The following is a 48,486-nucleotide window of genomic DNA, read 5'->3' on the forward strand; positions in this document are numbered from 1 at the left end:
CAGGAACGTCCTTCCAGGCAAAACCTTCCTTCGAAAGATCCTGCTTCAAGACGTTCAAAGCCGCAGCCTCGCCGCCAGACGTCCACCAGTGCAGCATCTGCACTTCCTTGACGTCAGCGGCGTGGGCAGCACTGAGGCCAGCCATCATCACGACAGCAATTGCTGCCGAGCTCAAAAACTTGTTCATGAATTTCCTCCCGTTTGCAAATCGGCGACGGGACCTCCCTGCCGCCCGATGCTTCCCGCCATTGCAGCGGTCAGCATACGGCCGCGCTCCTCCGCGCGGTTGCTAATTTAAAACGTTATAAATCTTTGGTCGTCAAGCCCTTTCTCGACTCCCGAGAAAAATATGGTTATTTCACTAAGCCACTGAATATAATTCATATTTAATCTATGGCTAACAAAACGCTAAAATTTAAAACGTTTCCATTCGTCGATTGCGCGCCCGATTCATCGTGTTATGGTATCGGCAATTCCAGCATGGAAAGCCAAGGGTGACCGAACCGTCCCGGCCGCAACGCGGCGAAAATCTCGATATCACGCATAAGCGCGGCAAGCCGACCTTGCGAACGATCGCCACGATCGCCGGCCTTGCGGTGACGACGGTGTCACGGGCGCTTTCCGATGCGCCGCAGATTTCACTCGAGACCCGCCAACGGGTGCATCGCATCGCCCGCGAAATCGGCTATCTCCCTGACCGGGCCGCGCAGCGCCTGAAGACAGGCCGCACCAACGTCATCGCCATCCTGCTCGATTCGCACGAGGAAGTGGTCGGTTTCAGCACCTCGATCATGTACGGCATCGCCAAGGCGCTGAAGGAGACCTCCTACCATCTTGTCGTCGCCCCGAACTTCCTGTCGACGACCGATATCGAGGCCGCCGAATACATCATCCGTAACCACCTCGCCGACGGGCTGATCTTCACGCGCACCGAACCGCTCGATGCCCGTGTCCGCCTGCTGCTCGAAACCGGCTTTCCCTTCATCTGTCATGGCCGCACTGAATTTTCGACGTCGCACCCCTATGTCGACTACGACAATTTCACCTTTGCCTATGAGGCGGCGCGCCGGCTGATCGCCAAGGGCCGCAAAAAGGTGACGGTGATCCTGCCGCCGAAACGGCTGACCTTCTGCCAGCATATCCTGCATGGCTTCATGACGGCGGTGCGCGAGGCAGGCATCGCCTATGAGATCCCCGAGGCGGTCGATCTCGATACACCGGCAGACGTGCTGCGCGACTTCATCCGCAGCCGCGCTGATGCCCCGGATGCTCCTGATGGTTTCATCTGCCCCGGCGAAGTTTCGGCGCTCGCCGTCATCAGCGGCATGAGCGATGCCGGCCGCATACTGGCCGTCGATTACGATATCGTCGCCAAAGAGACGTCCCGCCTTCTCAGCCAGTTGCAGCCCAAGGTCGACACGATCCACGAGGATCTGACGGCGGCCGGCGAGGATCTGGGACGCATGCTGCTGCAGCGCATCAACAATCCGGATGCAGAGGATCTGCAACTCCTGCTGCCGCCGCAGATCAACTTTCCGATCGGTTAGACGACCTCGCGTTGGCATCAAACCTCGAGCTACGAAAACCGGCGTGAAATCAACGTCATCTCATCCCTTATGACGCTGACGCTTCAAAACTGTTTCCATGACGCGTGATTTGTCCTAGAAGCACCGCGCAATCCGGTCGCAGCCCACCCGGTCAAAACAAGGGATCCAAAATATGAAAACCATCGTCGTCTGCTCCGGCGGACTGGACTCCGTTTCGCTTGCGCACAGGGTAGCAGCGGAACAACAGCTTATCGGTCTCGTATCCTTCGACTACGGCCAACGGCATCGCAAGGAACTCGACTTCGCCGCCAGGTGTGCCTCACGTCTCTCCGTTCCCCATCATATCATCGACATCGCCAGCATCGGCGGCCATCTCAGCGGATCGGCCCTGACCGACAATGTCGAGGTTCCGGACGGCCACTACGCCGAGGAGACAATGAAAGCCACCGTCGTGCCCAACCGCAACGCCGTCATGCTGGCAATCGCATTCGGTTTGGCGGCCGCGCATAAAGCAGATGCCGTTGCCGTCGCCGTGCATGGCGGCGACCACTTCATTTACCCGGACTGCCGGCCGGGCTTCATCGATGCTTTCCAGCGCATGCAGAACGAAGCGTTGGAAGGTTATGCCAGCGTGAAACTGCTTGCCCCCTACGTCGATGTTTCCAAAGCGTCGATCGTGGTTGACGGCACAAAACACGGCACGCCGTTTTCGGAGACATGGTCCTGCTACAAAGGCGGCGAGCTCCACTGTGGGCGCTGCGGAACCTGCGTGGAACGCCGCGAAGCGTTCCATCTTGCCGGTGTTCCCGATCCCACGCAATATGAAGACCAGGATTTCTGGAAAGCGGCCGTGTCGCGATATTCGGCCACGGAGGTGCGTTGATGTACCGCATCACCAAGGAGTTTCATCTCTCCGCCTCCCATCAATTGGATCACCTGCCTACAGACCATCAATGTGCTCGGCTTCACGGGCACAACTACGTCGTCATCGTCGAGCTGGCTGCGGAAAGCCTGAATGATGATGGCTTCGTACGTGACTATCACGACCTCTCACCGCTCAAGCGCTATATCGACGAAACTTTCGATCATCGTCACCTGAACGACGTCTTCGGCCATTCGAAAGTCACGTCGGAATTTCTGGCAAGGCACTTTTACGACTGGTGCAAGCAGCGCTTCCCGGAGACATCGTCCGTTCGCGTCAGCGAGACGCCGAAAACCTGGGCGGAGTACAGGCCGTGAGCGTGGGGACCATTCGCGTCAGCGAGATCTTTGGCCCGACCATACAGGGTGAAGGCGTCTTGATTGGGCTGCCGACGGTGTTCGTCAGGACAGGCGGCTGTGACTATCGGTGTTCCTGGTGCGACAGCCTTCACGCCGTCGACAGCGCGTTCCGGGATCAATGGATTCCTATGTCCACTGAGGCGGTCTGGCATAAGGTCACCGAACTCTCCGGGGGCAAACCACTGACGGTTTCCCTTTCCGGAGGCAATCCGGCGATACAGCCCTTGAGGCCGCTGGTCGAGCTCGGCCATTCCCAGGGATACCGCTTTGCACTGGAAACGCAGGGAAGCGTAGCCCAGGCCTGGTTTCGCGATCTCGACATCCTTGTCATCAGCCCTAAACCGCCATCCAGCGGAATGCTGACGGATTGGGACCAGGTGGACTACTGTCTTCAACTGGCAGCCGGCGGTCCGGAGATCGCCTTGAAGATCGTCATCTTCGACGATGCCGACTACGAATTCGCCCAACGGGCGGGTGAGCGCTATCCCCAAATTCCACTGTTCCTCCAACCAGGCAACCACACCCCGCCGCTGCCCGATGAGGACGACGCAGGCATTGATATCGACGGCGTGATGGATCGCATGCACTGGCTTGTCGACAAGGTGACGGCCGACCAATGGTTTTCAGCCCGCGTACTGCCCCAACTGCACGTGCTGCTTTGGGGAAACAAGCGAGGGGTCTGAGCTACCTGGCCTCTGGAAAGGCGAAAACATCGACCGGCTCGCCGAGCCCGCGCAGCGGGAAGGTGCCGAGACTGTCCATCTCCTCCGCACAGCCCGCCATTTCGACGAAGGCCCGCGACAGGAGTACCGGCCGCTTGACCTCCTTGGTCAGGGTTTCCAGCCGCGAGGCGACATTGACCGCCGGGCCGATGACGGTGAAATCGAGCCGCCGGCGCGAGCCGATATTGCCGTACATGACGTCGCCGACATGCACGCCGACGCCGTAGCGCAGCGGTTCGCGTCCGTTGCCCGCATACTGCTGGTTCAATTGCGCCATCAACCCCTGCCCTTCGCGGATCGACTGCAGCAGATCGTGACAGGCCGTTTCCTTGCTCAGCGGGAAGATCGCCAGCAATCCGTCGCCCATGAACTTCAGGATCTCTCCGCCATAGCGTTCGATCGGGTCGGACATGGCGTCGAAATAATCATTGAGCAGATGGATGACATCGTCGCGCGGCCAGAGATCGGAGATCGCCGTAAAGTCGCGCAGGTCGCAGATCATGATTGCCGCACCGACGGTCGCACCGCTGCCGCGCGTCGTGACGCCCGCCAGGATCTGTTCGCTCGCATGCGGTCCGACATAGGTCTGCAGCAGCGTGCGCGCCATGATGTTCTTCAGCCGAATTTCGCTGACGAGGGTCAGGGCCGGCAGCAGGTCACGCAGGAAATCGACATGCTCGCTCGTAAAACCGCCGGGCCGGCTGGTGGAAAATGTCGCGACATGCCGTTTGCCGAAAGTATGCTCGAGCGGCCAGGCGATATACTCCGTGAGGCCGTCATCGCGCAGTTCCTGATAGAATGAATCCTCGTCGCCGTCGGCTGTACCTTCCAGATGTCTACGCACCTCCTCCGAACCCTGATGGATCGCGTTGACGGGACTCTTCAGGAACTCCGGCGTGTTTTCGACACCATAGGCGAAAGTGTTGATCTTCGCCTCTGCCAAGCCTTCCTTCCAGAGGATGCGGGCGCCGATCCATTGCGGATGGTTCGTCCTGAAATGCAATGTCGCCCGCGCTACCGGCACCCCTGCCGCCAGCAGCTTCTCGCACATTTCCACCAGGATATTGTCGATAAACCGCTCGCCGCGCGTATCGTTCACCAGCCAGTCGAGAATCCGTCTTCTGCGGATCGGCCAGACGCCCTCGTCCGCCTCGACGGCAGTCCCGGCCTTGTTCAAAAAAGACGACATCAAAAACTCCCGCTACGCCACATCATCGGCGAGGACCGAATTTAGTTTCCGCTGAATGTGGGCGATGAGAGAGCAAATGATAAGAGGGAGACTGCAATCATGCCTCAGAAATCCCAGTCCTCATCCTCGGTCGCGACAGCCTTGCCGATGACATAGGAGGAACCGGAGCCGGAGAAGAAGTCGTGGTTCTCGTCGGCATTCGGCGAAAGTGCCGACAGGATCGCCGGATTGACCTTGCAGGCCTCACCCGGGAACAACGCCTCATAGCCGAGGTTCATCAGCGCCTTGTTGGCATTGTAATGCAGGAATTTCTTGACGTCCTCGGTCAACCCGACACCGTCATAGAGCGCTTCGGTATATTTCGCCTCGTTGTCATAGAGTTCGAGCAGCAGCTCGAAGGCAAAATCCTTGATCTCCTGCCTTCTCTCCTCGCCGAGCCGCTCCAGTCCGCGCTGGAACTTGTAGCCGATATAATAGCCGTGCACCGCCTCGTCGCGGATGATCAGCCGGATCATGTCGGCAGTGTTGGTCAGCTTGGCGCGGCTCGACCAGTACATCGGCAGGTAGAAGCCGGAATAGAACAGGAAGCTTTCGAGAAAGACGCTTGCAACCTTCTTCTTCAACGGATCGCCGGAGCGATACTGCTCCATGATCAGCGCCGATTTCCGCTGCAGGAATTCGTTCTCCTCCGACCAGCGATAGGCATCATCGACATCTGGCGTCGAGCACAGCGTCGAGAAGATCGAGGAATAGGAGCGCGCATGCACCGCCTCCATGAAGGAGATGTTGGAAAGCACCGCCTCCTCATGCGGCGTCGCCGCATCTTCCATCAGCCGGATGGAACCCACGCCATTCTGGATCGTGTCGAGCAGCGTCAATCCGGTAAAGACGCGGATGGTGAGCTGCTGCTCGACCGGCGTCAGCGTCGCCCAGGAAGGAATGTCGTTCGAAAGCGGCACTTTCTCCGGCAGCCAGAAATTGCCGGTGAGCCGGTTCCAGACTTCGAGATCCTTGTCGTCCTCGATGCGGTTCCAGTTGATGGCGCGCACGCGGGACGCGGGTTTGATTTGCATGTTCATCGGGTGGTCCTTTTCCGGCGTCAACGTCTGCATGGCGAAGGGAACTGCGGAACCCCTCCCGCTTCTTGCAGCGTCAGCGGCAATCAAATCATAAGGTGCAGGATACGCAGCCCTGCACCTCAGTGCCGGACAGCGCCATCTGGCGAAGGCGGATGTAGTAGATCGTCTTGATGCCCTTCTTCCAGGCATGGATCTGCGCCTTGTTGATGTCGCGCGTCGTTGCCGTGTCGCGGAAGAACAAGGTCAGCGACAGGCCTTGGTCGACATGCTGGGTCGCCGCCGCATAGGTGTCGATGATCTTCTCCGGCCCGATCTCGTAGGCATCCTGATAATAATCGAGATTGTCGTTGGTCATGAACGGCGCCGGATAATAGACGCGGCCGATCTTGCCTTCCTTGCGGATCTCGATCTTCGAGACGATCGGATGGATCGAGGAAGTCGAGTGGTTGATATAGGAGATCGATCCCGTCGGCGGCACCGCCTGCAGGTTCTGGTTATAGAGGCCGGAGGCCATCACCGCCCTCTTCAACGCCGCCCAGTCTTCCTGTGTCGGAATGTGGATGCCTGACGTCTCGAACAGAGCCTTCACCGTCTCCGTCGCCGGCTCCCAGAGCTGCTCGGTATATTTGTCGAAATATTCGCCGGAGGCATATTTCGAATTCTCGAAGCCCTTGAAGCTCGTGCCGCGTTCGACCGCCAATAGGTTCGAGGCGCGGATTGCGTGATAGGTCACCGTATAAAAATAGATATTGGTGAAATCGACGCCTTCCTCGGAGCCGTAGAAGATGCGTTCGCGGGCGAGGTAACCGTGCAGGTTCATCTGGCCGAGGCCGATTGCATGGCTCTCGTCATTGCCCTTCTCGATCGAGGGAACCGAGGAAATGTGACTCATGTCGGAAACGGCCGTCAGCGCCCGGATCGAGGTCTCGATCGTCCTGCCGAAATCGGCCGAATCCATTGCCGCCGCGATATTCAGCGAGCCGAGATTGCAGGAAATATCCTTGCCGAGATGTTTGTAGGAAAGGTCGTCATTATATTCGCTCGCCTCGCTCACCTGCAGGATTTCCGAGCATAGATTGCTCATCGAAATACGCCCGGCGATCGGGTTCGCCCGGTTCACCGTGTCCTCGAACATGATGTAGGGGTAGCCGCTCTCGAACTGGATTTCGGCAAGCACCTGGAAGAATTCGCGCGCCTTGATCTTCTTCTTGGAGATGCGGGCATCATCCGCCATCTCGCGGTACTTTTCGGTCACCGAAATCTCGGTGAAGGGCACGCCATAGACGCGCTCCACGTCATAGGGCGAGAACAGATACATATCCTCGTTGTTCTTGGCGAGCTCGAAGGTGATATCGGGAACGACGACGCCGAGCGACAGCGTCTTGATGCGGATCTTCTCGTCGGCATTTTCGCGCTTGGTGTCGAGGAAGCGCATGACATCGGGGTGATGGGCGTTGAGATAGACGGCCCCTGCTCCCTGCCGCGCGCCGAGCTGGTTGGCATAGGAGAAACTGTCTTCGAGCAACTTCATGACAGGGATGATGCCCGAGGACTGGTTCTCGATATGCTTGATCGGCGCGCCCGCCTCGCGGATATTCGTCAGCGACAGCGCCACGCCGCCGCCGCGCTTCGACAATTGCAGCGCCGAATTGATCGACCGGCCGATCGATTCCATATTGTCCTCGACGCGGAGCAGGAAGCAGGAAACCAGTTCGCCGCGCTGCTTCTTGCCGGCATTGAGGAAGGTCGGCGTCGCCGGCTGGAAGCGGCCGGAAATGATCTCCTCGACCATGTCGCGGGCAAGGGCCTCGTCGCCGCGTGCCAAGGCCAGAGCCACCATGCAGATGCGGTCTTCGTAGCGCTCGAGATAGCGCTTTCCGTCGAAAGTCTTCAGCGTATAGCTGGTGTAGTATTTGAAGGCGCCGAGGAAGGTCGGGAAACGGAATTTCTTGGCATAGGCCTGGTCGAACAGATCCCGCACGAAATTGAAGGAATACTGGTCGAGAACCTCCTGCTCGTAATAGCCCTCGGTCACGAGGTAATCGAGCTTTTCCCTCAGATTGTGGAAGAACACCGTGTTCTGGTTCACATGCTGCAGGAAATATTGCTTGGCAGCCATTCGATCCTTGTCGAGCTGGATCCGCCCCTCATCGTCATAGAGGTTCAGCATCGCGTTCAGCGCATGATAGTCGAGCGTTTCCGCCGCTTTCAAAGGGCGTTCGCCGGCGGGATGAGCAAAAGTGTTATGCGGTTTTGCGCCCGCATCCCGCGTCAGAGGTGTTCCCGTGTCCAAAACCGTTCCATTCCGTGTTTGACGTTGGCGACGTCGTCTTCCGTGCCCAGCAGCTCGAACCTGTAGAGGTACGGCACCCGGCATTTCTGCGAGACCACGTCGCCGGCGAGCCCGTATGTCTCGCCGAAATTGCTGTTGCCCGCGGCGATCACGCCGCGGAGGTGTCCTCGGTTTTCCGCATCGTTGAGGAAACGGATCACCTGCTTGGGAACGGCGCCCTTGCCGCCGTCGCCGCTATAGGTCGGCACGATCAGCACGAAGGGTTCGCGGATATGGAACGCGTCTGCGCCGCCTGGCGGAATGCGCGCCGCGCGCAGTCCGAGCTTGGCGACGAACCGATGGGTATTCTCGGATCGGCTGGAATAATAGACGATCAGACCCATCGCCTTTCCTCAGGAAAGTGCGCTGATCATGTCGGGACGGAAGCCGGCCCAATGCTGCTCGCCGGCGATGACGACAGGCGCCTGCATGTAGCCGAGGCTGCGGACGCGATCGAGCGCTTCGGCATCCTGCGAGATATCGACGATGTCATAATCAACACCCAACCGGTCGAGGGCGCGGTAGGTGGCAGTGCACTGAACGCAGGCAGGCTTGCTGTAGACGGTAATGGTCATGATATTCCTCGTGACGACGCGATTGGGCGCAGGACATCGATCGGAAATCTGTCGATATCCGTCGAAAAATTCTCTGATGATTTGAGCTATGCGGCTGTTTAGCCGCTGGGCGTACTCCGCCCTCTACCTCGAGCGGGTGGCGGCCTGAACTGAGATACTGACATGACTTCACCCCGAAGTGGCTCATGCGGAGGTTCGGCCTGCGAAACGCGATGCGGATATCACCCGAGCCATGCAACGCGACCTTCCGGACACCCCGCCCGTGGACGTTTCGTTCGAGGCAGGTCTCCTGGCTCACGGGTCAAAGCTCCTGCCCAGCCTTCCCGGAGCATCATGCTCCAGTGACCTGAAATCGGACAGTTGCTCGCCGCTTACAGTTGCGGGGGCAGCTCCGGCATTGCCGCGCCATAATGGCGAAGCGCACCGAATTCCCGTCTTAGCCATCGATCCTTACGAATCGATGGAACCTCGAACACTAGATATAGTACGCCAATCCAAATTCGCGTCAACGGATGGTTTGTGCATTGCGTTACGACAGGTTTGAAATCGCTATGTTCCTGTGAAAAACATGGCTAACCAAAGCTTAAAGAAAGCAGGCTGTGGAGAAAGTCCCGAGGAGGAAAGCCTATTTATGGCCGGTCAAGCGATTTTCGATTCGAGATCGGGCCCGCATCGTTGACGGGAGATCCCGCCGGCGACGAGCGCCGGAGGGATGAAGTCAGGAATGTTTATATCTTTATCCGAAGCAGCCGCAGCGCGTTGATCGTCACCAGCACGGTGGCGCCGGTATCGGCGAGGATCGCCGGCCAGAGCCCGGTGATGCCGGCGATCGTCGTCACCAGGAACACCGCCTTCAGCCCGAGCGCGATGGTGATATTCTGCAGGATGTTGCGCATTGTGCGTTTGGAAAGTTCGATCATTCGCGCCACATCGCCGACGCGTCCGTGCAGCACGGCGGCATCCGCCGTCTCCAACGCCACATCGGTGCCGCCGCCCATGGCGATGCCGATATCGGCCGCGGCCAGCGCCGGAGCATCGTTGATGCCGTCACCGACCTTGGCGACGATGAAACCCTGGCGCTTCAATTCGACGACGACCCGCTGCTTGTCCTCCGGCATCATCTCGCCGCGCCAGTCGATGCCGAGCATGCCGGCAACGGCTGCTGCCGTCCGCTTGTTGTCGCCCGTCAACATCATCGCCTTGACGCCTGCTGATTTGAGGGCAGCGAGCCCGGCCTCGGCATCCTCACGCGGCTCGTCGCGCATGGCGATCAGGCCGGCCGCGATACCATTGACGAGCAGCACCGACACGCTTTTGCCCTCGTCGTTCAGCGCCGTGATGCGTGCATCCTGTTCCGCGCCGAGCGTCCCCCGCTCGCGGGCGGCAGGCGGCGACAGCAGATCCAGCGTCTCACCGCCGACTTTGCCGCTGACACCCTTGCCCGGCAGCGCTTCCAGCTCGAAGGCCGGCGGCACGGGAACGCCGTCCGCCTTGGCACGGTTGAGGATCGCCAGCGCCAGCGGATGGCTGGAACCCTGCTCCAGCACCGCCGCGCGTGACAGCACCTGCGCCTCGCTCAGGCCAAAGGAAATGATGTCGGTCACCTGAGGCTTGCCTTCTGTCAGCGTGCCGGTCTTGTCGAAGGCGACCATCGTCACCTTGCCGAGCGTTTCCAGCACCGCGCCACCCTTCATCAGCAGTCCGCGCCGCGCACCGGATGAAAGCGAGGCGGCGATCGCCGCCGGCGTCGAGATGACGAGCGCGCAGGGGCAGCCGATCAAAAGGATCGCAAGGCCCTTATAGACCCATTCGCCCCACGGCCCTGCCAACAGCAGCGGCGGAACGACCGCGACCAGCGCTGCGACCACGACGACGCCGGGCGTGTAATAGCGCGAGAACCGATCGATGAAGCGTTCGGTCGGCGCCTTCGATTCCTGAGCTTCCTCCACCAGCTTGACGACGCGGGCGATGGTATTGTCGGCGGCAGCCGCCGTGACGCGAACCCTGAGCACCGCATCGCCATTGACCGTGCCGGCAAAAACGACGGCATCGATGCCCTTGCGTACCGGCGTGCTCTCGCCCGTCACCGGCGCCTCATCGATCGCGCTCTCGCCTGAAATGATAATGCCGTCCGCCGAGATCCGATCGCCAGGACGAACCATGATGATGGCACCGACCGAAAGGCTTTCCGCCGCCACCTCCCGTGTCTGGCCATTGTCTTCGAGCAGCGCGTTCTTCGGCACCAGACCCGTCAGCGACTGGATGCTTTCCCGCGCCTTGCCCGCTGCCACCCCTTCCAGCAGCTCGCCGACGAGGAACAGAAACACGACAGTTGCCGCCTCTTCGCCGGCATTGATGATGACGGCGCCGACGGCGGCGATCGTCATCAGCATCTCGATCGAAAACGGTGTGCCTGAGAAGGCGGCCATGATGGCGCGCCGAGCGATCGGCACCAGCCCGATCAGCATGGCGACGATGAAGGCATAGGATGCAATCGCCGGCACGAGATGGCCGACGGCATAGGCGGCAACGAGTGCCGCCCCCGAAAGGATGGTCAGCCGGCCCTTCCTGCTTTGCCACCATGGACCGGCCATTGGCGCATGGTCGTGCCCGTGCAACCCCTCGATTTCCTGCTCGCCGTGATCGTGAGAATGGTCATGGTCATGGCTATGGCCTGCATGATCGTGCCCTTCATGGTCGTGGTCATGGCCCGCGTGATCGCCGTGATCATGTCCGTGGTCCTGACGATTCTGTGGGCTCGCATGCGCAGGCGCAGCACTTCCAGCAAGCGGCGCAACGGAATAGCCGAGCCCGGTCACCTTCTTCTCGATCGCCTTCAGATCGCTGCTGCCATCGTGCCGGACGGTCATCGTGCCCGCCATCACCGAAACGGAAACATCGGCGACACCCGCCACGCGTCTGACCGCCGTATCGATCTTGGTTGCGCAGGCGGCGCAATCCATGCCGCCAACCCGGTATCGTGTCTCGCTCTCAGCCATGATCCGCTTCCTTGTCAAATAGAAGCATCCCTCCTACATCCTCTAGCGACTAGAGGTGCAAGAGGAAAATCATGAAAAAGATCACGATCGGTGAAGCCGCCCGCCAAAGCGGCGTCAAGGTGCCGACGGTGCGTTATTATGAGAGCATCGGCCTGCTCGCAGCGCCGAGCCGCAGCGAGAGCAACCAGCGCTCGTTCGAACCCGCCGATATCAGCCGCCTCGCCTTCATCCGCCACGCCCGCGAACTCGGATTCGAGATCGGCGCGATCCGCACGCTGCTCACCCTGCAGGACGATCCGCACCAGTCCTGCGCCTCGGCCGACGCCATCGCCAAGGCCCGCCTCATCGAGGTCGAGCAGCGCATCCGCAGCCTGATGGCGCTGAAGGCCGAGCTGGAAACCATGGTGGAAGGCTGCGGCCACGGCCGCGTCGACCAATGCCGCGTCATCGAGGTGCTCGCCGACCACGGCCAGTGCACGCATCCGCACCACTAGAGCATTTCCGTTTTTCTTCGAATCACGAAAATGCTCTATCTCTTTGTTTTCCCGCAATTCCGGACGGAAAACCGCTTCACACTTTTCCTGGAATTGCTCTAATCCCTGCCCTTGCAGGCAATCCGAGCCCGCGCCAAAACTGCATGCAGACAGAATCGGGCGAGACATCAATGAACCAGAAGCAGATTGCAATCATCGGCGGCGGCCCGGCGGGTCTCGCGGCTGCCGAACTGCTTTCCCGTTCCGGTCATGCGGTGACCGTCTATGACGCCATGCCGACCTTTGCCCGCAAGTTCCTGCTGGCCGGCAAATCCGGTCTCAACATCACCCATTCCGAGGATTACGCCCGCTTCATCACGCGCTTCGGCGCGGCTTTCGCCCGCCTGCAAACCGCTCTTGATGCCTTTACCCCTGATGACATCAGGGATTGGGCAGCAGGGCTCGGCACCGACACCTTCGTCGGCTCGTCCGGCCGGGTTTTCCCGAAGGTGATGAAGGCCTCGCCTTTGCTGCGCGCCTGGCTCAGGCGGCTGGAGGCGCAGGGCGTCACGCTGCGCACCCGCCACCGCTGGGCCGGTTTTGCCGAAAACGGCTATGCTTTCGAAACGCCCGAAGGGCGCAGCATCGTCCATTGCAACGCAGCCTTGCTCGCGCTCGGCGGCGCAAGCTGGCCGCGCCTCGGCTCCGATGCTGCCTGGGTGCCTTGGCTGGTCGGCAGGGGTGTGGAAATTGCCACTTTTCAACCCGCCAATTGCGGCTTCGTGGTCGGCTGGCGCGGGAACTTCAGCGAGCGTTTCGCCGGCGAGCCGGTAAAATCAGTCACCGCCACGTCCGAGGCCGGCACTTTTCCCGGCGAATTCGTCATCACCGACAGCGGCATCGAAGGCAGCCTCGTCTATACCCATACGGCCGCGTTGCGCGACCGGCTGCTGAACCATGGCAGCGCCGTCCTGACGCTCGACCTCACACCCGGCCGCACCATCGAGAGGCTGAGCCGCGACCTTGCGCGGCAGGATGCCAAGTCGAGCTTTTCAAACCGCCTGCGCAAGGGCGCCGGCCTCGACGGCGTCAAAGCGGCGCTGCTGCGCGAACTCGCTCCCGAGCGCGACCGAATCGATCCGGAGCGTCTCGCCGGCATGATCAAGGCCCTGCCGGTGCCGGTGATCGAAACCCGGCCGATCGGCGAGGCGATCTCCTCGGCCGGCGGCATCCGCTGGAGCGGCATCGACGAAAACTTCATGTTGAAGGCGCTGCCGGGCACCTTCGTTGCCGGCGAAATGCTCGACTGGGAGGCGCCGACCGGCGGCTATCTCCTCACCGCCTGCCTGGCGACCGGCCGGGCGGCGGCCCGCGGCATAGAAGCCTGGTTGCAACACTAGACGCTGGCAGTCATCAGCACCGAGTGAGATCATCCCTCGATCAGGCCGAAGTCGGACGGAATGTCATGGCGAGCCCATTCATGCAGTAGCGAAGCCCGGTTGGCTTCGGGCCGTCATCGAAGACATGGCCGAGGTGACCGCCGCAACGGCTGCAGTGCACGGCGGTACGTGCCATGCTGAAGGTCGTGTCGCCGGTGGTGCCGACGGCATTTTCAAGCGGCGCCCAGAAGCTCGGCCAGCCGGTGCCGCTGTCGAATTTGGTGGTCGAGGAAAAAAGGTCCTGTTCGCAGCCGGCGCAGGCGAAATTGCCCTTTCGCTCCTCATGCAGCAAGGCACTGGTGAAGGGATGTTCCGTCCCCGCCTGGCGCAGGATGACATATTGATCCGGCGTCAGCAGCTTGCGCCATTCCTCCTCGGTGTGGGTCACCGCAAACGTCTCGCCGGCGATCGCCTTACCGGCCAGGCCTGAGCGAACCACAAGTGCGCCAAAAGCAGCACCCATCAGCAACAATCGTCTGTTCAGCATGGTCGGATCTCCTCGTCTGGCAAACCTTGCTTCTGCAAAGAACTACGAAAGCGAGGGTCTTTTGTTACGCCTTGGCCGCCCAAACACCGAAATGTGATTTCCGCCACTTTCGTCAGGAAGCGCCGCACGGTGACGACCGCCAGCGCCGGCAGATTGCAAACCAGCCATTTTTCCATCAGAATGTGCTGAAATTCGGTGGGAGGAGCCGATGCACGAACACTCAGCGCACGCCGAGCACGTCTACACGTCTGCCCAGCGCGATTCTGCGGCGGCGAGTTCTCCTGTTGTCGCCTCATGGCGGCGGTGCATGACCATGCACCAGCTCGCCCCCGAGGACCAGCGGGCTCCACTGCGCCTCACCGACCATGAATTCCGCCGTGCGCGCGAGCAGTCCGAACAGCTGATTGCCAGCGCGACGGAAGAGCTCGATCGTCTCTTTACCACCGTTGGCAAGGCCGGTTGCTGCCTGCTTCTAACCGACAAGAACGGCATTGCGCTGGAGCGTCGGGGCGCTGCCGGAGACGACAAAGAATTCCACGAACTCGGCCTCTGGACCGGCTCGGTCTGGACCGAGGCCAGCATCGGCACCAACGGCATCGGCACCGCACTTGCCGACGAGCGTGCCGTCGCCATCTTCCGCGATCAGCATTTTTTCAGCTCGAATACCAGCCTCAGCTGCACGACGGCGCCGATCCGCGATCATCGTGGGCGGGTGGCAGCAGCCCTCGACATCTCCACATGCCGCGAAGACGTCAACGAGATGACGCTAGCGATCGTGACGCAGACCGTGCGCGATGCGGCGATGCGCATCGAGCTCAACCTTTTCCGCTCGGCCTTTGCCGGCGCTCGTTTCCTGATGGTCCCGGCCGGCGCCAATTCCGCCGCCGCCCTGCTGGCCGTCGACAGGCACGATCTGGTGCTCGGCGCCACGCGCGCCGCCCGCGTCGCGTTGCTGCTGGACGACAAGCGCATCGCTGCCGGCATTCCGGCCGCCGATGCCCTGCATGAGGCTGGCGTCTCCCAGCAGGACGAGATCGTCGAGGCGGAGAAGGCGGCACTCTTGCGGGCGTTGTCGCGCGCCAGCGGCAATGTTTCGCAGGCGGCGATCGCGCTCGGCATCAGCCGCGCCACGCTGCACAGGAAGATGAAAAAGCTCGATCTCCACTGATCGGAGTAAAGGTCCCGCCCCTGGAGCAATCGTGACCCGATGCTGTCGCAGGTCTGCGACACTGTGCACTGCGGTATGGAAGACCCACCCTAGTCCCTGCGCCAAAACATGCTCATTTTCCTCCCACTGGTTCGTTTGGGAACCTGGATCATCAAGGGAGGATGACATGCTTCATCAGAAAATCGTCGAGTCGCCATTCAAGCTGAAATACGGCAACTATATCGGCGGCGAATGGCGCGAGCCGGTCGAGGGAAAATACTTCGAAAACCTCACGCCCGTCACCGGCGGCAAGCTCTGCGACATTCCCCGCTCCAATGAAAAGGACATCAACCTCGCACTCGACGCCGCTCATGCGGCAAAGGAAAAGTGGGGCCGCACCTCCGCTGCCGAGCGCTCCAATATCCTCATGAAGATCGCCCAGCGCATGGAAGACAAGCTTGAATTGCTCGCCCAGGCCGAGACCTGGGACAATGGCAAGCCGATCCGTGAAACCATGGCGGCCGACATTCCGCTGGCAATCGACCACTTCCGCTACTTCGCCTCCTGCATCCGCGCCCAGGAAGGTTCGATCGGCGAAATCGACCACGATACCGTCGCCTATCACTTTCATGAGCCGCTCGGCGTCGTCGGTCAGATCATCCCGTGGAACTTCCCGATCCTGATGGCCACCTGGAAGCTGGCGCCTGCGCTTGCCGCCGGCAACTGCGTCGTACTGAAGCCGGCCGAGCAGACCCCGGCCTCGATCCTGCTCTGGGCCGAGATCGTCGGCGATCTCCTGCCGCCCGGCGTACTTAACATCGTCAACGGTTTCGGCCTCGAAGCCGGCAAGCCGCTGGCGACCAGCCCGCGCGTCGCCAAGATCGCCTTCACCGGCGAAACGACGACCGGTCGGCTGATCATGCAATATGCCAGCCAGAACCTCATTCCGGTGACGCTGGAACTCGGCGGCAAATCGCCGAACATCTTCTTCGCCGATGTGATGGCCGAGGATGACGATTTCCTCGACAAGGCGCTCGAAGGCTTTGCGATGTTTGCCCTCAACCAGGGCGAAGTCTGCACCTGCCCGAGCCGCGCCCTCGTCCAGGAATCGATCTACGACCGCTTCATGGAAAAGGCCGTCAAGCGCGTCGAGGCGATCAAGCAGGGCAACCCGCTCGACACCGCGACGATGATCGGCGCCCAGGCTTCGACGGAGCAGCTGGAAAAGATCCTCGCCTATCTCGACATCGGCAAGCAGGAAGGCGCCGAGGTGCTGACCGGTGGCTCGCGCAACGATCTCGGCGGCGAGCTGGCGAACGGCTATTATGTCAAGCCGACGATCTTAAAGGGTCACAACAAGATGCGTGTGTTCCAGGAGGAGATCTTCGGACCGGTGGTTTCGGTCACGACCTTCAAGAACGAGAAGGAAGCTCTCGAAATCGCCAACGACACGCTCTACGGTCTTGGCGCCGGTGTCTGGAGCCGAGACGCCAATCGCTGCTACCGTTTCGGCCGCGAAATCCAGGCCGGCCGCGTCTGGACCAACTGCTACCACGCCTACCCGGCCCATGCCGCCTTCGGCGGCTACAAGCAGTCGGGCATCGGCCGTGAAACCCACAAGATGATGCTCGACCACTACCAGCAGACCAAGAACATGCTGGTGAGCTACAGCCCGAAAGCGCTTGGCTTCTTCTGAGAAGCTTCTAGCTTGGCGGGAGGGAGTGTCAAAACCCCTCCCCAACCCCTCCCCACAAGGGAGAGGGGCTTAATGCGTTGAATTGCCTCGCTCCAAAAACGTATCTTCTTGCCGAAACTTCAACGAGGTGAGCTGTCGGAGCGGCATCGTAAGTCCCTCCCCTTGTGGGGAGGGGTTGGGGAGGGGAATTCCTCCCGAAACTTTGGAGGAAGAATGATGGAAACCACCGTCAACGGCGAAGCGCGTGTTCTGGCAACCGACACAGCTCTCGATCTGATCGCAGAAATCAAGCGGGATCATCCCGATATCCTCTTCCACCAGTCCGGCGGCTGCTGCGACGGCTCCTCGCCCATGTGTTATCCGGCTAACGAATTCATGATCGGCGACAGCGACGTCAAGCTCGGCGAGATCGGCGGCGTACCTGTTTATATCAGCGCCAGCCAGTTCGAGGCGTGGAAGCATACGCAGCTGATCATCGACGTCGTGCCCGGCCGCGGCGGCATGTTCTCGCTCGACAACGGCCGCGAGAAGCGCTTCCTGACCCGTTCCCGCCTCTTCGGCGGCGGCGAGGCTTGCGCATTGCCTGATGTGAAGGTCAGGGCGATTTAATGGTCGCCTTATCGGGTGCGAATTTTGACTGTAGTATTCCCATAGTACCTGCTCTCCACAGCTCTTTGCTACTCTCCGCCAGTTGGTTTCAAAGGGAGGAAACGATGCCAGCTTCAAAGATCCTGATGATCACCGGTGATTTCACCGAAGATTATGAAACGATGGTGCCGTTCCAGACGCTGCTCGCCTGCGGCTATACGGTCCATGCGGTCTGCCCCGGCAAGAACGCTGGCGAGACCGTCGCCACCGCCATCCACGATTTCGAAGGCGACCAGACCTATTCCGAAAAGCGCGGCCATAATTTCGCGCTGAACGCCACTTTCGACAGTGTGCGCGCCGAAGATTACGATGCCCTCGTCATCCCCGGCGGCCGCGCGCCCGAATATCTTCGCCTCAATGCCGACGTCCTCAAATTCGTCCGGCACTTCTTCGACGCAGGAAAACCCGTCGCCGCCATCTGCCATGGCGCACAACTGCTCGCCGCAGCCGGCGTTTTGAAGGGCCGCACCTGCTCGGCCTATCCCGCCTGCCGGCCGGAGGTCGAACTTGCTGGCGGCATTTATGCCGACATCGCTATCAGCGATGCAGTCTCGGACGGCAATCTGGTCACGGCGCCCGCTTGGCCGGCGCATCCGTCGTGGCTGCGCCAGTTCATGGCCGTGCTCGATGCCGCAACACTGCTCGAAACCAACGCCGCCTGAGGAGGGCGGCACCGGGGAGGACGATATGTGTGAACTGTTCATCAAGGCGGATGCTCGGCTCTGGGAAAGCGCCACCCGGTCGCTGCGCATCGACGGCATGGTCACCAGCGTCAGGCTGGAAAATTTCTTCTGGTCGAAGCTGGAGGAAATCGCCCGCCGCGACGGCATGAATGTCGTCCAGCTGATCACCCGGCTGCATCATGAATCGATCGATGCAGGCCACGATCTCGGCAACTTCACGTCCTTCCTGCGGGTCTGCTGCGCTCGCTATCTCGACCTGCAGCTCACCGGCGACATCCCGGCCGATGTCACCCGTCCCATCGCCGGCCTCGACGCGCCTGTCATCCTCGGCCGCGAGCGCGAGAAATATCATTGAAAGCCGGTCCGGCAGACGATCAAAGACGAACGGCCCGCGGATAGCTCCGCGAGCCGTTTCGCAAACATCTGACCTTGTCTTGGGCGGCGGGCTTGCGCTGCAGCGCAGCCTGGATCAACAATGCGCGGCACCGTCCAGCGCGGGCACCGTCAGGAGATCGATTGTCATGAAAGACCAGAAAGCCGTGATCGTCACCGGAGCCGGCGGCAACCTCGGCAGCGCCGTTGTCCGCGAGCTTGCCAATGCCGGCGCAAAACTCGTCTGCATGAACCGTTCGAGCCATGAGCTGGAAGCCTTGGCCGGCGATCTTCCTGCCTCTACGGAATTTCTGTCGATCGCGGGAACGGATCTCACCGATTATGCTTCCTGTGCCGCCGCTGTCGCCCGGGCCGTCAAGCGCTTCGGCGGCGTGAGCGCATTGGTCAACACCGTCGGTGGTTTCCAGATGGGGCCAGTCGGGCCGGAGGCGCCCGCGCAGTGGGAGACGATGATGACTGCAAACGCCCGCACTGCGCTGACCATCAGCGCCGCGGTTCTCCCGACCATGAAGGCGGCCGGCTACGGCCGTATCGTTCATATCGCTGCCGCGCCCGGCCTGAAGGCCGGCGCCAAGCAGGCCGCTTACGCCGCCTCGAAAGCCGCCGTCATCCGGCTGACCGAGGCGATCGCTGCCGAATGCCGCGACGACCGCATCACCGCCAACTGCATCCTGCCCGGGACGATCGACACGCCTGAGAATCGCGCGGCCATGCCCGATGCGAAGACGGACGGCTGGGTATCGCCGCAATCGATCGCCTGCCTCATCGCCTTCCTGATTTCGCCGGCCGCAGCCGTCGTCACCGGCGCGGCAATCCCGGCGACCGGCCGCGAATAACGGAAGACGTGGCGTGATCGATCGCCCGCGATTGCTACTTTGTCGAGATCAGTGGGTGATGACACGACAGAGTCCTGCAAGTTTTATTCAGTGACACACGATCTGGCTTGAGCTTCGGTTCGCCTTGAGGCAGCCTCGTCTGCGTCCTGCTCATGGGACGGGCAGGAGAACAGCGGGCGGACACCATGGTGTTGATGATCGCATTGCGGCGGCATTTGCCAGAAGGCGGATGGTTTCGATGACGGAGGGTCCGGCATTGCGCGCCGTCGGCGCAACCAGCCTGGTGCGCGAGGAATGGTTCCTCGGCGTCAGCGTCGCGACCAGCCTGGCGTTCCTTACCTTCCAGGAGCAGCTCTTCGGGCAGCTTTCCGATCCCCTTTGGTTCACTGTGGTTTTCGTCTGGCTGTTTGCCGTCGTCCTCGGCTCCGCTCTGTCGGTCGTGCGGCATGCGGATCACCTGGCGGAGCGGTTGAAGGAGCCTTACGGCACCCTCATTCTGACGCTCGCCATCACCTCGATCGAGGTGATGGCAATATCCGCCGTCATGCTTCACGGCGAGAACAACCCCACGCTTGCGCGCGACACGCTCTTTGCGGTCGTCATGATCATCCTGAACGGCATGGTCGGCCTGTCCTTGCTGCTGGGCGCATGGCGGCGACCGGAACAACAGCATAACCTGCAGGGCGCCAACGCCTATCTCGGGGTCATCGTCCCGCTGGCGACCCTGAGCCTGGTGATGCCGACATTTCTTGCGGGCCCAGACGGACAGCATCCATCCGCATCGAGACAACTGATACTGGGTATAATATCGGTCGGTCTTTACGCTACGTTTCTGTTTCTTCAGGCCGGCCGTCATCGGGACTATTTCGCCGACGACAGCAATCGGCACGAGCATCATGGTGAACATGCTCCTCCCCGCGGGCCGGTCTGGCCTCATGCCATTCTGCTTTTCGCCTATATGGGTCCCGTCGTCTTTCTGGTCGAACAGCTTGCGCGGCCGATCGATTACATTATCGAAACCCTGCATGCCCCAACCGCATTTGGCGGTGTTGTCATGGCCATCCTTGTGGCGACGCCCGAGGCAATCAGCGCCGTGCGTGCATCCATCGCCAACAATCTTCAGCGCGCCGTCAACATCTTCCTTGGTTCGGTATTGTCGACGATCGGGCTGACCGTGCCGGCGATGCTTGTCATCAGCCGTCTTTACGGGCACCCGGTAACCCTCGGCCTGGAACATGGAGATCTGGTGATGCTCCTGCTCACTCTTGCCGTTAGCATCATCACCTTTGCCAGCGGCCGCACGCATCTCATGCAAGGTGCTGTCCATCTGGTGCTTTTTCTGGCTTACGTGCTGCTGATTTTCCAGCAATGAAACCCGCCCGATTGCGGCCGCACAAGATCAGGAAAGTAAAGAGTTCCGCGCTTGGTCTGTCTTCCGCTATGATAGCAGCACAGCTTGCAAGGTGACTGCAGGACTTACGTGGCGATACGGAGACAGGGCTTGGGCTCACTGTTGGTTGGCGGGCTTGTATTTGTTTTCCTGTCGATGGCAACATCGTTAGGATTGATGGTGCGCGGCCGCTTGCCGGATCACCATCTCAATGCAGAATCCAAGGACGTCATCAGGCTGGCGACCGCAGTGGTGGGAACGCTGTCGGCCCTGGCGCTCGGCCTTCTGATCGCATCCGCCAAGTCGTCCTATGACAATGCCGAAGTGGAAATGAGAACGGCGGCGGCACGGGTACTCCTGCTTGACCGGGTCATGGCGCAATACGGGCCGGAAACCGACAAGGCACGTCAATTGCTGCGTGAACTCATCGAGAAACGGCTGAGCCGTGGCTGGACTGCCGAGACCATCGACGAGACATCCGGCAATGCGCCGGGGGAATATCAGGATATCGAGGCGGTTCAGGCCGACCTTCGATCCCTGGCGCCGAGGGATGCCGTGCAGCACTCTCTCCAGGCGCGTGCGCTGGAAGTGAGCGGCATGGTGGCCGAGACCCACTGGCTGTTGGTCGAATCCGGCAAAGAGGGCTTGCCCTGGGCTTTTTTGACCGTTCTCGTCTGTTGGCTTTCGCTGCTCTTTGCGACCTTCGGGCTGCAGGCGCCGGCCAATCCGACGGTGCTGTCAATTCTGCTCGTCTGCGCCCTGTCCGTCGCCGGCGCCATCTTCCTGGTTTCGGATATGGCGAACCCATATGTTGGGCTGATCCGTGTTTCGGATGCACCACTACAGTTTGCCATCGAACGGCTGGGGAAACCATAGCCGCATCATGGCATCCGTCGAGGACGAGCTCACAGTTTAATTGTGCACCAGCAGCTATTGCAATTTTTAGCAATGCCGCGACATAATATCGCATGCCCGGAACTTTTCGGAGAGGGGTCGTCTCCACCGAGGCACGCATGAAGACTACGGCGCCGCGCGTCTATTCAGACGCGCAAAAGACGCAGTAGCTCGTTGAAATTGCTTCATAATTCAACAAACCGATTCGATTTGATGAATTATGTAGTAGGCTCGTAAACATCGGGGCGGCGGCAATGCGTGTGAGATTGTATCAGGGTCTGCACCTGTCTGTGGTGCTCGCCGGCATGGCAATTCTCAGTGGCTGTGAGGAAAGCGGCAATACTTACGTTGCCCCTCCTCCACCTCCGGTTCGGGTCGCCCAGCCGATCCAGCAACCGGTGACGCTCTATTTCGAACTCACCGGCAACACGGCGCCGCTCAACTCCGTCGATATCGAGGCGCGCGTCCAAGGCTACGTCCAATCGATCGACTACCAGGACGGCATGACGGTGATGAAGGGCACCAAGCTCTTCGGAATTGAACGCAACACCTATCAGGCGCAACTGGATCAGGCGAAGGCGTCACTCGCCTCGCAGCAGGCTTCCCAAGTCGGCGCAAAGCAGGAGTATGACCGCCAGCTCAATCTGTCGAAGCAACAGGTCACCACCCAGACCGCGGTTGACAGCGCCAAGGCGACCCTCGACGAAGCGAATGCATCCATCCTCAACGCTCAGGCCAATCTCGATCTCGCGACGATCAACCTCGGATATACGGAGGTGCTTGCCCCGTTCGACGGCACCGTCACCGATCACCTCGTCGATATCGGCGCGCTCGTCGGCGTATCCGGTCCCACCAAACTCGCCAGCATCGTTCAGACGGATCCGCTTTATGCCTATTTCAACGTCAGCGAAACCCAGGTGCTGATGATCAAGGAAACCCTGGCAAGGCAGGGGCGCACCTTCAAGCAGACGGATCTTCCAAGCATTCCGGCAGAACTCGGCCTGCAGACCGAGGAAGGCTACCCGCATAAGGGACATCTCGATTACGTCTCGCCGCAGCTCGATGCCTCCACAGGCACGCTTCAGGTGCGCGCCCTCTTCGACAACAAGGACCACGCCATGCTGCCCGGTCTCTTCGTGCGGGTTCGGGTGCCGGTCGGCCATAATGACAAGGCTCTGCTGGTGCGCGACGACGCCATCGGGACAAACCAGCTGGGCAGCTACCTGCTTGTTCTCGGCAAGGACGACGTCGTTGAGCAGAAGCAGGTCAAGACCGGCCAGCGTGAAGGTCCGCTTCGGGTTATCCAGTCCGGCCTCGATCCGGCTGACTGGGTGGTGACCCAAGGTATCCAGCAGGCCATTCCCGGCAGCAAGGTCACCCCCGAGAAGATGGAAATGAACCCGACGGCCAATGCCGCCGGCGATGCCAAGGCCAAGACCACCACGCAATGAATCCGCCGCCATGCTTCATCTGAACGTCTAAGGACACCAGCATGATCTCGCGTTTCTTCATCGAGCGACCGATACTCGCCAATGTTCTGGCGTTGGTTTTCGTGCTCATCGGCGCGGTGGCCCTGTTCCAGCTGCCTGTGGCGCAATATCCGAATGTCGTTCCGCCGACGGTGCTGGTGACGACGCGCTTCCCGGGCGCCAGCGCCCAGACCCTCGTCGATACCGTCGCGCTGCCGATCGAGCAGCAGGTCAACGGCGTGCAGGACATGCTCTATATGCAGTCGACGAGCGCCAGCGACGGCACCTATTCCCTGACCGTGACCTTCGCCATCGGAACGGATCCGGACCAGGCCCAGGTTCTGGTGCAAAACCGCGTCGCCATAGCGATGTCATCGCTTCCCGAAGCGGTGCAGCTTCAGGGTGTGACGACGCAAAAGAAGTCGACGGCGATCCTCGGCTTCGTCAGCCTGACCTCGCCCGACAGCCGCTATGACAGCCTGTTCCTGTCGAACTACGCCGTCATCAATCTGCAGAATGAACTCGCCCGCCTGCCGGGTGTCGGCAACGTCACGGTGTTCGGTGCCGGGCAGTATGCCATGCGCATCTGGATGGATCCGAACCTGCTGCAGGCACGCGGCCTGACGCCACAGGATGTGGTCAGCGTCGTGCAGCAGCAGAGCCAGGAGGTTGCCGCCGGCCAGATCGGCATTCCGCCGGTGCCGAAGGGGCAGGTCTTCCAATACACGCTGAACGTCAATGGCCGATTGAACGAGGCGGCCGACTACGAAAACATCGTCGTCAAGGTCGAGAGCGGACAGGGCGGCCGCATTACCCGCATCCGCGATATCGGCCGCGTCGAACTCGGCGCCCAGACTTACAGCCAGTCCTTCATGCAGAACGGCCGACCGGCGGCTGGGATCGGCATTTTTCAGCTGCCGGAGGCGAATGCCATCGCGGTGGCCCAAGCGGTGAACACGAAAATGCAGGAGCTCTCGAAGAGCTTCCCGCCGGGCCTCGAATATCACGTGCCGTTCGACACGACGAAATTCGTCGAGGCTTCCATTGACGAAGTTTACGTCACCTTGATCGAGGCCGGCGTTCTCGTTCTCATCGTCATTCTCGTTTTCCTGCAGGATTGGCGGGCGATGCTGGTGCCGGCGACCACAGTTCCGGTCACCATCATCGGCGCCTTCGCGGCCATGGCGGCACTGGGCTTCACCGTCAACCTGTCGACGCTGTTTGCCATCGTTCTCGCCATCGGCATCGTCGTCGATGATGCCATCGTTATCGTCGAGGGAGTCGCCCGACACATCGAGGCGGGCATGTCCGGCCGAAAGGCGGCCGAAAAGGCGATGGAGGAACTGCTCGGCCCGGTCATCGGCATCACGCTGGTGCTGATGGCCGTTTTCATTCCGGCCGCCTTCCTGCCCGGCCTGACCGGACAGCTCTACCGGCAATTCGCGCTCGTCATCGCCGCCACGGCACTGATCAGCGCGATCAATGCCGTCACGTTGAAACCGACGCAATGCGCCCTTTGGCTGCGGCCGCCGGCCGCGCCCGAGAAACGCAACATCTTCTATCGCGGCTTCAACAGGGTCTATGACAGGGGTGAACGCAGCTATGCCGGGCTGATCGGATCGATGACCCGCCACAGCGGCATCATGGTCATAGCAGCACTTGCGCTGATCGGTGTCGCCGTCTGGGGGCTCGCCCGGCTGCCGACTGCGTTTCTGCCCATCGAGGATCAAGGCTATGTGCTGATCAGCGCGCAGTTGCCAGATGGCGCGTCGAAGGAACGCACGGACACGGTGATGGAAGAGGTCGGCAAGATCGCCGAAGCCACGCCCGGCGTCGATCAGGTGCTGACCATCAGCGGCATTTCCGTTCTCGACAACAATGCCAGCCTGCAGAATGCCGGCGTCGCCTATGTCGTGCTGAAGGATTGGGACGAGCGCGGCAAGGAAAAGGGACAAGATCTGCTGTCGATCTACCAGCATTTGAATGGCGCGCTGCAAAGTGTGCTGGCCGCCAAGACGCTGGTGGTCGTGCCGCCTCCGATCCAGGGCGTCGGCAATGCCAGCGGCTTTACCATGCAGGTCGAGATCAGGAACGGCATTTCCGACTACCCGCTGCTGCAATCGCTTGCCGATACGATCGTCAAGAACGGCAGTGCCCAATCGTCGCTGCAAAGGCTGAGCACGCCTTTTCGCTCGAACGTGCCGCAACTCGCGGTTTCCGTTGATCGGATAAAAGCGGAGACGCTGGGAATTACGGTGGGCCAGGTCTTCTCCGCTCTCTCCGGCTATGTCGGATCGAGCTATGTCACCCAGTTCAACAAATTTGGCCGCACCTTCCAGGTCTATGCGCAAGCCGCTTCCGACTTCCGGGTCAGCGCTGAAGACATCCGCAATCTGAAGGTCAAGGCCGGTGACGGCACGATGGTGCCGCTCGGCACGGTCGTCGATGTCACGACGACACAAGGCCCCTCCCTGATCAGCCTCTACAATCTCTACCCGTCCGCAACCATCGTTGGCGGGCCTGCCGCCGGCTTCAGTTCCGGCCAATCGCTCGACGTCATGGAGCAGATTGCCGATCAGACACTGCCGCCGGGCACGGGCTTCGAGTGGACGGCGCTGTCCTATCAGGAGAAGGCCGTGGGCGGGCAGATCTATTTCATCTTCGCGCTTGCCATGCTCCTCGTCTATTTCGTGCTCGCCGGCCAGTATGAAAGCTGGCTCTTGCCGCTGGCAGTCCTTCTCGCCGTGCCGCTCGCTCTCCTCGGCACGGTGGCAGCGCTTATGGCAGCCGGCGTTGCCAACAACCTCTATACGCAGATCGGCCTTATCCTGCTGATCGCGCTTGCGTCGAAGAATGCCATCCTGATCGTCGAATATGCTAGGGAAAGGCGGGCGGAAGGCATGGAAATACTGGATGCGGCCGTCGAAGCCGCCCGCTTGCGTTTCCGGCCAATTCTGATGACGTCCTTCGCCTTTATCCTCGGCGTCCTGCCGCTGGTGCTGGCGACCGGCGCCGGCGCATCCGCCCGCAAATCGATCGGCATATCTGTTTTCAGTGGCATGATCGCCTCGACCTGCCTCGCCGTGCTCTTTGTCCCGTCCTTCTACGTCCTGTTGCAGCGCCTCGAGGAATATTGGAAAGGGCGCACAAAGACCGCGGGCCTCGCCGAAACGGAGATATCGAAGGTTCAGTAAGGCTGTGGCAACAGCCTGTCGCGCGATCACTTGCGGTTTCGCGCGGAAGCAGGTTGCCGTTGGGGGGCTCCTCAGCCGGAGATTCGAACAGACGCTATAGTCCCGAGGTCAGCACCCTATGACAGGCAGGCGACACGCGTTGCAGATTGTCCCGCAGGCAAGCCATAGCTCGCCCTCCGCCCAAAGGCACCATGCGACACAGCGCCTGAAAATCCGATCCGCAGGTTTCGCGCAGGATCATCAGTTCCTCGCGTGGCGAGAAGGCCGGCATCATGGCTCGAGGAGCAGGCGTCGTCGCAACCGTCGCCGCGGCACCGCCGGCGGCTGGGGTTGATCCGACTGATCCTCCGCCGGTTGATCCTCCCAATGCCGCAACGGCTTGCTGACACGGCGCCGACAGAGCGGCATTGTGCTGCTGCAGGCAACTGAGTGCTTCGGAGCCGCCCGGTGTGACGCCGGAGCATTGCGCCATGAAATCGCGTTGGCAGGCCGATTTGACGGCGTTGCGCTGCGCCTGCGTCGGCTGATGCGCCGGTGCGCCCGTCGCAGGTGCCGGACTGGTCGCCCCAGTCGTTGCTGGCGCCGCCGGAGCCGGCTCCGCAGATGTCGACTTGGGTTTGCTCACCGCCGACACCGCCTTCCGGCAGCCCGCTGACAGTGTGGCATTATGCTGTTGCAGACAGGTGAGCGCCTCGATGCCGCCCGGCGTCACCCCTGAACATTGCGCTATGAAATCGGAGCGGCATTCCGCCCTGATCGCATTGCGCTGCTCTTCAGTCGGCGCCTGCGCGGAAGCGACACCGGCAAAGAGCACCACGACAAAGAGCGCTGGCAATCCCGAGACTGTAAACGGAAGACGACACCTTGCGTGCGGAGCCGTCAGTAAAGAAGATGCCCATTTTCGCATTATTCCTCCCCCCATAAATCTCTGATCTACTTCATGAAGTCGAACACCCTGCTGAATAGGATAATAAACGCCCGCCAATTGGAGGGACGTTGCTTGCCGCTGCGAAAATATTAAAACGCCGGCTCCACGTATATTAGAATATTGCTATTTTAGCAACGATCGTGCGCCTGAAAACTGATCAAGGGAAACGTATCACTCATCAGCCTTCTGATCGGAAACCACGCATCTCAAAGCAAATTAACAGGTTCTGCGAATACATGCTGCTGTTATGCCGCAGCCTCGTACCCTCTTGAAGCCGGGCTCTCGCGGCCTTCAAGCCGAAAGCGTGCAATCATGTCGGTAAGTGCAAGCGCCTCGGACGATAGCTGTCGGGTGGCAGCATTCGTCTCTTCCACCATCGCCGCATTTTGTTGCGTCATTCGATCAATATCGTTCACCGATGCGTTGATCGAATGGAGTGTCGTCGCTTGGTCGCGGCTTGACGAGGCGATGAGCTCGATATGACCGACGATGTGGACGATCTCGCTGGAAATCTCCATCAGCGCATTGCCGGTGCGGCCGACGAATTCGGAGCCGGACGCAACCTCGCGGACGGAATTGTTGATGAGTTCGCCGATTTCCTTGGCTGCGCGAGCCGATCGCTGCGCCAGCTCCCGCACCTCCTGTGCCACGACAGCAAAGCCCTTGCCGGCCTCACCCGCTCTTGCCGCTTCGACTCCCGCATTTAGGGCCAAGAGATTGGTCTGGAAAGCGATGGCGTCGATGGCGCTGACAATCTGAACAATCTTGCCCGACGCGTCCTCAATCCGTCCCATGGCCGAAACCGCGTTTTGGACCACCGAAGCCGAGGCGTCGGCGCCCTGTTTGGCGCGTTGGACAAGCGCAAGCGCTGCTGCTGCCCGTCCCGAAGAGGTGTTGACGGCGGAAGAAATCTCCTCCACTGCCGCTGCGGTTTCTTCAAGTGCAGCCGCCTGCTTTTCCGTTCGGCTGGCCAGGTCATCAACGGCTTCCGCCATCTGTCGGCCATTGTCGCTGATAAGAGAAGACGTCTCGCGGATATCGCAGAGCGTCTCCCTGAGACCCGCCACCGACATGTTGAAATCGGTGCGGATCCGGTCGAGTTCGGAGGCAAAGGGCGTATCGATCGAAAAATTCAACTCCCCGCGCGACAGCCGTGTGAGTCCCTCTGCAAGCGCCTCGATTGCGGCGTCAACCTGGGCTTTGGCGCTACGTCGCTCGAGTTCGTTGAGGGCGCGCTCAGATTCCGCATCACTACGCGCGATCTCGGCCTGTTGTTCCATTTCGACATTCGACAGGGCATTTTGTTTGAAGACGGAAAGCGCACGCGCCATTTCCCCGATTTCGTCGCCCCGTGCCTCGCCGGTAATTGCGGTATCGAGCCTTCCCTCTGCGATCTTGCGCATCGCTGCGGTAATCTGGGTGATCGGTCCCTTCAGGGTGACGACCAGCGCCGCACCCGCGGTCATAGCGATCAGTATGCCGATGACAATCGCGCCGCCGGATATCCTATTGGCCTGTTGACGATCCTGCCCAGCATTTTGCCTCTGTGTCTCGGCGAATTGAGCAAGCAGGTTCCAGGTGTTGTCGATCTGCCCAGCAGCGCTGTCGAACTCAGCCAGCTTGCGCACCGCACCTTCGGAGAGCGCTGCCGCGTTCGCCGCAAGCAAATCGAGGACGGGTTGAGCCTTCTTCGGAATTTCGGCAAAGACCGGATCGTCGTTCACCACGCCGGCGAGACGGCCGAGCTCGGTCTGATACATGTAGATCGACTGCTGGACTTTCTTCACTCGCGCGTCGTCTGGATTGCCGGCGAGTTCGGCGAAGCCGACGCGGATCTCGTTATTGCTGTTAACGATGGCGCGCAGTTCGTTGCCGACATTCGTCGCCTGAGAGATATCCTTGTCCGACGCGGCAAGCGCAAGCACGGAGGTCCGCATCAGATCGTCGCCAATCGTCTTGAGACTGTCGCCAGTTGCAGCAAGATTGGCGACGGCGGCATCCGTTGTTGGGACATCCAAAGTGTCAGGCGACACCTTCGAAGCGTTGGCGATGGCATCCACAGCAGCGGCATACTGCGCGGCGAGGGCTTCGGTCGCTACAGCAGGCGAAAGCTGCTCCTTGGCCTTTTGCAAATCGGGCGCATATTTGGCTAGCAGGCTAACTTTGTCAGCCGGCGTCGTCGCGTTCGCATAGTCATTGCGAAGTTTTGTCGCGACACTGGCGGCGGCGCTGATGGAAACGGAATTGCTCAGGCCGCTCTTGTTGGCATTTTCCATCTTTTTCGCACTGGCCATCAGCATGAACGAGCGCTTGCCAACCTGCCCTTGCAGGTCAAGAAGTGCCGCGGAAGCAGCGTCCACATCACTGAGAATTTTCTGCTGTCCCGTTTCGATTTGCCAAATCGCTTCGATCTTTTGTGGAATGATTTGCGATTGATCAAGCGCCCGGTCAAGAAGCCCCACATCAGTCGTCGCCCTTAGCCTCTCGATCGTCTGCTTCAGGGTTGCCAGTTGCTCTCGGGCGTCCGCAAGCGCGGTATCACGAGCTTCCTGCGACGGCTTCATCAGAAAGCCGGTCATGCTGGAAGAAACATGTTTGAACCCGTTCAGGGACTGCAAAACGTGGTTGGAGATCTCCATCCGTCCCTCGAGAAGGCTGGACGCGTAGTACCCCGTCAGTCCCACTGCGCATAGGCTAATGACGAATGGCGCCAAAAGTACGAGCACCTTCGTCTGAATGCGAACCCGCGACATCAAACCATTTACCACGAATGCACCCTCGCCACCGATTGGAGCTAAGCTGTCATTCTTTGTTTAAGAACCGATAAATGGGTTGATTCGAGAACTATGCACGCTTCACCTATCGAGGCGAGGACGTGGTTCAGACGCTCGAACGGGCATATAGGCAGATCGGCCATTCATCATCGCCTGGCCTTGTTGCGGCCCCCTGCTGAGGGGTTAACTCCTCGATCACATCTGGAAACGCAAAAAGCCCTCCTTGTCGGAGGGCTTTTGTGTTTTGGTCTCTGGAGTGTATTGGGGAATCTGGTTGCGGGGGCATGCTTTGCCCCGTTCGGGTCTTAAAACAGTCCAGTGGACTGTTTTATCGGGCGAGGCCCGAGCGACCGCTCACCCTTCAGGTTATGAGCCTGGCGAGGCGAGGCGGATAAGTAATCGATCGAGTGAATCGATTGTCCGCCGAGCGGGCTGCTCCACGAAGAGCGTTTGATTTTTGGAAGGAAGTTTGGTTTCGGTTTCAGGATTTGTGTTTTCTGTCCCGCTGCGTCGGCTTCGCCTTCTTGCGGGGGCCTGAAGCCACAGAGACTTGTAACTTCGGCGAAACAGCCGGTGTTATTTGGAAGAAATTTCCCACTACGCCGTAACAAAACGTCGGTACCGACCGGCTCAAGCCATTTGCCTATGGAACAATAAAATCGGTACGGCGCTATCGAAAGCGCGCGCTTCGCAAGCGACCTTCGCCACATCCGGACCGACCCGGTCTTGCTCCGCCAATGACAATAATCTTGTGAAAAATCCAATATTAGGGCACAATTTGTGAACGCATCGGAAGTTGCGGCGCAATCTCAAATCCGGCCGTCTCGCGCCGGGTAGCGGTTCGCGTCGGAGGGTCGGCGTCGATGGATCCGGGGTTCTTTCTTCTGTTCGCTACGGTGTCCGTGATCACGGCCCTGACGGTGGTCTTGGCCCGGAATCCGGTGCACAGCGCATTGGCGCTGATGGCGTGTTTCCTCAACATCTCGGCAATCTTCGTTATGCTCGAGGCGCCGTTGCTCGCGGTGATCCAGATCTTCGTCTATGTCGGCGCGATCATGGTCCTGTTCCTGTTCGTGATCATGATGATCGATGTACGTGAAGCGGTGTTGCAGCGGTTCTTGCCGGGCCGCAACCTGCCGGCCATGGTGCTGCTCATCCTGCTTGGGATCGAGATGCTTGTGCTGGTGCTCTGGAGCGACCGCTTTTCGATCACGGAGCCCGCTGCCATGGGCGGCGGCGATCAGATCAGGCAGCTCAGCACGACACTTTTCGCCGACTATCTCCTGCCGTTTGAAGCTGCGTCCGTCATCCTTCTGGCCGCCCTGGTCGGCGCCATCGTGCTGGCGCGGAAGGAGCAGGGATGATGGTTCCGCTCTCGTGGTACATTCTACTCGGAGTGGTCCTGTTCGTGATCGGAGCAGCGGGCGTGCTGGTCAGGCGCAATATCCTGGTCGTGCTGATGTCGCTGGAGCTGCTGCTCAACTCGGTCAACATCAATTTCATCGCTTTCGGGCGTTACTACGGCGATTTCCGCGGGCAGATCTTCGCGATCTTCGTCATCGCAATCACCGCGGCGGAAGTTGCCGTCGCCCTCGGTATCCTGGTCGCCCTCGTGAGGAACAAATCCACCCTCAAGGTCGACGAAGTGACCATGATGAAAGGATAGCGGCTTTGGACCCGGTGATATCGATCCGGCCGCTGCTTGCCGTCGCCATAGCAGGCCTGGCGGCCCTTGCCGTTCTCCTTCTGCACAACCGCGAGAAGCTCCGCGATATCGTCTCGCCGCTCGCTGCAATCGCCATGTTCGCGATTGTCGTCTCGATGGCGCCCACGGTGCTGGCGGGCGGGACGGTCGATTTGCGCCTGTTCGAAATTTTGCCGGGGATAGACTTCGCTTTCCGGGTAGATGCGCTCGGCATGGTATTCGCCACCGTCTCGTCGCTTTTGTGGATCGTGGCGGCGATCTATTCCATCGGCTACATGCGCCACTTGAACGAGCATGCGCAGACTAGGTTCTTCGCCTGCTTCGCCACCAGCCTCGCGGCGGCCGTCGGGGGCGCCTTTTCCGCCAATCTGTTCACGCTGGTGATCTTCTACGAGATGCTTAGCCTCGTGACCTATCCGCTTGTTTACCACCACGAGGATGAACAGGGATGGGCGGGCAGCCGCAAGTACCTCGTCTATTTGATGGGCGCGTCGAAAAGCCTGCTTCTCGCGGCGCTGGCGTTGACCTACCACATTGCGGGGTCGCTCGATTTTGTGGCGGGGGGGCTGCTCTCGCGGGTCGATGCCTCGGCCCCGATGCTTACTGTCGTCTATTTCTGCTATCTCTTCGGTTTTGCCAAGGCTGCGGTGATGCCGATGCACGCCTGGCTGCCTGCCGCGATGGTGGCGCCGACACCGGTCAGCGCGCTCCTGCATGCAGTGGCAGTGGTCAAGATGGGCGTGTTCTGCGTGCTGCGGGTGGTATTCCACATTTTCGGCACGGGGCTGGTGGGCGGGCTGGGGCTGGGCATCGCCACGGCCTATCTGGTCTCCTTCACGATCCTGATGGCGTCCGTCTATGCCCTGACGCGGGACGACCTGAAGGCGAGGCTCGCCTATTCGACGGTCAGCCAGCTCTCCTACATCGTTCTGGGCGCGGTTCTGTTGTCGCCGGTCGCGATGGTCGGCGGCATCATCCACATTGCGGCTCATGCGTTCTCCAAGATCACCCTCTTCTTCTGCGCCGGCTCGATCTTTTGCGCGTCGGGAAAGCGGAATATCAGCGACATGGCCGGCATCGGCCGCAGGCTGCCTTGGACGATGGGTGCTTTTTTCGTCGCCTCGCTGAGCGTGATCGGGGTGCCGCCGACCGCGGGCTTCGTCAGCAAGTGGTATCTGGCGCGGGGCTCGGTGGAGGCGGGCGAAATTGCGTTCCTGGTCGTGCTCCTTGCGAGCTCGGTCCTGAACGCAGCTTATTTCCTGCCTGTCAGCTATGTCGCTTTTTTCGGGACGGAAGCGCAGGAGAGCCCGGCGACGGTCCGTGAAATTCCGATGATGACGATCCCGCTGATTGCGACCGCCATCTTGTCGGTGTCGATGGGCATCTTTCCCGGCTATTTCCTCGCCCTGGCGGAAGGAGTTGTCAGATGATCAAGCGTGTCGTCGACTTCTTTGGTGACGAGGAACATGCGAGCCAGCGCCGCCGGCTGTTCTATCTGGTGCTCGTTCTGATCGTCATCGCCGACTTTCTGGTCCACCGCGAACACGCCGAATACCTGTGGGACCGCCTGCCGGGCTGGTCGGCCGTCTACGGCTTCTTATCCTGCGTGCTGCTGATTTTCGTTTCCAAGTTCCTCGGCCATCGGGCTGGGCTCATGCGGCGCGAGGACTATTATGACTGACTTCGTCCATCCCGCCCTGCTGTTCATTCTCGGCGCCCTGCCGATCCCTTTCCTGAACGGATCGATCCGCAAAGCCTATCTGCTGCTGATCCCGGCGCTGGCGATCCTCGCCGTGCTGACGGTACAACCGGGAAGCTACGGCGCGACGCAGTTCATCGGGCAGGAAATCCTCATAGCCAAGGTCGACAAGCTGAGCATCGTCTTCGCCACCGTTTTCACCATCATGGCGCTGATCGGAACGGTCTATGCGCTACACCTGCCTCGCCCCGGCCAGCATGTCGCTGCATTTGTCTACGTCGGCAGCGCCCTCGGCATCGTGTTCGCCGGCGACTACCTGACGCTCTACCTGTTCTGGGAAGGCATGGCGTTTGCCTCTGCCTATCTGGTCTTCGCCCAAGGCGGCCGACAGGCGATCGCCGCCGGGTTCCGGTATCTCATGGTCCATATCACTGGCGGCGTCGTCCTACTGGGCGGCGTCATTCTCTACGGGTTCTCGACTGGCTCGCTGCTCTTCGGCCCGATCGCAGGCGAGATGGGCGTCGGCGCTTACCTGATCCTTGCCGGGTTCATGCTCAACGCCGCTGTGCCGCCGCTCAACGCATGGCTGACCGACGCTTACCCGGAGGCGACTGTCACCGGCGCGGTGTTCATGAGCGCCTTCACCACCAAGACCGCCGTCTATGTGCTGGCGCGGGCGTTTCCGGGAACTGAACTTCTCGTTTGGCTCGGCACCGCGATGGCGCTCTACGGCGTCGTCTACGCGGTGCTGGAGAACGACTGCCGGCGGCTACTGGCCTATCACATCGTTAGCCAGGTGGGCTACATGGTGGCGGGCGTCGGCGTCGGCACCGAGATGGCGGTGAACGGGGCCACCAGTCATGCCTTCGCACATATCCTCTACAAGGCGCTCTTGTTCATGGGTGCTGGGGCGGTGATTTACGTCACCGGCCGGCGCAAGCTCACCGAGCTTGGTGGGCTCTACAAGACCATGCCGGTGACCGTGGCGCTCTACATGGTTGGCGCTTTCGCGATTTCGGCATTTCCATTCTTCTCGGGCTTCGTCACCAAGTCGATGGTGGTGGCCGCCGCCGGACAGGATCACCGCGCTGTGATGGTGCTCGCGCTGACGATGGCGTCGGCGGGGACGTTCCTGCACACCGGACTGAAGCTGCCATACTACATGTTCTTTGGCACCGACCGTGGGCTGGAGGCGCGGGAGCCGCCCCGCAACATGCTGGTTGCGATGGGCATGGCGGCGGTGCTCTGCATCGCGATCGGGGTGTTCCCTCAGCCGCTTTACGATCTTCTGCCCTATCCGGTGGACTACGAACCTTACACCGGCGTCCATGTCACCGAGAGCCTTGGCGTGCTGATGTTCACCGCCTTGGGTTTTGTCATATTCCTCAGGGCGCTCGACCCCGAGAACACGATCAGCATCGACACCGATTGGTTCTACCGCAAGGGCGCACGGGTCTTCATGTGGATCGCCGGAAAACCGCTGGCGCGCTACGAGAAGGCGGTGAGCGACGTGTCCGAGACTGCTGTGTTGCCTTTCCTGCATGGGGCGGCGCGAATGGGACTGCGGATCGATGTCACCGGCGTTGACGCCGTCGTGAACGGTGTCGCCCGCTTGACCCTGCGCGGCGGCGGGGCGCTGCGGCGGCTCCAGACCGGCGTCGTGACCCATTACGTGCTGGCGATGATCGCCGGTGTGATCGCAGCCACCGTCGTCTTCGCCGTGGCGTGGCGGTAGGGGGTGCGATGGAGTTCCCGCTACTCAGTCTCATCATGTTCACGCCCGTCGCCGGGGCGGTGGTTCTGATGTTCCTCCACAGCGACGATGCGGTGCGGTGGACAGCGCTGGGTGTCACCGTCCTCGACCTTGCTCTCTCCATCGCTATGCTGGCCAGCTTCGACACAACGACCCACGCGATGCAGTTCACCGAGACGCACCCGTGGGTGCCGGCACTCGGGATAACCTATGCGCTTGGTATCGACGGGATAAGCGCGCTCTTCGTGTTCCTGACAGCGCTGTTGGGCTCTATCTGCGTGCTCGCCTCGTGGGTCGCGATCGATCGCAAGGTGAAGGAGTTCATGGTCAGTCTGCTCACCATGCAGGCGCTGATGCTGGGGGTGTTCTGCGCGCTCGACCTGTTCCTGTTCTACGTCTTCTGGGAGGCGATGCTGATCCCGATGTACCTGATCATCGGCGTCTGGGGTGGCGAAGGCCGGGTATATGCGGCGCTCAAGTTCTTCCTCTACACGCTGGCGGGCAGCCTCCTGTTCCTCATCGGTGTCATCGTGCTCTATTTCAACGGCGGCGAGACCTTCGACATCCTCGCGCTGACAGCGCAGGATTTGCCGTTCCCGGTCCAGTCCTGGCTGTTCTTCGCCTTCCTGATCGCCTTCGCCGTCAAAGTGCCGATGGTGCCGGTCCATACCTGGCTGCCGGACGCCCATGTGCAGGCGCCGACGGCAGGCAGCATCATCCTTGCAGGGGTGCTCCTGAAGATGGGCGCCTACGGGTTCCTGCGGTTCTCGCTGCCGATGCTGCCGGAGGCGTCGGTGTATTATTCGACGCTGATGCTTTCGCTTTCGGCGCTTGCGATCGTCTATGGCGGGTTGCTTGCGCTGGCGCAGGACGACCTGAAGAAGCTGGTGGCCTATTCCAGCATCAGCCACATGGGCTTCGTGACGATGGGGATTTTTGCATTGAACCTGCGCGGGCTCGAGGGCGGCATCCTGCAAATGTTCAATCATGGCGTAACGACGGGCGCCCTGTTCCTGTTCGTCGGCCTGATTTACGAGCGGACACATACGCGCAGCATCGCCGAATATGGCGGGTTGATGAAGGCGGCGCCGGTCTACACAGCGTTTCTCGCGCTGTTCACCCTATCGTCGATGGCGCTGCCGGGAACGAATTCGTTCATAGGCGAATTGCTGGTGTTGTCCGGCGGGTTTGCGGCCAACCTGGCCGTCGGCGCGGCGGCCGTTTCGGGCGCGTTGCTGGGCGCGGCCTATCTGCTTGGCATGTACAGAAAAGTCGCGCTCGGTCCCGCCAGCGTCGGCGCCCGGTTCAAGATATGCGACGTGAACGCCCGCGAGATGGCAGCGATCCTGCCGCTGGCCGTGTTAGTGCTGTGGGTCGGGCTCTATCCGAAACCCTTTCTCGGCATCATCGACGTCTCGGTGAAGCATCTGCTGGCTCAGGTGCACGATAAGGGGAGCGGCCCATGACCGCCGCAGCACTTTTCCAGTCGGCTCTCGCAAGCCTGCCCGAGATCGTGGTGATCACTGGAGCCTGCATCCTGCTGATCCTGGGACAACTTGTGCGCAGGGGGCAGGAATATTTCCTGGTCTGGGCTTCCGTCGCGATCGTGCTGATTGCCGCCTTGGCGACACTCATTCTTTCGAGCGAGGTGCGGCCGGCCTATACGGGCATGTTCGTCGCCGACCGCTTCGCGGTCTTCTTCAAGTTCGTGTTCTACCTGGCCACCATCCTGACATTCCTCCTTTCGCGAAAATATGCGGATATCGAGGGGATCGGGAGCAGCGAATACTATGTCCTGCTGCTCTTTGCGCTTTCGGGAATGATGATCATGGCCTCGGCGACCGATCTCCTCTCGATCTATGTGGGCCTCGAACTGATGGTGCTCTGCACCTATGTGCTGACCGGATTCCTGCGGCGAGAGCGGCGGTCAAACGAAGCGGCGCTGAAATACGTGATCCTTGGCGCGGTCTCGACCGGGATTTTCCTTTACGGCGTTTCGCTGGTCTACGGGCTCACCGGTACGACGCAGCTGGACGGGATGGCTGCGGCGGTCACCGGCGATCCGCTCGATCCCGGATTGTTGCTGGCGGTGGTCTTCATCGTCGCGGGGCTGGTCTTCAAGGTCGGCGCGGTGCCGTTCCATATGTGGTTGCCGGACGTCTATGAAGGCGCACCGACGACGATCACCGCCTTCATGTCGGTCGGCCCCAAGGCGGCGGGGTTCGCAGTGATCCTGCGGGTGTTCCTCAACCCGCTGGTAGCAGCCTCGGACGTTTGGATCATCGTCGCGGTCATTGCCGTGGTGACGATGGCGCTCGGCAGTTTCGTGGCGCTGGTGCAGGATAATTTCAAGCGGCTCCTCGCTTATTCCAGCATCGCCCATGCCGGGTTCGCCCTTTTTGGCGTGGTGGCCGGCGGTGCCGACGGGATCGCCAGCGTGATGCTCTACCTGCTGATATACTCTTTGATGAATCTCGGCATTTTCGCCACCGTCATCATGATGCGGAACGGCAATTTCTCGGGCGAGGTTATCGAAGACTACTCGGGTTTCGCCAAGTCCCGTCCCGGGCTCGCGCTTCTGATGCTGCTCTATCTGTTCTCGCTCGCCGGCATTCCGCCGACGGCCGGGTTCTTCGCCAAGTTCTATGTGCTGGTCGCGCTCGTCGAGCGAGGTTTCGTCATGCTGGCGGTGATCGCGGTGCTGCTGAGCGCCGTCGCCGCCTACTTTTACATCCGCATCGTCATGGTGATCTACATGCGCGAGCCGGAAAGGACGTTCGACCCGGCGCTGACGCCCTCGGTGCGCGCCACGCTCGCCTTCACCGCCTTGGGCACCATCGGCATCGGCCTGTTTCCCGCCTGGTTTCTGAGGCTTGCTCAAAACTCGGTGTTTGGCGGCTGACCGATTGAATTTGCAATGATCTGCCCGACGGAATAAACTCGAAGCTCAAGAAAGGATTGCCCAAGTCGATTCCCCGGGGCGACCGCATTACGGCCCTGAACAGGGGCGGCGGCCCGAGAAAAGCCTGCAGTGGGCAACCGGTGCAGTGATATGACTGCAATGGAATTCTTGCCGGTTCTTTTCATGGTCGCCGGAGTTGTTCTGGTGACAGGGGCGACGCTTTTTGTCTCCTCACTGCTGCGCCCGTCCAATCCCTATCCCGAAAAGAACATGCCCTATGAATGCGGCATGGACCCAGCAGGCGACGCCGCCGGGGGCCGCTTCAGGGTGCAGTTCTTTATTCTCGCGATCCTGTTGGTCGTCTTCGATGTCGAGACGATGTTCCTCTTTCCCTGGGCCGTTGTCCTGAAAGACATCGGGCTCGTCGGTTATGTCGAGATGTTCGTCTTCATAGTGCTGCTTCTTGTGGGCTTCGCCTACGCCTGGCTGAAGGGAGCGCTGGAATGGGAGGCGTAAACAATGCGATCCGCGACAGTGTGCTGTTCACCACGGCCGAGAGCGTTATCAACTGGAGCCGAAAATCGGCGCTGTGGCCCGAGACCTTCGGAATTGCCTGCTGCGCCATCGAGATGATCTCGGCGGGGTGCGCCCGCTATGATCTCGACCGGTTCGGCGTGGTGTTCCGGCCTTCGCCGCGCCAGTCCGACGTGATGATCATCGCCGGCACCGTGACGCGGAAATTCGCTCCCGTCGTGCGCAGGCTCTATGACCAGATGCCGGAGCCGCGCTGGGTTATCGCCATGGGCACCTGCGCTATCTCGGGCGGGGTCTACAATACCTATGCCGTGGTGCAGGGAGCGGAGACCTTCGTGCCGGTGGACGTGCATGTGCCCGGCTGCCCGCCGCGGCCCGAGGCGCTGATGCATGGATTCCTGCTACTTCAGGAGAAGATCAAAAAATCCCGAGCACTGGCCGGGACTCCTCTGGGTCGGGTTGCAGCGTCATGAGTGTGGAGACGCCCCTCATCTGCACTACGATCACGGAGCGTTTCGGCGAGGCAATCGACGATCTTGGCTTCGCGCATGGTGTACATGCCTTCGCCGCTCCGCCTGACATGATCGTCGAGCTTTGCCGGTTTCTGAAGGAACACCCGGCGTTGCGGTTCAACTTCCTGTCGGACATCTGCGGGGTCGATCATTATCCTGAGATGCCACGCTACGAGACGGTGTACCACCTCTATTCGCTACCGAACAAATTGCGCGTTCGCATCAAATGCCGCCTCGCCGATCCGCCGCGGGTCCCGTCGGTGACGGGGATCTGGCGAACCGCCAATTGGCATGAGCGCGAAGCCTGGGATATGTACGGGATCAGGTTCGAGGGCCACCCCGATTTGCGCCGGATCTACATGTGGGAAGGGTTCGAGGGCTTCCCGCAGCGCAAGGATTTTCCGCTCCGTGGCTACAAGGACAAGCTGAACCCGTTTGGCGCCGAAGGCACGCCACCGACGCAGCCCGACCTCGCCACCAAGAACATTCCATAAGGGAGGCCGCTCCACGCCGGGAACTTAAAATGACCGAAGTCACCGAATTGATCAGCCCGCAAGGCGAAGCGTTCGACACCAAGGAGGTGCTTCTCAATCTCGGCCCCCAGCACCCCAGCACGCATGGGGTTCTTCGGCTCGTCCTGGAATTGGACGGCGAGTACGTCAAGCGCGTGGATCCACACATCGGCTACCTCCATCGCGGCACCGAAAAACTGGCGGAGAGCTTCACCTACACCCAGATTTTTCCGCTCACCGACCGGCTCGACTACCTCTGTCCACCGTCGAACAACCTCGCCTTCGCGCTGGCGGTGGAGAAACTCCTCGGCATAGAAGCACCGATCCGCGCACAATATATCCGCGTGATGATGGCCGAGCTGGCGCGGATCTCCGGCCATGTCCTGATCACCGGCGCGCTGCCGATGGACCTCGGCGCCATGACCGCCTTGCTTTACGCCATGCGGGAGCGCGAAATGATCATGGACCTCCTGGAAATGATCAGCGGTGCGCGCATGCACACGTCCTTCTGCAGGGTTGGCGGAGTGCGCGAGGATCTGCCTGACGGTTTCCTTCCCAAGATCAGGGAGTTCTGCGACATCTTCCCGAACCGGATCCGCGACTATGAGCGGTTGCTCGAAAACAACCGGGTGTTCCTGAAGCGCACGCAGGGGATCGGCGTGATCTCCGCCGAGGACGCCATCGATCTTGGCCTGAGCGGTCCGAACCTGCGCGCTTCGGGCGTCGACTGGGACATCCGTCGCGACGAGCCCTATGAGATCTATGACCGGCTCGACTTCAACGTCATCACGCGCGACGAGGGCGACTGCTATGCGCGCTGGCAATGTCGGGTCGAGGAAATGCGCGAGAGCGTCCGGATCATCGAGCAATGCCTCGACCAGATGCCCGAGGGGCCGTTCCAGATCGACATGCCAACAATCGCCTTCCCGGTGGACAAGGACAAGGTGCATTGCTCGATGGAAGCACTGATCCAGCATTTCGACCTGTCGGCCTATGGCTTCAAGGTGCCGAAGGGCGAGGTCTATTCGGCGATCGAGGCGCCAAAGGGCGAGCTTGGCTTCTATATCATCAGCGACGGGTCGCCAAAACCATTCCGCATGAAGGTGCGGGCACCCTCGTTCGTCAACCTTCAGGGACTGTTCGGGGTGACCAACGCCCGCTATCTGGCGGACATGATCGCCGTGCTCGGCAGTCTCGACCCAGTGATGGCGGAGGTGGACAAGTAGCAGGGATTTGAATGCAATGACCATGCGCGAAAAGATAAAAGACGCAGCGGCGCGGTATCCCGACCAGCGCTCTGCGATCATGCCCGCGCTTCTGATCGCGCAGAGGGAGCATGGCCATCTGCCTGGTCAGGTGCTGGAAGAAGTCGCCGACATTCTCGGAGTCGAACGGATCTGGGTCTACGAGCTGGCGACCTTTTATACGCTCTTCCATACCGAGCCGGTGGGCATGTTCCATCTGCAACTCTGTGACAATGTTTCCTGCATGCTGTGCGGAGCCGAGGACCTGCTGAAGCATCTGGAAACGGCGCTGGCGATCAGGAAGGGCGACACCACGCCGGACGGGATGTTCACGCTTTCCTCCGTCGAGTGCCTCGGTGCCTGCGAGATGGCTCCGGTGATGCAGGTCGGCGACGATTACCATGGTGCCCTTGATGTCGCGCGGATAGATGCACTTTTGGACAACCTGCGGGCTACAACGGAACGGGTCGCGAGCATCGAGCCCTCTACGCGACCGCAGGGAGAGTAGCGCCATGTTCGAGCCGGTTCTCCTCAAGAATGTCGCCGCGCCGGACAGTCACCTGCTGTCGACCTACGAGGCTGGCGGCGGCTACCAGGCACTGGCGAAGGCGCTGCGCGAATACACGCCTGACGAGGTCGTTAACCTCGTCAAACAGTCCAACCTGCGCGGTCGCGGCGGTGCCGGATTCCCGACGGGCATGAAATGGAGTTTCGTGCCGAAGCAGGTCGACAAGCCGAAATATCTTTGCTGCAACGCCGATGAGGGCGAGCCAGGCACCTTCAAGGACCGGATCATCATGGAGCGCGATCCGCATCAACTCATCGAGGGGCTGGCGGTAAGCGCCTATGCGATTGGGGCCAAAACCGCCTATGTCTACATCCGCGGAGAATATGTGACGGCGATCCGTCGCCTGGAGCAGGCGATCGCCGAGGCACACGAAAAGGGTTATCTGGGAACGGGCATTCTGGGCTCGAATTTCGATTTCGCCGTCCACATCCACTGCGGCGCAGGCGCCTATATCTGCGGCGAGGAGACTGCGATGCTCGAGTCGCTCGAGGGCAAGCGGGCGCAGCCGCGATTGAAGCCGCCGTTTCCGGCCGTGGCCGGGCTCTACGCCAGCCCGACTGTGATCAACAATGTCGAGACGCTGGCCTGCGTGCCGCATATCGTGGCGCGGGGCGCGGACTGGTTCCGCGGCATCGGCCCGGACAAGAGCCCCGGCCCGAAGCTCTACTGCCTCAGTGGGCAGGTGCGCAAACCCGGCCTCTACGAGTTGCCGATGGGCATACCACTGCGCGAGCTGGTCGAGGAACATGCCGGTGGGGCCTTGCCGGGACGCAAGATCAAGGCGGTGATCCCGGGCGGGGTCTCAGCGCCGGTCATCCCTGAGCACGGGCTGGACGTGAGGATGGATTTTGACTCGCTGGCTGCCGCCGGCTCGATGCTCGGTTCGGCTGGCGTTATCGTGATCGACGATAGCACCTGCATGGTCAAGGTCGCCACCAGGATCATCGAGTTCTTCCACCATGAGTCCTGCGGCAAGTGCACGCCCTGCCGGGAAGGATTGAACTGGGTCGTGAAGGTCCTGCGCCGGGTTGAAGGCGGGGATGGCGCACCCGGCGATCTGGAGCAGCTGGAGATGCTCTGCAAGGGCATTTTCGGCAATACGTTTTGTGCCTTGGGTGACGGTGCAGCGATGGGATTGCGTGCAGCACTCGCGCATTTCCGAAATGAATTCGTCGCCCATGTCGAGGAGCGGAGGTGCCCGTTTCACTGAAGGAGTGCTGGATCAGGGTTGTGAGGAAACCATGCTTAAAGTCACGATCGACGAACAAACGCTGGAAGTTGAGGCTGGCTCGACTGTGCTGCAGGCCGCCCAGCGTTTGGGCATCGACGTCCCGACCTTCTGCTATCTGAAGCGGCTGCCGCCGCTGGCTTCGTGCCGCATGTGCCTGGTGGAGATCGAGGGCGTGCGGCGGTTGCAGCCGTCCTGCGCCACTGCGGTCACTGATGGCATGGTCGTGCGGACGAACACGCCTCTGATCGAGGAAACGCGCTCTTCCATGCTCGACATGCTGCTCGCCAACCACCCCCTCGACTGCCCGATCTGCGACAAGGGCGGCGAATGCGAGCTTCAGGACATGGTAATGGCCTACGGGCCCCGCGAAAGCCAATTCCGCGATGACAAACGTGTGTTCCACTCCGAGGACATTCGTCTGAGCCCGGTCATCATCATGAACGTCAACCGCTGCATCCAGTGCCAGCGCTGCGTCCGGATGTGTGAGGAGGTCGTCGGCGCGGTGGCGCTGGGCACCGTCGAAAAAGGCATGGATACCGCCGTCACCGGCTTCGAGGGCAGTCTGGCGAGTTGCGACCAGTGCGGCAATTGCGTCGAGGTCTGCCCGGTCGGCGCGCTGATGAGCTTCCCCTACCGCTACAAGGCGCGCCCCTGGGATCTCGTAGAGACCGACACGGTCTGCCCGCATTGTGGCACCGGTTGCCAGCTGACGGTGGGCACGCGCAAGGGCGAGTTCATGCGGGTGCGCTCGAAGTGGGACGAAGGTGTCAACCACGAAACTCTCTGCGTGCGAGGACGCTTCGGTCTCGATTTCGTTGCAAGCCGGGACCGGATCAAGCAGCCAATGATCCGTCAGGATGGCGCCCTGGTTCCGGTTTCCTGGGACGAAGCGGGGGGCTATCTGCGCCGGCGACTGTTGGCCGTCGAGAGCAAGGCTGCCGGCGGGCTGGCCTCGCCTCGCCTGCCCAACGAGGTGCTTTATCAGTTCCAGAAGCTGATGCGAACAGTATTCCGGACCAACAACATTGATTGTTCGTCACGCTGGGCCGCGCCCTTCGATACGCTCGGCCCGCTATTGGGAACTTTCTACAGCCGCACGCCGCTGGACGACGTAATCGGCAACGACTGCGTGCTCGTCGTCGGAGGCAATATAACCGAGGAGAACCCGGTCACCGAATACCTGCTGCGGGACGGCGCGCGGCGGCGGCAGACCGGATTGCTCATGCTATCGGCGCGGCCATCGCGTCTGGACGCCGATGCCAGGGTGGTGGTTCGTGTGCCTCCGGGCGGAGAAGCGGCAAGCCTTGCGGCGGTGGTGGCCGGTCTCGTGGCGGCAGCTGGTCAGGCCTTGCCGGGCGGCGCTTTTGCGGACATCGACGCGGCAATCGGCAGGCCGGCGGCGGGCGCCGGCAGTGACGGGCCGGATCGCCTGGCCGCCGCGCTCAAGGAAGGCCGCAGCGTCACCGTGCTTGTCAGCGTCGACCTCCTGAGATCACCCGAAGCGCGCGCGACGCTGCAGCAGCTCAACAACCTGCTGCACGTTCTCCGCCTGCTCGGCAAAGACCCGGCGATGCAGTTTCTCTTCGACCGTGCCAACCAGATGGGCGCCTGGGACATGGGGGTCCTGCCGGCGGCTCTGCCGGGGCTGCGGGCGGTCGCCGATGACGCGACGCGCGCAACTCTTGCACGAAACTGGGGCGCCGAAATCCCGTCTGAACCCGGCGCGGATCTCGACGCCATGCTGGAGCTCTGCGTCGGTGGGCGGATGGGCGCGCTCTACATCGTCGGAACCGACCTCCTGGTCGCCTATCCCGACCGGGACTTTGTGACGCGGGCGCTTGGCGCCGCCGATCTCCTGATCGTGCAGGACGCGTTCCTCACGGATACGGCGGGCATGGCCGAGGTCGTCTTGCCCGCGGCGGGCTACGGCGAGGAATCCGGAACGTTCACCAACAACGAGGGTCGGATCCAGAATGTTCGCAAATTCAGTGAGCCCGTTTTCGAGGCGCGAGGCAATCTGGCGATTGTCGACTTCGTCGCGGCGCTACGCAACCAGGCGCTGCGGCCATCGACGCAAGCCGAAATTTTCGACGAGATTGCCCGGCTGCTTCCGGCCTATCAGGGGTTGACGCAGGACGGGCTTGGCGCCGACGGCGCATTCACCAAGGCGGTGCCAACATTACCGGCTGGCGTGTTCCTTGCGCCGCCACCCGTTCCAACAGCAGCCGACCGGCTCATGCTGATCACCGGCGACTGCCTGTTCCACAACGGATATCTTTCCGAACGGTCGGACATCCTGAACACGGTCGCCAACGATCCCTATGTCGCGATGAGCGCGCAGGATACCGCGGAGCTTGGCCTTTCGGATGGTGATCAGGTAATCGTGCGTTCCGGCCAGGGCGAACTGACGGCGCAGCTCAAGGTCGACAGGCGGTTTCCCAAGGGCCTCGTCTTCGTTCCGGAAAACTATAGAGCCTTGCGTCTCAACAGCCTGCTGCGGCGGGGCGAATATCCATGCGCGGTGGAAGTCCAGAAGTCGCATGCGACTCTTGAGGTCGACCGCCCAGGCCGGATCTGGCGTGGGGTCTGAAGATTTGGGGTCGGGGCACCGCAAGGCCCCGCGGCAAGCTGCCCGCCCCAGCGTCTTCACATCGAGTTGGCGACGTCAGTGATACCTAGTCCCGCATATGTAATCCTGCAGATCCTGCTCTGTACGCTGCGCTTCGTCGAGCCTGTGTTTAACCACGTCGCCGATGCTGACCACGCCGACAACGTCGCCTCCATCCGTGACCAACACATGGCGCGTACGCCGCTGGGTCATGATCCCCATCGCGACGGGCAGCAAATCCTGTGTCGAACACGTCGCCACATTGCGGTTCATGATGTCCGCGACCCGCATCGCCGCCGCCTCAGCCCCGTATTCCGCCACCGCATTGCAGCAGTCCCGCTCCGACAGCGTACCGAGATATTTGCTGTTCGATCGGCTCACGACGACGAAGCCGATATTGTTGTCTCGAAACAACCTCAGTACCTCCACCATCGTCTGATCGGGAGCGACTGCGATGACACCGACACCCTTGTTCTTCATGATTTCACCGACAAACATCTAAGCCTCCTTTCCGAGCGCTTCGGTTTGACAGCTGGCGCGCGTTCATGTTCGCCGGATATTCCGCCACCAGTTGTAGCCCTGCGTCTCTTTCGTCTCGACAAGTACGTCCTTCTTCGTATTCAGGCGCGCGGCAACCACGCCCCCGCCGGTTGCCGCCTTACCCGGCTTGGCGAGCAGGTCGTCGCGCCCGATCACCAGGTCACGCGAGGAAAAACTCGAAAATTCATACTGCTGGCCAAGCGCGATCGCATCCGCCGGACAGGCGTCCTCGCACAGCCCGCAGAACAGGCAGCGGGCCGTGTCGATCTCGAATTTGGCCGGGTGCCGCTTGCCCTTCTCGTCCTCGTAGGGGACGACTTCGATACAGTCGCAGGGACAGATCCGCGCGCAGAGTTCGCAGGCCACGCACTTGATCTCGCCCTCTTCATCACGCGTCAGGAAGTGATGCCCGCGATAGCGGGAGTAGGGCAGCCACTTTTCCTTGTCCGGATACTGCATGGTCACGGATCTGGAGAACATGTAGCCGAAAGTCAGAGCCAAGGCGCTCGCCAGATCGGCAAAGAACGCCCAACCAATCCATGTTCCAACTCTGTCCTGCGCGCGCGACATCGCCGCCTCGCTACGGAGCCGCTACGACCCCTAAAAGTACACCGGTTATAATTATGTTCGCCATTGAAAGAGGAAGCAAGACTTTCCATCCGATCGCCATCAGTTGGTCGTAGCGGTAGCGGGGGAAAGTGAAGCGGAACCAGATAAACACATAGACGAAGAACGCGACCTTGAGCACAAACCACAGGAGCGGTGGCAAGGGAATCAGAACTCCGTTCCAACCGCCGAAGAACAGGATCACCACCAGGACAGACACAAGCAATACGATGGCATATTCGCTAACCATGAAGAAGGCAAAGCGGATACCGCTGTATTCGGTATGGAACCCGGCCCCTAGATCGCCTTCCGCTTCCGCCAGGTCGAAGGGAATGCGCTGCGCTTCGGCCAATCCAGCGATGAAGAACACGAAGAATCCGACCGGTTGGTAGACGATGTTCCAGACGTCGGCCTGCGCCCGCACGATCTCGAGAAGGCTCATGGATTGCGCCAGCATGACCACGCCGATGACCGCGAACCCCATCGGGATTTCGTAGCTGATCATCTGCGCGCAGGTTCTGAGGCTGCCCAGGACAGCGTATTTGCTGTTGGAGGCCCAGCCGCCGAAGATGACGCCATAAACCTCGATCCCGATCACCGAGAAAACGAAAAGGAGCGCCACATTCATGTTGGAGACGTAGAGCGTGATCTCGTGGCCGAGGACCGAGACAGTTTCGCCGAAGGGGATCGCGACGAACACCACAAAGGGCGGGGCGAGCGCCAGGATTGGCGCCAGTTTGAACAGGAACCGGTCGGCCTCGGCCGGGATGTGATCCTCTTTGGTCAGGAGCTTGATTCCGTCCGCTACCGGCTGCAACAGCCCGTGCCATCCCACGCGCATCGGCCCCATCCGCTGCTGCATGTGCCCGGCGATCTTGCGTTCCAGCCAGGTTAGCGGCAAGGGTAGCAACAGCAGGATCGCAATCAGGAACGCGACCTTCAAGACGATCAGGCCAAGGGCGACGATAAGTTCCATGATCCCGGCTACTTATTCATCGGGTTGAAGCGCGCCCGGACTTTGGCTCCGGCTATACAATGAGCACTGCGCGCACTTGTCAGACTACATGGTACAACGGCGAGGCACCTCATACAATGCCGTCGCAGTTATGTTGCCGCTGGCTATGATGTGTCCGGGCTCAGGACGTTTTGAGACGAGTGGTTCGCTGTGCAAGATGAAAGCTTCGCGTTTCCGCCGATTGCACGGCACCATGCGTATCAAACCGCCGAGGCTCTCATCGCAGCCGGATGAAGTTCCGTGGCAGGTCAGCTGGCTCCGGGGAGCTGGACACCCTGCAGAAACGCAAAAAGCTCCTCGACCGCTATGGCGAGGAGCTCAAGGGCAAATACCCTGAATGGGCAAATTTGTAAGTATCGTTGGTTGCGGGGGCAGGATTTGCCCCGTTCGGGTCTTAAAACAGTCCACTGGACTGTTTTTATCGGGCGTTGCCCGAGCGACCGCTCACCCTTCAGGTTATGGTGAGCTTCGCGAACGAGGAGCTACCATCGCCAGGGAAAGCGAAGCTTTTCCGCCAGCGATAAGAAGGTAGATGCTGATCTTTAAGAGGAATTTGGTTGCGGGGGCAGGATTTGAACCTGCGGCCTTCAGGTTATGAGCCTGACGAGCTACCGGGCTGCTCCACCCCGCGCCATGTGCAAATCTTTGAGATTTGCTGCAGTATTATAACACGAAAGGCCGCTTTGTGAGCGGCCCTTTTATTTCGGCTATGGGCCGTAGTTTGTGATGAGAAGATTGTTTTACATCAGTTGCGCTTTGCAGACCTGGCAGCGACCTACTCTCCCGCGTCTTAAGACGAAGTACCATGGGCGCAGGGGCGTTTCACGGCCGTGTTCGGAAAGGGAACGGGTGCAGCCACCCCGCCATAACCACCAGGTCGGC

42 protein-coding genes, 1 tRNA gene, 1 rRNA gene, 1 pseudogene and 1 riboswitch are annotated in these 48,486 nt (G+C 60.8%); of the genes and pseudogenes, 30 read left to right on the forward strand and 15 right to left on the reverse strand.

Going from position 1 to position 48,486, the window contains the following annotated elements; translation table 11 throughout:
• Positions 1-187, reverse strand: a pseudogene (locus HX898_RS32395) (sugar ABC transporter substrate-binding protein); the annotation flags it as partial.
• A gap of 307 nt (positions 188-494) precedes the next feature.
• Between HX898_RS32395 and HX898_RS32400 the strand changes: the two are divergent.
• The 4 genes from HX898_RS32400 to queE all read left to right on the forward strand — a co-directional run bounded on the left by HX898_RS32400 (position 495) and on the right by queE (position 3,511).
• Positions 495-1,547, forward strand: coding sequence for a LacI family DNA-binding transcriptional regulator (locus HX898_RS32400; RefSeq protein WP_180196767.1), 1,053 nt, complete (start codon positions 495-497; stop codon positions 1,545-1,547).
• Between the two features lie 172 nt (positions 1,548-1,719).
• Positions 1,720-2,430, forward strand: coding sequence for a 7-cyano-7-deazaguanine synthase QueC (gene queC / locus HX898_RS32405; protein WP_180196768.1), 711 nt, complete (start codon positions 1,720-1,722; stop codon positions 2,428-2,430).
• Positions 2,430-2,786 (forward strand): 6-carboxytetrahydropterin synthase QueD, encoded by a 357-nt coding sequence (gene queD / locus HX898_RS32410; RefSeq protein WP_138334979.1) that lies wholly within the window; start codon positions 2,430-2,432, stop codon positions 2,784-2,786. The genes queC and queD overlap by 1 nt, the downstream gene beginning before the upstream one ends.
• Entirely contained in the window at positions 2,783-3,511 is a 729-nt protein-coding gene (queE, locus tag HX898_RS32415) for a 7-carboxy-7-deazaguanine synthase QueE (RefSeq protein ID WP_180196769.1), read from the forward strand. Before queD ends, queE begins: the two co-directional genes overlap by 4 nt.
• A gap of 1 nt (position 3,512) precedes the next feature.
• Here the strand turns inward: queE and HX898_RS32420 are convergent, their stop codons facing one another.
• The 6 genes from HX898_RS32420 to HX898_RS32445 form a co-directional block, all read right to left on the reverse strand.
• Positions 3,513-4,739, reverse strand: coding sequence for an adenylate/guanylate cyclase domain-containing protein (locus HX898_RS32420; protein ID WP_180196770.1), 1,227 nt, complete (start codon positions 4,737-4,739; stop codon positions 3,513-3,515).
• Between the two features lie 104 nt (positions 4,740-4,843).
• On the reverse strand, positions 4,844-5,818 hold the full coding sequence (gene nrdF, locus HX898_RS32425) for a class 1b ribonucleoside-diphosphate reductase subunit beta (protein ID WP_180196771.1): 975 nt from the start codon (positions 5,816-5,818) through the stop codon (positions 4,844-4,846).
• Between the two features lie 88 nt (positions 5,819-5,906).
• A complete protein-coding gene (gene nrdE / locus HX898_RS32430; protein ID WP_180196772.1) occupies positions 5,907-8,111 on the reverse strand; it encodes a class 1b ribonucleoside-diphosphate reductase subunit alpha in 2,205 nt (734 codons plus the stop codon).
• Positions 8,090-8,494, reverse strand: coding sequence for a class Ib ribonucleoside-diphosphate reductase assembly flavoprotein NrdI (gene nrdI / locus HX898_RS32435; protein WP_180196773.1), 405 nt, complete (start codon positions 8,492-8,494; stop codon positions 8,090-8,092). The genes nrdE and nrdI overlap by 22 nt, the downstream gene beginning before the upstream one ends.
• A gap of 9 nt (positions 8,495-8,503) precedes the next feature.
• Entirely contained in the window at positions 8,504-8,725 is a 222-nt protein-coding gene (nrdH, locus tag HX898_RS32440; protein ID WP_018243700.1) for a glutaredoxin-like protein NrdH, read from the reverse strand.
• 261 nt (positions 8,726-8,986) lie between these two features.
• A riboswitch (cobalamin riboswitch) is annotated at positions 8,987-9,211 on the reverse strand.
• Positions 9,212-9,453: 242 nt separating this feature from the next.
• On the reverse strand, positions 9,454-11,724 hold the full coding sequence (locus tag HX898_RS32445; RefSeq protein WP_180196774.1) for a heavy metal translocating P-type ATPase: 2,271 nt from the start codon (positions 11,722-11,724) through the stop codon (positions 9,454-9,456).
• Positions 11,725-11,795: 71 nt separating this feature from the next.
• Between HX898_RS32445 and HX898_RS32450 the strand changes: the two genes are divergently transcribed.
• Complete coding sequence (locus tag HX898_RS32450; protein WP_180196775.1) at positions 11,796-12,218, forward strand: helix-turn-helix domain-containing protein; 423 nt, start codon at positions 11,796-11,798, stop codon at positions 12,216-12,218.
• A 170-nt stretch (positions 12,219-12,388) separates the two neighbouring features.
• Entirely contained in the window at positions 12,389-13,597 is a 1,209-nt protein-coding gene (locus HX898_RS32455; RefSeq protein WP_180196776.1) for a TIGR03862 family flavoprotein, read from the forward strand.
• Between the two features lie 40 nt (positions 13,598-13,637).
• Here the strand turns inward: HX898_RS32455 and msrB are convergent, their stop codons facing one another.
• Complete coding sequence (gene msrB / locus HX898_RS32460; RefSeq protein ID WP_138391148.1) at positions 13,638-14,123, reverse strand: peptide-methionine (R)-S-oxide reductase MsrB; 486 nt, start codon at positions 14,121-14,123, stop codon at positions 13,638-13,640.
• A gap of 208 nt (positions 14,124-14,331) precedes the next feature.
• Between msrB and HX898_RS32465 the strand changes: the two genes are divergently transcribed.
• The 10 genes from HX898_RS32465 to HX898_RS32510 all read left to right on the forward strand — a co-directional run bounded on the left by HX898_RS32465 (position 14,332) and on the right by HX898_RS32510 (position 26,473).
• Positions 14,332-15,291 carry a helix-turn-helix domain-containing protein gene (locus tag HX898_RS32465; protein WP_180196777.1) on the forward strand — a complete coding sequence of 320 codons (960 nt, stop codon included), beginning with the start codon at positions 14,332-14,334 and terminating at the stop codon, positions 15,289-15,291.
• A gap of 166 nt (positions 15,292-15,457) precedes the next feature.
• Complete coding sequence (adh, locus tag HX898_RS32470; RefSeq protein ID WP_138391150.1) at positions 15,458-16,966, forward strand: aldehyde dehydrogenase; 1,509 nt, start codon at positions 15,458-15,460, stop codon at positions 16,964-16,966.
• Between the two features lie 216 nt (positions 16,967-17,182).
• Complete coding sequence (locus HX898_RS32475; protein WP_138334984.1) at positions 17,183-17,575, forward strand: DUF779 domain-containing protein; 393 nt, start codon at positions 17,183-17,185, stop codon at positions 17,573-17,575.
• A gap of 104 nt (positions 17,576-17,679) precedes the next feature.
• Complete coding sequence (locus tag HX898_RS32480) at positions 17,680-18,276, forward strand: DJ-1/PfpI family protein (protein ID WP_138334966.1); 597 nt, start codon at positions 17,680-17,682, stop codon at positions 18,274-18,276.
• Between the two features lie 25 nt (positions 18,277-18,301).
• Complete coding sequence (locus tag HX898_RS32485) at positions 18,302-18,652, forward strand: ribbon-helix-helix domain-containing protein (RefSeq protein WP_138334965.1); 351 nt, start codon at positions 18,302-18,304, stop codon at positions 18,650-18,652.
• Between the two features lie 166 nt (positions 18,653-18,818).
• Complete coding sequence (locus tag HX898_RS32490) at positions 18,819-19,526, forward strand: SDR family NAD(P)-dependent oxidoreductase (protein ID WP_171600726.1); 708 nt, start codon at positions 18,819-18,821, stop codon at positions 19,524-19,526.
• A 238-nt stretch (positions 19,527-19,764) separates the two neighbouring features.
• Positions 19,765-20,898 carry a calcium:proton antiporter gene (locus tag HX898_RS32495; RefSeq protein WP_138334963.1) on the forward strand — a complete coding sequence of 378 codons (1,134 nt, stop codon included), beginning with the start codon at positions 19,765-19,767 and terminating at the stop codon, positions 20,896-20,898.
• A 129-nt stretch (positions 20,899-21,027) separates the two neighbouring features.
• On the forward strand, positions 21,028-21,792 hold the full coding sequence (locus HX898_RS32500) for a DUF4239 domain-containing protein (protein WP_138334962.1): 765 nt from the start codon (positions 21,028-21,030) through the stop codon (positions 21,790-21,792).
• A 272-nt stretch (positions 21,793-22,064) separates the two neighbouring features.
• Positions 22,065-23,261 carry an efflux RND transporter periplasmic adaptor subunit gene (locus HX898_RS32505; protein WP_138334961.1) on the forward strand — a complete coding sequence of 399 codons (1,197 nt, stop codon included), beginning with the start codon at positions 22,065-22,067 and terminating at the stop codon, positions 23,259-23,261.
• 41 nt (positions 23,262-23,302) lie between these two features.
• Positions 23,303-26,473 (forward strand): multidrug efflux RND transporter permease subunit, encoded by a 3,171-nt coding sequence (locus tag HX898_RS32510; RefSeq protein WP_171600725.1) that lies wholly within the window; start codon positions 23,303-23,305, stop codon positions 26,471-26,473.
• A gap of 94 nt (positions 26,474-26,567) precedes the next feature.
• On the opposite strand, the gene HX898_RS32515 is transcribed toward HX898_RS32510, so the two are convergent.
• Positions 26,568-27,380 (reverse strand): hypothetical protein, encoded by an 813-nt coding sequence (locus tag HX898_RS32515; RefSeq protein WP_138334959.1) that lies wholly within the window; start codon positions 27,378-27,380, stop codon positions 26,568-26,570.
• A 266-nt stretch (positions 27,381-27,646) separates the two neighbouring features.
• A complete protein-coding gene (locus tag HX898_RS32520) occupies positions 27,647-30,169 on the reverse strand; it encodes a methyl-accepting chemotaxis protein (protein WP_180196778.1) in 2,523 nt (840 codons plus the stop codon).
• 869 nt (positions 30,170-31,038) lie between these two features.
• Here HX898_RS32520 and HX898_RS32525 point away from each other — a divergent pair.
• The 14 genes from HX898_RS32525 to nuoG all read left to right on the forward strand — a co-directional run bounded on the left by HX898_RS32525 (position 31,039) and on the right by nuoG (position 45,425).
• Positions 31,039-31,539 (forward strand): NADH-quinone oxidoreductase subunit J, encoded by a 501-nt coding sequence (locus tag HX898_RS32525; protein WP_138334957.1) that lies wholly within the window; start codon positions 31,039-31,041, stop codon positions 31,537-31,539.
• Complete coding sequence (gene nuoK, locus HX898_RS32530) at positions 31,539-31,841, forward strand: NADH-quinone oxidoreductase subunit NuoK (protein WP_026265523.1); 303 nt, start codon at positions 31,539-31,541, stop codon at positions 31,839-31,841. The genes HX898_RS32525 and nuoK overlap by 1 nt, the downstream gene beginning before the upstream one ends.
• Positions 31,842-31,846: 5 nt before the next feature.
• Complete coding sequence (locus HX898_RS32535; protein ID WP_180196779.1) at positions 31,847-33,310, forward strand: monovalent cation/H+ antiporter subunit D family protein; 1,464 nt, start codon at positions 31,847-31,849, stop codon at positions 33,308-33,310.
• Positions 33,307-33,561, forward strand: coding sequence for a hypothetical protein (locus HX898_RS32540; protein WP_063474349.1), 255 nt, complete (start codon positions 33,307-33,309; stop codon positions 33,559-33,561). The genes HX898_RS32535 and HX898_RS32540 overlap by 4 nt, the downstream gene beginning before the upstream one ends.
• Positions 33,554-35,314 (forward strand): Na(+)/H(+) antiporter subunit D, encoded by a 1,761-nt coding sequence (locus tag HX898_RS32545; RefSeq protein WP_180196780.1) that lies wholly within the window; start codon positions 33,554-33,556, stop codon positions 35,312-35,314. Before HX898_RS32540 ends, HX898_RS32545 begins: the two co-directional genes overlap by 8 nt.
• Positions 35,315-35,322: 8 nt before the next feature.
• The gene (locus tag HX898_RS32550) at positions 35,323-36,798 is read left to right on the forward strand and encodes an NADH-quinone oxidoreductase subunit M (protein ID WP_180196781.1); all 1,476 of its coding nucleotides are present in this window, start codon (positions 35,323-35,325) and stop codon (positions 36,796-36,798) included.
• A complete protein-coding gene (locus HX898_RS32555) occupies positions 36,795-38,234 on the forward strand; it encodes an NADH-quinone oxidoreductase subunit N (RefSeq protein ID WP_138391160.1) in 1,440 nt (479 codons plus the stop codon). Before HX898_RS32550 ends, HX898_RS32555 begins: the two co-directional genes overlap by 4 nt.
• A 150-nt stretch (positions 38,235-38,384) precedes the next feature.
• Complete coding sequence (locus tag HX898_RS32560) at positions 38,385-38,750, forward strand: NADH-quinone oxidoreductase subunit A (RefSeq protein ID WP_138334953.1); 366 nt, start codon at positions 38,385-38,387, stop codon at positions 38,748-38,750.
• Positions 38,738-39,241 (forward strand): NADH-quinone oxidoreductase subunit B, encoded by a 504-nt coding sequence (locus tag HX898_RS32565; protein WP_063474344.1) that lies wholly within the window; start codon positions 38,738-38,740, stop codon positions 39,239-39,241. The genes HX898_RS32560 and HX898_RS32565 overlap by 13 nt, the downstream gene beginning before the upstream one ends.
• Entirely contained in the window at positions 39,238-39,774 is a 537-nt protein-coding gene (locus tag HX898_RS32570; protein WP_180196782.1) for an NADH-quinone oxidoreductase subunit C, read from the forward strand. The genes HX898_RS32565 and HX898_RS32570 overlap by 4 nt, the downstream gene beginning before the upstream one ends.
• A gap of 29 nt (positions 39,775-39,803) precedes the next feature.
• Entirely contained in the window at positions 39,804-41,018 is a 1,215-nt protein-coding gene (gene nuoD, locus HX898_RS32575) for an NADH dehydrogenase (quinone) subunit D (RefSeq protein WP_138391162.1), read from the forward strand.
• A 16-nt stretch (positions 41,019-41,034) separates the two neighbouring features.
• Positions 41,035-41,544, forward strand: a complete 510-nt coding sequence (gene nuoE / locus HX898_RS32580; RefSeq protein ID WP_138334950.1) for an NADH-quinone oxidoreductase subunit NuoE — start codon at positions 41,035-41,037, stop codon at positions 41,542-41,544.
• A 4-nt stretch (positions 41,545-41,548) separates the two neighbouring features.
• Positions 41,549-42,814, forward strand: a complete 1,266-nt coding sequence (nuoF, locus tag HX898_RS32585) for an NADH-quinone oxidoreductase subunit NuoF (protein ID WP_138334949.1) — start codon at positions 41,549-41,551, stop codon at positions 42,812-42,814.
• Positions 42,815-42,845: 31 nt separating this feature from the next.
• The gene (nuoG, locus tag HX898_RS32590; protein WP_180196783.1) at positions 42,846-45,425 is read left to right on the forward strand and encodes an NADH-quinone oxidoreductase subunit NuoG; all 2,580 of its coding nucleotides are present in this window, start codon (positions 42,846-42,848) and stop codon (positions 45,423-45,425) included.
• A 75-nt stretch (positions 45,426-45,500) separates the two neighbouring features.
• On the opposite strand, the gene HX898_RS32595 is transcribed toward nuoG, so the two are convergent.
• The 5 genes from HX898_RS32595 to rrf form a co-directional block, all read right to left on the reverse strand.
• Entirely contained in the window at positions 45,501-45,941 is a 441-nt protein-coding gene (locus HX898_RS32595) for a CBS domain-containing protein (RefSeq protein WP_138334948.1), read from the reverse strand.
• A 45-nt stretch (positions 45,942-45,986) separates the two neighbouring features.
• A complete protein-coding gene (locus tag HX898_RS32600; RefSeq protein WP_138334947.1) occupies positions 45,987-46,553 on the reverse strand; it encodes an NADH-quinone oxidoreductase subunit I in 567 nt (188 codons plus the stop codon).
• 10 nt (positions 46,554-46,563) lie between these two features.
• Entirely contained in the window at positions 46,564-47,565 is a 1,002-nt protein-coding gene (gene nuoH, locus HX898_RS32605) for an NADH-quinone oxidoreductase subunit NuoH (RefSeq protein ID WP_138334946.1), read from the reverse strand.
• A 593-nt stretch (positions 47,566-48,158) separates the two neighbouring features.
• Positions 48,159-48,235: transfer RNA gene (locus tag HX898_RS32610), tRNA-Met, on the reverse strand.
• Positions 48,236-48,366: 131 nt separating this feature from the next.
• Positions 48,367-48,481: ribosomal RNA gene (gene rrf / locus HX898_RS32615) — 5S ribosomal RNA — on the reverse strand.
• Positions 48,482-48,486: the final 5 nt, after the last annotated feature.

The sequence above is a fragment of the Rhizobium sp. WYCCWR 11128 genome, assembly GCF_013416305.1.
Lineage (GTDB): Bacteria > Pseudomonadota > Alphaproteobacteria > Rhizobiales > Rhizobiaceae > Rhizobium > Rhizobium indicum.

Excerpts from the sequence above, each read along its gene's own strand:
- HX898_RS32485 (WP_138334965.1), top strand. The coding sequence starts at position 18,302 with ATGTGTGAACTGTTCATCAAGGCGGATGCTCGGCTCTGGGAAAGCGCC.
- HX898_RS32525 (WP_138334957.1), top strand. The coding sequence starts at position 31,039 with ATGGATCCGGGGTTCTTTCTTCTGTTCGCTACGGTGTCCGTGATCACG.
- nuoF (WP_138334949.1), top strand. The coding sequence starts at position 41,549 with ATGTTCGAGCCGGTTCTCCTCAAGAATGTCGCCGCGCCGGACAGTCAC.
- nuoD (WP_138391162.1), top strand. The coding sequence starts at position 39,804 with ATGACCGAAGTCACCGAATTGATCAGCCCGCAAGGCGAAGCGTTCGAC.
- HX898_RS32545 (WP_180196780.1), top strand. The coding sequence starts at position 33,554 with ATGACTGACTTCGTCCATCCCGCCCTGCTGTTCATTCTCGGCGCCCTG.
- nuoE (WP_138334950.1), top strand. The coding sequence starts at position 41,035 with ATGACCATGCGCGAAAAGATAAAAGACGCAGCGGCGCGGTATCCCGAC.
- HX898_RS32510 (WP_171600725.1), top strand. The coding sequence starts at position 23,303 with ATGATCTCGCGTTTCTTCATCGAGCGACCGATACTCGCCAATGTTCTG.
- HX898_RS32555 (WP_138391160.1), top strand. The coding sequence starts at position 36,795 with ATGACCGCCGCAGCACTTTTCCAGTCGGCTCTCGCAAGCCTGCCCGAG.
- nrdH (WP_018243700.1), bottom strand. The coding sequence starts at position 8,725 with ATGACCATTACCGTCTACAGCAAGCCTGCCTGCGTTCAGTGCACTGCC.
- HX898_RS32490 (WP_171600726.1), top strand. The coding sequence starts at position 18,819 with ATGAAAGACCAGAAAGCCGTGATCGTCACCGGAGCCGGCGGCAACCTC.
- queC (WP_180196768.1), top strand. The coding sequence starts at position 1,720 with ATGAAAACCATCGTCGTCTGCTCCGGCGGACTGGACTCCGTTTCGCTT.
- nrdI (WP_180196773.1), bottom strand. The coding sequence starts at position 8,494 with ATGGGTCTGATCGTCTATTATTCCAGCCGATCCGAGAATACCCATCGG.
- HX898_RS32565 (WP_063474344.1), top strand. The coding sequence starts at position 38,738 with ATGGGAGGCGTAAACAATGCGATCCGCGACAGTGTGCTGTTCACCACG.
- HX898_RS32595 (WP_138334948.1), bottom strand. The coding sequence starts at position 45,941 with ATGTTTGTCGGTGAAATCATGAAGAACAAGGGTGTCGGTGTCATCGCA.
- HX898_RS32420 (WP_180196770.1), bottom strand. The coding sequence starts at position 4,739 with ATGTCGTCTTTTTTGAACAAGGCCGGGACTGCCGTCGAGGCGGACGAG.
- msrB (WP_138391148.1), bottom strand. The coding sequence starts at position 14,123 with ATGCTGAACAGACGATTGTTGCTGATGGGTGCTGCTTTTGGCGCACTT.
- HX898_RS32505 (WP_138334961.1), top strand. The coding sequence starts at position 22,065 with ATGCGTGTGAGATTGTATCAGGGTCTGCACCTGTCTGTGGTGCTCGCC.
- HX898_RS32600 (WP_138334947.1), bottom strand. The coding sequence starts at position 46,553 with ATGTCGCGCGCGCAGGACAGAGTTGGAACATGGATTGGTTGGGCGTTC.
- adh (WP_138391150.1), top strand. The coding sequence starts at position 15,458 with ATGCTTCATCAGAAAATCGTCGAGTCGCCATTCAAGCTGAAATACGGC.
- HX898_RS32540 (WP_063474349.1), top strand. The coding sequence starts at position 33,307 with ATGATCAAGCGTGTCGTCGACTTCTTTGGTGACGAGGAACATGCGAGC.
- HX898_RS32515 (WP_138334959.1), bottom strand. The coding sequence starts at position 27,380 with ATGCGAAAATGGGCATCTTCTTTACTGACGGCTCCGCACGCAAGGTGT.
- HX898_RS32495 (WP_138334963.1), top strand. The coding sequence starts at position 19,765 with ATGACGGAGGGTCCGGCATTGCGCGCCGTCGGCGCAACCAGCCTGGTG.
- nuoG (WP_180196783.1), top strand. The coding sequence starts at position 42,846 with ATGCTTAAAGTCACGATCGACGAACAAACGCTGGAAGTTGAGGCTGGC.
- HX898_RS32455 (WP_180196776.1), top strand. The coding sequence starts at position 12,389 with ATGAACCAGAAGCAGATTGCAATCATCGGCGGCGGCCCGGCGGGTCTC.
- nuoK (WP_026265523.1), top strand. The coding sequence starts at position 31,539 with ATGGTTCCGCTCTCGTGGTACATTCTACTCGGAGTGGTCCTGTTCGTG.
- HX898_RS32480 (WP_138334966.1), top strand. The coding sequence starts at position 17,680 with ATGCCAGCTTCAAAGATCCTGATGATCACCGGTGATTTCACCGAAGAT.
- HX898_RS32475 (WP_138334984.1), top strand. The coding sequence starts at position 17,183 with ATGGAAACCACCGTCAACGGCGAAGCGCGTGTTCTGGCAACCGACACA.
- HX898_RS32560 (WP_138334953.1), top strand. The coding sequence starts at position 38,385 with ATGACTGCAATGGAATTCTTGCCGGTTCTTTTCATGGTCGCCGGAGTT.
- nuoH (WP_138334946.1), bottom strand. The coding sequence starts at position 47,565 with ATGGAACTTATCGTCGCCCTTGGCCTGATCGTCTTGAAGGTCGCGTTC.
- nrdF (WP_180196771.1), bottom strand. The coding sequence starts at position 5,818 with ATGAACATGCAAATCAAACCCGCGTCCCGCGTGCGCGCCATCAACTGG.
- HX898_RS32465 (WP_180196777.1), top strand. The coding sequence starts at position 14,332 with ATGCACGAACACTCAGCGCACGCCGAGCACGTCTACACGTCTGCCCAG.
- HX898_RS32570 (WP_180196782.1), top strand. The coding sequence starts at position 39,238 with ATGAGTGTGGAGACGCCCCTCATCTGCACTACGATCACGGAGCGTTTC.
- HX898_RS32445 (WP_180196774.1), bottom strand. The coding sequence starts at position 11,724 with ATGGCTGAGAGCGAGACACGATACCGGGTTGGCGGCATGGATTGCGCC.
- HX898_RS32450 (WP_180196775.1), top strand. The coding sequence starts at position 11,796 with ATGAAAAAGATCACGATCGGTGAAGCCGCCCGCCAAAGCGGCGTCAAG.
- HX898_RS32550 (WP_180196781.1), top strand. The coding sequence starts at position 35,323 with ATGGAGTTCCCGCTACTCAGTCTCATCATGTTCACGCCCGTCGCCGGG.
- queD (WP_138334979.1), top strand. The coding sequence starts at position 2,430 with ATGTACCGCATCACCAAGGAGTTTCATCTCTCCGCCTCCCATCAATTG.